This is a genomic window from Tepidibacillus infernus, assembly GCF_048898065.1.
GTDB classification, from domain to species: Bacteria; Bacillota; Bacilli; order Tepidibacillales; family Tepidibacillaceae; genus Tepidibacillus_B; species Tepidibacillus_B infernus.
Map to the genome: position 1 here is coordinate 97,453 of NZ_JBLWFI010000002.1, position 57,671 is coordinate 155,123.

Below are 57,671 nucleotides of genomic sequence, written 5' to 3' on the forward strand. Positions count from 1 at the left end.
TCTTACTCAATGCAGCATAACCGAAATTTTTTCGATTCGTTGAACCGATCGGGATATGCTCGTCCCGTTGGATAGTGAAAGAAATGGAAGAACGTTCAGAAGCGTATTGTTCGTTCATCTGTTTAATCTTTTCGTTAAAAAAAGCAATCGGATCATCCCCGGAAACATCAATGAAATCAATGCTTTCGGGTTAATAGTTGTTTAAATGTGTTGCAAAATTAGGGAGTTTAAATCCGGTGTTGAGATTGATCTTAATATTAAGATGTAAAATACATTATGGCCACCGGTTAAGGAATAATAACCCTACTGGCTGCTTATTTTTATACAAATATTTATACAAATGTATAGACAAATATAAAATACAGAGATATACTAATTTTAACGAGGTGGATAAAAATGGATATAAAAATTGATGCCTTAATTCCATTTGATACATTACAGACTGATTTGGAGAACGTATTCTCAGTTGTTGAAAAAAATGGGAAGGTAGTTCTGCTTAAGGATAATAAACCTGTTTATATAATTTTGAAATACGATGCCTCCCAGCCTACCGTTACAGATACAATCCCAACTGAAACTGCCAGCTATACACTCCAGGAAGCCATGAAGATTGTTTTGTCAGAGGCTGAAAATTTCACTATGCATGCATCTAAACTTGCGGATGAGATATTTGAACGTAGGTTGTATTTACAGAAAAACGGGAAGAAAGCACAGTATACTCAGATTAGGGCGAGATGTGGGCATTATCCGGATATGTTTGAAGCATTACCAGGTAATTTTATTAAACTGAAAAGATGATCTTTAAATATAAATAATAGAATTATATATATCAGCCTAATAACAAGTTATATATTAAAGTTGGATATCCTGTGACTTTGTTTTAGATATTTATGGGGATGAGTGTAGATGGTAAAACCTGATTGCATTAATAAGGTGCTTGAAAACCTGAATAATGGAATGAAAAATTACAAAGCAGAATTTTTAATAGGGCTCATCGATGTAAATGAAGATTCATACTATGAGTTACTTAATTTTACTGGAGCTTTAATCAAAAAAGAAACATATGTTTTAAGAGATGAAAAATCAGCAATTATTTCTATTTCATTGGTTCTTTTCGCGATTCGAGAATTTCAAAATGGACAGTTTTGGAATGAATTTGCGACAAGGTTAGACTTAGATGAAGCTGAAGCAATGAAAATAGGGAAAAAATCATTCGAAGAGTTTTGTGAAAAGAATGGTTTATATTTTCATGTCGGAAATAAGAACAAAGGCTATGTAACCTCGATTCTTACTCATGCTATTCTCCCCAATGCAAGTATGGCAAAGTTTTTTGAGTTTCTGCATGATTTATACTTTAGAGATTTGGAAGAAGATTATATTGATGCAGAGGTTGAAGAACTCATTCAGTATATGCATCGATTATTTTCAAAATATCTTGAAGATGATGATATAAGCCTGATTGTTCAAGGATCCAAAATGACAATTGCTAATCAACAGTTACCAAAGGCATTTAGAATTGCCTTTGTAAAGGCTGCAAGTGTAGTAGCACCGATTATTGAAAGGCTACTCTATTATATAAACCAATCAAACTATGGTGATTTTATTGAGTACCTAGAGAATGATCGCTTTGACACGTACTTTGAACATTATAGTTACATAGTAAAAGAGAGATTTTGCAAGTCGTCAAATAGAAAACATGGTGCTGAGCGAGTTAAGAAATTCCAAAAAGCTCAATATTACTACGAACAAGGAAAATTGTATTTACAAATACCAAAGCAAATTATTGATTCAGATTATATTGAAAATGACATTTTCTTAGAGGTTCTTAATACTAATTCTGTGATTCACAGAGAAAAGGTGTTACTAACCAAAAGCCGTTTATTCTTTAAGTCAGAGCAAGTAGTGGTTTGCTTACCTGCCTTTTATTCTGAGCTGTCATTCCGTCTAGTTAGCGGGCATGAAGTTATTTATACATCAGGAGATGCGTTATTTAGAGAGTTCATTATCTTTGACCTTGATGGGAATGAAATTCGACCTAAACAATTAACTGATGATACGGTTAAAGTCATTACTTATGCTGAATGCGAAGTGCTGTCGGATGATGCTCAGATTGACGTTTCATATATGGCCAATTATAGGATATCGACCGTATTTCTAAATGAAGAATCCCTATTATTAATCAGCGATAAAGTCCTGTCAACTGATGTCGCAGCAATAAGAAATGAGATTTGTACCAAGAGCAAGTATTACGGTGTGATTATTAAAGATGCTTTTAAAAAATGCTTTGATGTTTATTCAAACATTCCGGAAATACGATTGAGGGTTCCTTATAAAAAAGGGATCAATGATTATATCATTACGATTAACAATAAGAATTTCACTTTAGGTGATATTGCTGAATTTGAAATGAAATTGATTTCTGATGGTAGCGGTGACGAACTGGGAGTTATTAGTTTAGATGAACGAGTAATTATGGAGAACAATCCGGCACAGTTTGTTATACGAGAAAAAGGCAGTAATAGAATTTATATTGAAGAGAACATTTTTATTCTCAAGTCATTGCAGTATGAATTTAAACAAAATTATTATTATAAAGAAAAAGAGGCCGAAATAATTAAATTAGAAGCTGAGGATATTGAGTTTTATGATACTATAATACCTCTTAAAGTGAATCTTAAATTAAATGATTGCTTTAAAATTAAGTTTGAGTTCAATGCTAGTATCTATCAGATGCAAATAGACGTGCCGGTTTTAAGATGGAGATTAGGCAGTTTGTGTTCGGCGTCAGCCAGATGTGATAATATATGGTGGGAAGATGTAGATGAAAAAAAACTGTATATTAAGTATCCTAACCACCTTTCATCACAGCTCTATATCATTACCGGAACATCATGTGAGAAAATTCAAGGAAAAAAAATTGGGGATGAATATAGATACTCAATCGAGCATCTTTTCCAAATTAGAAATCAGGAGCCTATAACGCTGGGTGTTTTGATAAATGGGGAAGAAGAACGAATAACGGAAATTCACTTTAAGCCGTTAATAAAAGATTTTTCTGCATCCTACTATGACAGAAATGACTTGATACAAGGGTTATATGCACAATGGAAATACATCGGGAGAGGGGACCTTCATGTTGATGTCATCTATTCACCAACCAATAAAGTAATAAAGCATTATACAATACATGATAATGAACAGCTTATGGATCGAAATATTGAACTTTACTACAGCGAACATGAAATTGTTATTTATCAATTGGTAGAGGATGATTTCTTTGGAGGGGATACAGAAAAGAACGTATTGGTTCATGAAACCTTCATCGTAGGTGATCCGATTATTGTATATACTAAGAATAAACTGCTCAAAGGGACGTTTTGTATCAGCGATGAAGATAAATATGAGCTGTCCAATTTCTATCTGAAAGACATAAAGTTCTCGAAAAGAAGAGGCTTTTACCAGGCAACTGGAATGTATTTTATTCGGGACAGGTATACGAAAAAAGAAAGGGAATGGTATTTTACAGATTTAAATCCATTTCTTTTTAAACCGATTTATATTGGAATGGACAAGCTGACGTTTGAAATAGTTGACAAAGATGGGGATGGACTGATTTATGATGTTAAAACCAAGTATGTCAATCCTCGAGAAGTAGAGAAAAACGCAGAACGGTATAAATTGATCGATGCAGTAGAATTAGAAATTGTAAAGTGAGGTGGCAAATATGGGCTTAAATCCATTGATTGCATCAGAAAACATCATTGAGAAATACCTTAGGTATATTGAAACAACATTCTATATTGATGACAAAGAATACATGAAGCAATTTAGAAGTTATCTTCAGAAAAAAGATTTTTTTGCCAAAGGTCCCTATTTAGATTTCTCGGATTCCTTTGAATTTGGAAGAAGCGTAAACCAGTTGATTGATGAAGGGGTATTGAGCAGAGAATTTGTCGAGCTCTATCGTGACAAAAGGAATCTGTTGACAAGGTCATTATATAAGCATCAAGAATTGTCCATTCGAAAAATAAAAGAAGGTCGAAATCTTATTGTCACAACAGGTACAGGTTCAGGTAAGACGGAGTCTTTCCTTTTGCCTGTGATAAATTATTTAATGAAACAGAAGGAACGTGGTGTATTAAACGATGGTGTAAGAACATTGATTATTTATCCGATGAATGCCCTTGCTAATGATCAAATGAAAAGAATGAGAGAGGTGCTTGCTAATTATCCAAGCATTACTTTTGGGTCATACACTGGTGAAACAGAGAAAGCAGATAAAGATGCTTTGTCAAAATATATGTCTTTAAATAGCGGGCAAAAACCGCTGACGAATGAAAGAATATCAAGAAATCAAATGAAGGAAAGACCACCTCATATCTTAATTACGAACTATGCTATGTTGGAGTATTTACTGCTCAGACCAGCAGATAATGTTTTTTTTCACGGAGAGAACTCCAATGAGTGGAAATTCATTGTACTAGATGAAGCACATACTTATACCGGAGCAACAGGTATAGAAGTATCAATGTTGCTCAGAAGACTGAAAAATACATTGGCCACTCGAGAAGACATCCAATTTATTCTTACAAGTGCCACACTTGGAGACGAGAAAGACAATAAAGAAATATGTGATTTTGCCTCAAGACTCTGCACTGGCGTAGCTTTTGATGAGAAGAGCATTGTAAGGGCTTTTAGATTTTCGGACTTCAATTCAAATGATGCAAAAGAATATCCGAGTGACATTTATTACAAGATTAATCAACTAATTGATAAAAGCGTGTCCATAAATGAAATAAGGACACTGATCCATTCCTATGATAGTACTTTTACCAGTGTGGCAGATAACGTTCAAGAGTTGTTATATGACTTCTTGGTTCAGGATCGCTTTTATTACAGAATGAGAGAAATTCTGAAGAATGAACCGGTCACTATAAAGAAAATATCTGAAGAGATGAAAGTCAACGAAATGGACGTGGTGGCTTTTGTTTCTATTGCTAGAAAAGCTGAAAAGAAAAATATCATGCTTCTTGATGCCAGATACCATATGTTTATACGGGCACTTGAAGGGGCTTATGTTGTTTTAGGTGCAAATAAGGAATTATCAATCACACCGAGAGATAAAGCGTACATAGGGGGAAAAGAATTTAAGAGTTATAAAATATCAGTGTGCCAGTATTGTGGGCATATTTATCTGGAAGCTAAAATTGAGGATTCGTATTTGGTTCAGAAAAAGGAATACGAGAATAAAGGCATCAATGATTTCTATATGCTTGTTAATAATGAAAATGATGAATTGTTCATTGATGAAGATACCATCGAAGATGAAGAGGAAAAAAACGTATTCAACCTTTGTGGCAAATGCGGGAAGATTGTAAAATCAAATATTGTTAATGGATGCATATGCGATTGCGGTAAAGAGCATATGGTGAAAGTAATCGAACTGGTACCTAAAAACAAAGTGTTAAATAAATGTGCAGCATGTGGACTGATAAATACACAAGGAACAGTTCTAAGAGGTTTTTATTTAGGCCAGGAAGCTGCAGCAAGCGTTATCGGATCTAGTCTATATGAAGAAATTCCTGCACAGGCTGTAGAGGTGCTAGAAACAGTTCATGAGATTGATAGTGATTTCTTTGGTGAAAGTGGTAGTTTGTCTGTTAAGGATATACTTACTAAAAGGGTTGAAAAGCAACTACTTGTTTTCTCTGATAGCAGGCAAGAAGCAGCCTATTTTGCTAGTTATTTTGATTTCACATATAACAACATTCTTAGAAGGAGATTGTTCATTGAAGCATTAAAAGAAATCCGAGAATACTCATCGACAGATGGAATAGAGATTAATGCAGCTGCTAAGAAATTAGCGGGTCTTCTAGAGCAGCATCAAATTGTTGAACCTGACTCATCACTTAAGGAGGCGTGGAAGACAATTTTATATGAAATCTCGAGCAATGATAGAAACAGCTTAGAGAACATTGGATTGATCCTGTTTGATTATCAGGCTGCAGCGCTACCGCAAATTGGAGCATTTAAAGGAAATGATGCTACTACGCTGCAAAAGGTATTGGCAAACAGCTTCAAGAGGGATTGCATGTTTGATTTTCCGTATACTAAGGACATGCTTAAAGCGGATAAAGAGTATTACATTTACAAAGGCATTGAATCAACAATGTCAAAGTTTTTGAGCAAAGATGATAACAAGAAAAGCTATAGGAAATCATGGATTTCATCAAACAATGCTAATGTCAGGTTTGATTATATTAAAAAAACATTGAAAACAGACGACAAAGAAGAGATAAATAAATACCTTGAAAAGATATGGGATGGCGTATTTATCTCAAGAGGTGGATTAATAGCAAAAGCGCCTGATCAATATGTTATGGACATATCTAGATTTAAAATTAGAACTTCATATTCACATGAGATTAAGTGGTATATTTGCAACAAGTGTGGAAAATTAACTGCCAACAATATTGGGAATGTATGTCCTGCAAATCGCTGTGATGGGAAACTAAAAGAATGCGATTTCGAAGTGGATTTTGCTAACAATCATTACAGAAAACAGTATTTAGAACTTGATATTTTCCCGATGAAAGTAAAAGAACATACTGCTCAATTAAGTCCGGATACTGCTAAAAAATATCAAGAAATGTTTGTTAAAAAAGATATCAACGTATTGAGCTGTTCCACGACATTTGAAATGGGGGTTGATGTTGGAGAATTGGAAACAGTGTTCATGAAAAACATGCCACCTACACCTGCCAACTATGCTCAGAGAGCAGGACGTGCAGGACGAAGAAAAGATTCTGTTGCATATTCTCTTACATTTTGCAGATTGTCTTCTCATGATCTGACTTATTTCAATGCGCCTGTGAAAATGATTAAGGGGAAAATATATCCGCCTAAGTTTAAAATAGAAAACGAAAAGATCGTAAAACGTCATATGAATGCTGCAATTATTGCCGCATATTGGAGGGCTTATTCAGGGGCATATAAAGATGTGGGCACATTCTTTAATGCCGGAAATTACGAAGCCTTACTAAGTTACATCAAGGAACTGCCTGGAAAGGTTCGAGATTATATATATGAATTTGTGCCAGTCGAGCTTAGATGCAAGATAACAAACTGGTTAAAAGAACTGATCTCAGAAGATGGAATCTTAGAAAAAGTTCATAGTCAATATATAACTGAATTGAAAGAACTTGCTGAACTCCGAAAAGAAGCGCTTGAAAAAGCTGTTCAAGGTGGTTCAGTTGGAGATTATATTAAGAAAATTGATGATTATACTGAAAAAATAAAAAGTGAGGATATACTTGCGTTTTTATCTAAGAAAAATATCATACCCAAGTATGGGTTCCCGGTTGATACTGTTGAATTAGTTACGTCATTTGATAAAAATGCACTAAGCAATAGTTTTGGGAAGTCATCAAAACTGAGGTTGCAGAGAGATTTAATGATTGCTATATCCGAGTATGCACCGGGATCAGAGGTTATTGCTGACGGAGATATCTATAAAAGTCAATTTATTAAGCGACCAACAGGGCATAACAAGATATGGGATTTGTTTGATTTTGGCGTTTGCTCAAACAAGCAGTGTGGGCACTTGAATATTAAGCGGCATATTTCTGAAGATGAAAATAAGTTTATAGGTAAATGTGAAATATGCGGTGAAGTAGTCTACAAGGATAATACCTTCATTATTCCTGAGTATGGCTTTATTATCAGCCCACAGATTAATAAATCTACAACGAAGAAACCTGAACGCACTTACAGAGGGGAAATATACTATATTGGGGATAAAAAGGAAACTGTTGAAAATGAAAACAAGGAATTAAGGATCAACAACCATATAATAAAGATTAAATCGACATCAAATGACGAATTGGTTGTGATCAACACATCAAATTTCTTTGTATGTGATTCTTGCGGGTATGCCAAAGTTGATGAAAAGCATAAAGAAGAAAGCTTTATCATTGATAAAGATTATCATAACAACCCATACGGCAGGGCATGCATAAATAAGAAACTCTATAGAAGAACATTAGGGCACAAATTTAAAACTGACGTAGCTTATATATCGTTGAGTTGTTATTTGGAAAAAGAGAAGGCATTGTCAGTTGTATATGCATTACTTGAAGGTGTTAGCCAATACCTTGGTATAGAGCGCAATGATATTTCAGGTACGCTTCATTACAATAGACTAGAAAGTGGAGTTTGGGAAACCAATTTTATACTGTTTGATACAGTACCCGGAGGAGCTGGGCATGTCAGAAGAATTGGTGAAGCTGATGAAGCCCAACTTAAGAACATGTTAATGAAATCGCTTGAAATTGTAAAACAATGTCATTGTGGTGAAGACAGTAATGGTGACTCAGCGTGCTATAGTTGCTTGTGTAATTATTATAATCAGAAGCATCATGACATAATCAAAAGACGATATGCAGTAGAGTTTTTTGAAAATATTCTTTATAAATAAGAACTATATATGTATTAAGTGTCGAGAGGAAGTCGAGCTATTATTGATATTGATATGTTCCCTTATACCTCGGTTTTTTTAATTGATATGTTCCCACGAACCTAAGGTTCAAAAAATGTCCCCAGACATCTATACTATGCACTCAAGGCATACAGAATGTTGCGTAAAAATTGAACGGGTGAAAGGCTGATGAATGGAGGGTTTGGTGGACTTTAATATTTTGCTATTCTTGGTTAACCCTTGAGTACATAAAAAAATATATCGTCAAGGTAATAGGGCTGCATTTAATATTGTGATAAATTTGATGTAGTATTTTACGAATAAAATGTATATAATAATAGCAAAGAAGGAGGCGGTTATAAATGCCAAACATTAAACCCATATCAGATTTAAGAAATTACAACGAAATCCTGCGGGACATTGCCATAGGTGAGCCAGTGTTTTTAACAAAAAATGGCAGAGGAAAATTTGCTATTATTGATATTACTGAATATGAGAAATTAAAGGCTTCACTAAAGCTGATGTCACAGCTTGCCCAAGGAGAACTGGCCGGGAAAGAGAAAGGATGGATGACAATAGAGGAAGTGGAAGCAGAACTGGGGATTGAGGATGTATAAGTTGAAAATTTCACCTGAAGCTAAAGATGATTTAGCACAAATTAAAGACTATATTTCTAAAGAACTTGGCAATCCACAGGCAGCTATAAATCTTGTTTCTAAAATCACCAAAAAGATACGTGGGTTGACAGAGTATTCTGGAATAGGTGCGCCACTATCTTCCGTCCTAGATATACAAATAGATTACCGTTTCCTTGTTTGTGACAATTACTTGATATTTTACAGGTACGAAGATGGAATTGTTTTCGTGTCAAGAATCTTATACGGTAGACGGAATTATACGCGTATCCTATTCGGTGATTTGCATGAGGATGAAGAAATATAGAATATAAAATTTTATTTGATCAACTATTATATCGACTTAGATCCGGCAGAAAGCCTTGAGGATGTTTGCATGAGAATAAAAATAGTTGATATTCTTTCTAAAAAGGAATCAGAAAGAAATACAATAGAAGCGGCGACATTATTTTTGTACACTCAAAGCATTCAGAGACGGTTTGTCTGCTTGAAAGGCCATAAAGTCTTGCAAATAAAGGGTTAGGACAGTATCTTATAAGGAATAAGACTCAGAAATTTCAATGCTTTATGATGAATTATCGAGGGTTAATTGAAGAGTTAATAAAACCGTGGCTGCTTGTCACGGTTTTATTATTTGTAAGGGTTTATTTGTGAGGTTTAGTTTTCATATTGCAGATAGAACGTGTGTTTGGTATGATATATTTATGGCGCACATCAGGATATTGCTTTCGAATTTGCATCATGGATTTCGTGTCCCCTGGTCCTTGAACAGTGGAATAGCTGAGTTTGTGTAAAAATAGGTTTGGTGGTGTTATTTTGTCAAATCAGACTACTCATAACAATCATTATATACCACAATTTTATCTTAAAACTGGAGCAAAGACGGTAATAGTATCTTTGTTTACAGTTTACTTGTACCTGATTCCAGAATCCCTTATTAGAATCATAGAAAAATCTATTAAAAGGTCATAGCTTGGATGAAGCTGAATCAAAAAAGCTCGCCCGCTTTATTGGCGCTCAATATATGAGGACACCTCAAAGTAACGGTTGTTAAAGATATGAACAAGGTGAACGTTGATTCGTTAATAGGTAAAGGAATGTATCTATTTGCATTAAAGCATCTACTTACGAAAACGGTAAATGTTCTGGAAAAACATAAATGGTACTAAGACAAGTTGGAACAAATGTTGTTTTTAAAAGATTAAGAAAGTATAACTTTCTTCCATTGGTCATTTAAGGGTTTGTATATTCCATAAGCTGCGACATAGCGTGACTAGCAGCTTTAGCTGTGTAGCACGACTTGTACATTTTGTGTGCCTTCAGAAGTGCCCTTCTCTCCGTAATCTTTCTTCATAGAAGGGCACGGATGACGGAGCGCGATGGAATATACAAACCTTTTTTAACCAATCGTCGGCCAACGGATTTTCTATATAAAAATATAGCATGTTTAATAGCTTGGCCGATTACGGCAGCTGCAGATAGTTTTCGATATCAAAAGCCACATATTTTCCATTTCAGCAGCACGGTGAAGATGGATTGAAATATTCTGACGCAGGAGTCTCAAATATCCTGGGAGACTTTTTAAAACTTTATTGGTATGAGGCAGATGAAAATAATACGCAAACAATACCCTGCCGCCAAGGCCCCATCAGGCTCAGATATACAGATAACAAAAATCATTCCATAGTATAAACAGCAGATGCATCATACAATAATTTGTTATTGCATGATAGTAGAATATTGCGAACTTATTAACTATTTTTAAGCAAGGAGTGCAGTTAAATAAAATTGTACTCCTTTTTGTTAAAAGTGTTTGACTTGGAGTTAACTCCAAGTATTAAACTAATACTACAAAAATATTAAGGAGGTTTAGCGTGAAAAATAAGCTTAAATTTGGTAAAAAAGGGCGCAGCAAACTAAGGTCTTTAAAGACCTAAAAAAAATCAAGCTTTGGTTTTAAGCTACAGAAATGTCAGAAGCCTTTATTATACCTTGGGCAATTAGGAGTTTTATTGCCTGATTAATAGCTTTCTCTTTCTGCTTGTCCTGCATTTCTTGTGGCATATCAATTTTATACAAGTCGCTTGGATTCCACACTTCGCCAGTAACAAACATATTGTATATGGCGGTGAGTATCATCCTTGCAATAGCGATTATGGCTCTTTTTTTGCCTCTCCTTTTAGAAATGCGTTCGTACTTGATTTTGTAGTAAGGAGACTTATCCGATTTCACGGCTGCATGGGCAACTTGTACCAATGCAGGTTTGAGGTATACACCGGCACGTGTAATACGGACAGATTTCTTCTTACCAGCAGATTCATTATTGCCAGGTGTTAGTCCCGCCCAGCAGCACAAACGCTTGGAGTTGGCAAATTGAGACATATCTGTACCAATCTCGGAGATAATGGTGATTGCAGATGCTCTATTAACTCCGGGAATGGTACATAAAAGGTTAATGGCACTTTCATAAGGTTCGACCAACTTATCCAGTTTTTCGTCCAGTTCAGCAATCGAATTGGTTACGAAGTCGAGGTGAGAACGAACCATGATCATACGTTCTTTTTGTTCCTGAGTCATTTGGTATCCTTCAATAGATTCAACCACGTTATCTGCTTTTTTTTTCAAAGATTTATGAAGAAGAGAAGTACAGTATTCCGGGTCAAAGGTATCAGAGGAAATCAGATAGTCCGTGATGGAAGTGGCAGATTTGCCAAACATGTCGGAAACGACAGCATCAAGGGCTACATTACAGACTGTGAAAGCGTTTTGAAAACGGTTCTTTTCACTGCTTCTACAAGAAACAAGTTTAGAACGGTAGCGAGTGTATTCACGAAGAATACGGACTGGTTTATTAGGGATATAGCTTCCTGGTACTAAACCAAGGCGGAAAAGGTCAGCAATCCACTTAGAATCTTTTTTATCATCCTTATTTCCTTTTACAGCCTTCACCCATTTGGGGTTAGCAACAGTCATACGGATGGTATCTTCCAAAAGATTGTAGACAGGAACCCAATATTTCCCGGTCGATTCCATGCACATATCATAGCAGTTGTTATCAATCAGCCACTGCTTGAATTGAAGAATGGAATTGTTAAAAGTAGAAAATCTCTTTTTTGAATAATGAGGGGTAATCCCCTGTGAAGTAATAATTGTGGCGACGAGAAAAGTCTTATGCACATCGACACCGCAACAGATAGGATAAACAACTTTCATGGCACAGCCTCCTTTCATAATTGGAGGAAGAAGACATTGACTGAACCATCACACATTTAACAAAGAGCTAAAACAATGATTAGCGTGCGGTCTTATAGAACCACTTATTTGTGCTTGAAAGATGATTCTTACACTGGTTATTATACTGTTTTGAACTGAGAAGTAATCTACGACTCACCTCGCCGTGCTTTGTAGTATATCTTCTCCTTAAGTTAATCATAGCAAAGTGGTGAAAGCCGCACACCATTTTTCATTACTATTTGTGCCGCCAGCGCTAGCGGCGGAATGGAGGTTATTATGCTAAATTTTGATTTTTACAATCCAACACATATTATTTTTGGTAAAAGTAGATTAGAGGAACTAAACAATCATATTCCAGCCGATGCTACTGTTTTAATAACCTATGGAGGTGGAAGTGCTAAAAAGAGTGGCCTTATCGACAAGGTTAAAACTGTACTTGGAAACAGGAAAGTTTATGAATTCGGCGGTATTGAGCCGAATCCTCGTTACGAAACATTAGTAAGGGCCGTAGAAATTGTGCGGGATAAAAATATTGATTTTCTGCTTGCAGTTGGCGGAGGGTCTGTTATTGACGGAACTAAATTCATAGCACTTGCTTCTTCTTACAAAGGAGATTCTCGTGATCTGCTGAAGTACGGCTTTACTCCTGTTACTTCTGAGATAGTAGGTGAAGTAGTTCCAATTGGAACAGTTCTTACATTACCTGCTACTGGTTCTGAAGCAAACAGCGGAGCTGTTATAAGCTATGAACATGGAAAATTTCCAGTTATGAGCCCACTAGTTTTTCCTAAGTTTTCAATATTAGATCCGACCATTACTTTTACGCTTCCAAGGATTCAGGTTGCAAATGGAGTGATTGACGCGTTTGTGCATGTAACTGAGCAATATATTACATATCCTGTTGATGCCAAGGTGCAGGATAGAATAGCTGAGGGAATATTACAAACATTGATTGAAATAGGTGAAACTACAGTTAATGAATCGGAAAATTATGATGCGCGTGCAAACCATATGTGGTGTGCTACACTTGCATTGCAAGGTCTAGTCGGTGTCGGTGTTCCACAGGATTGGTCGGTTCATATGATCGGACATGAACTTACCGCGTTATTTGGTATAGATCATGGACAGACTTTAGCCATTGTATTGCCAGCACTACTGAAGATAAGACGGGATAAAAAACGGGCTAAACTTCTGCAATACGCAGAACGTGTATGGCATATAGAGAGTGGCAGCGAAGAGGAAAAGATAGACTTGGCAATCCAGAAAAGCAGAGAATTCTTTGAAAGCTTGGGTGTGAAGACTCGTCTGTCCCAATATGGCGTTGGAGCAGATCAAATACCGGTTATTGTTGAAAATCTAAAGGCTCATGGAATGACAGCGCTTTCTGAAACTCAGGATCTTACATTGGATATAAGCCAAAAGATTCTTGAGAGAGCACTGTAGTTTTATGTCATAATTTGGCATGGTGCTACGCCAGATAGTTGGTTTGTGCATGTCGGAATAAACACTAATCCTCAAAAAGGGGATGCTGAATGTCTGGAACCCGTAACGGATGAAGAGTATTTTAAACAAAAAGCTGGATGATTCGCAAGGTGATTTGTCATTCAGCTTTTCTTATAGGTCAATGAAGTTAAACTGGAAAGTGAGTAAGATCTTCTTTTTTTCAAAGGACTTGACTTGGAGTTAACTCCAAGTGTTATGATATCGGATATCAGGAGATGAAACCATATGACTATTACAGAAGTGAGTGAAAAATTTAATGTTTCACAGGATACACTCCGCTATTATGAACGCATCGGACTGATTCCTCGTGTGAACCGTAATAAAAGCGGAATCAGGGATTATACTGAAGAAGACTGTAAGTGGGTCGAGTTTATCATATGTATGCGGAATGCAGGTCTTCCGATTGAAGTATTGATTGATTATGTTGAGCTGTTTCAACAGGGTGATGCGACCATTGAGGCCAGAAAAGAACTTTTGACCGAGCAGCGTAAGCAGTTAATTGCAAGAATGGAAGATATGCAGAAAACACTGGAACGCCTGAATTATAAAATTGCAGTATATGAACAGATAGTAGTTGAAAAAGAAAAAGAACTAAAGAGATCGGAGAATTAATTATATGGGCACCAAAATGTATTGGCACGCAAAATCAAAGGAGGATTTAGCGTGAAAAATAAGCTTAAATTTGGTAAAAAAGGGCGCAGCAAACTAAGGTCTTTAAAGACCTAAAAAAAATCAAGCTTTGGTTTTAAGCTACAGAAATGTCAGAAGCCTTTATTATACCTTGGGCAATTAGGAGTTTTATTGCCTGATTAATAGCTTTCTCTTTCTGCTTGTCCTGCATTTCTTGTGGCATATCAATTTTATACAAGTCGCTTGGATTCCACACTTCGCCAGTAACAAACATATTGTATATGGCGGTGAGTATCATCCTTGCAATAGCGATTATGGCTCTTTTTTTGCCTCTCCTTTTAGAAATGCGTTCGTACTTGATTTTGTAGTAAGGAGACTTATCCGATTTCACGGCTGCATGGGCAACTTGTACCAATGCAGGTTTGAGGTATACACCGGCACGTGTAATACGGACAGATTTCTTCTTACCAGCAGATTCATTATTGCCAGGTGTTAGTCCCGCCCAGCAGCACAAACGCTTGGAGTTGGCAAATTGAGACATATCTGTACCAATCTCGGAGATAATGGTGATTGCAGATGCTCTATTAACTCCGGGAATGGTACATAAAAGGTTAATGGCACTTTCATAAGGTTCGACCAACTTATCCAGTTTTTCGTCCAGTTCAGCAATCGAATTGGTTACGAAGTCGAGGTGAGAACGAACCATGATCATACGTTCTTTTTGTTCCTGAGTCATTTGGTATCCTTCAATAGATTCAACCACGTTATCTGCTTTTTTTTTCAAAGATTTATGAAGAAGAGAAGTACAGTATTCCGGGTCAAAGGTATCAGAGGAAATCAGATAGTCCGTGATGGAAGTGGCAGATTTGCCAAACATGTCGGAAACGACAGCATCAAGGGCTACATTACAGACTGTGAAAGCGTTTTGAAAACGGTTCTTTTCACTGCTTCTACAAGAAACAAGTTTAGAACGGTAGCGAGTGTATTCACGAAGAATACGGACTGGTTTATTAGGGATATAGCTTCCTGGTACTAAACCAAGGCGGAAAAGGTCAGCAATCCACTTAGAATCTTTTTTATCATCCTTATTTCCTTTTACAGCCTTCACCCATTTGGGGTTAGCAACAGTCATACGGATGGTATCTTCCAAAAGATTGTAGACAGGAACCCAATATTTCCCGGTCGATTCCATGCACATATCATAGCAGTTGTTATCAATCAGCCACTGCTTGAATTGAAGAATGGAATTGTTAAAAGTAGAAAATCTCTTTTTTGAATAATGAGGGGTAATCCCCTGTGAAGTAATAATTGTGGCGACGAGAAAAGTCTTATGCACATCGACACCGCAACAGATAGGATAAACAACTTTCATGGCACAGCCTCCTTTCATAATTGGAGGAAGAAGACATTGACTGAACCATCACACATTTAACAAAGAGCTAAAACAATGATTAGCGTGCGGTCTTATAGAACCACTTATTTGTGCTTGAAAGATGATTCTTACACTGGTTATTATACTGTTTTGAACTGAGAAGTAATCTACGACTCACCTCGCCGTGCTTTGTAGTATATCTTCTCCTTAAGTTAATCATAGCAAAGTGGTGAAAGCCGCACACCATTTTTCATTACTATTTGTGCCGCCAGCGCTAGCGGCGGAATGGAGGTTATTATGTAAAATGTAATTTTGAACAATGGTGTCGTGATGCCTATTTTGGGCTTTGGAGTTTATCAGATTACTGATGAGAAGGAATGCGAGCAGTGTGTTTTATGACGCGCTTATAACAAATGAAGAGCAGGTGCAACAATGCACAATAGGTACGTTTCGTTCTACGGTAAAGAACCAGGGGATCCAGCAAAACTTGCTAAGGAACGGATTAATAAAAATCTTAAATCTATAGGAAAGTGAGGACTATTCAAGTGGAATATACGAAACTTGGTAATACGGGATTAGATGTATCTAGACTTTGCATTGGGTGTATGGGTTTTGGAGTAGCGGAACGTTGGATTCATCCATGGGTAATTGATGAGGAGAGCAGTCGTCCTGTTATTAAAAAAGCTCTTGAATTAGGTATCAATTTTTTTGATACTGCGAATGTGTATTCCGACGGGACAAGCGAGGAAATAGTTGGACGAGCTTTAAAGGATTTTGCTAATCGGGATGAAATTGTCATTGCGACCAAGGTTTATTTTCCAATGCATGAAGGTCCAAACGGTAAAGGTCTTTCTCGAAAGCATATCATGAGCGAAATTGATAAGAGTCTTAAACGTCTCGGAACAGATTATGTGGATCTGTATCAGATTCATCGCTGGGATTATAATACTCCGATTGAAGAAACAATGGAAGCACTCCATGATGTAGTAAAGGCTGGCAAGGCAAGATACATCGGTGCTTCTGCGATGTATGCATGGCAGTTTTTGAAGGCGTTGCATGTGGCTGAGAAAAATGGCTGGACTCGGTTTGTATCGATGCAAAATCATCTTAACCTCATTTACCGTGAAGAGGAACGAGAGATGCTACCACTATGTAAGGAAGAAAAAATTGGTGTGATTCCATATAGCCCGCTTGCATCTGGAAAATTGACCCGTGATTGGTCGGAAACCACCCTCCGTTCTGAAACGGATCAAGTTCAAAAATCTAAATACGGTGCCACTGAAAATACCGACCGTATTGTTGTAGAACGGGTTGCGGAAATCGCCAAAAAACATGGTGTACCAAGAGCCCAAATCGCACTCGCCTGGTTGCTACAGAAAGAACCAGTAACAGCTCCTATTATTGGTGCTACGAAAATTTCCCATCTTGAAGATGCGGTTGCTGCTCTTTCAGTGAAGTTAACAACTGAAGAAATTGCCTATTTGGAAGAACCTTATGTTCCGCATCCTGTAGTTGGTCCTATAAATTTTTAAGTAGTAGTGTTTCAATAATATCTTTTTGAAAGCAAAACCCTGATTTCCTTATACGGGAAGTCGGGGTTTTTATGTTTGAAGCATGCGAATGGAATAAATAAAATCGATATTCCAAAAATGTAAACTGTGTCAATATTAGCTTTCCGATGATGTCTGTTGGAAGTATGGTATGCCCCCTGCGGGAAACGCCAACTATGCCTGGATACAGCATATTATTTCCAAGCTCTTGCCAAACGGGGTAGCGGCCAATGTAACCATTCCCGCCTGCCTGTGGTTCTTAACAAAGAATAAAAAATACGCAGGCCGGGATCGCAGCAATGAAATCCGCTTTATTGATGCCCGCAAGATGGGTACGATGGTTGACCGCAAGCACAGGGAACTTGATTATGAGACAGAGATAAAATATATCACCGATATATACCACAAATGGAAAAAGGGAGAAGGTTACAAGGATATCAAAGGATTCTGCAAATCTGCCACTTTGGATGAAGTGCGCTCCCATGAATATATTCTCACCCCCGGCAGGTACGTGGGCATTGAAGAACGGGTCGATGACGGGGAGCCTTTTGATGAAAAGATGACAAGGCTTATCGGTGAGCTTGCCGCGATGTTTGCAAAGCGCAAGTCTCTGGAGGAGGAAATCCGTAAAAGACTGGGGGCGATTGGGTATGAGTTTTGATAATAACTCTGAAATCTTATTCTATCAAACAGAAGATGGCCAAACCAAAATCGATGTTGTTTCAGACCAGCAAACAGAATGTTAGTCTGCATATCAATAATGTTTTCAAGGAAGGCGAACTCAATGAGCTTTCAGTTGTCAAGGAATACTTGACAACTGCTGCCGACGGTAAGAAATATAAGACGAAATTTTATAACTTGGATGTCATAATTTCTGTTGGCTACCGGGTTAAGTCCCACGAGGCACTCAGTTCAGGATCTGGGCAACCCAAAGACTTAAGGAATATATCATCAAAGGCTTTACTATGAATGATGACTTGCTGAAAAAAGCGGGCGGCGGCAATTACTTTGAGGAATTATTGGAGCGTATCCGGGATATCCGCTCCTCAGAAAAGGTATTTTACCGGAAGGTTTTAGATATCTATGCAACCAGTATTGACTATTCTCCTGACGCTGTCATTTCGCAGCAGTTTTTTCAGACTGTCCAGAACAAAATGCACTGGGCGGCCCATGGGCATACTGCTTCAGGCAATCCGCAGAAAACCCATGTACATGGCCGACTGGGTAAGTAAATTAGACGAGTTCCTTAAGATGAGCGACAGTGAGATTCTTACGCACGTAGGCAAAATCAGCCACCAACAGGCTACTCAAAAGGCAATAGAAGAGTATGAGAAGTATACGGAACGGACCAAAAATGAGCTTTCAGAGGTTGAAAAGCACTTTTTAGAGAGCATAGATAAGACTGCAAAGAAGCTTAAAGGGAAAAAAGGGAAGTGTTGGAGGTAATGGGGTGTGAGTTTTAGTAAGTGGAGAGAGGTTAAACTTGGTGATGTATGCGAAAGTGTGTCAAATACACATTCTTTTGAATAGTCAGAGTTGATATTTCTAAATACATCTGATGTTTATGACGGCTCAATTTTGCTTAATAAATATTCGCCTGTTGCGGATATGCCTGGCCAAGCCAAGAAAAAATCGATAATAAATTCCTTTATTTGTATCTAACGTCAAATGAGGTGCTAGACACTTTACAACAAGTCGCAGAAGCACGCTTTGGAACGTTTCCACAAATTACTTTTAGTCAAGTAGCAGAGTTGAACGTAAATCTTCCTCCACTTCCTGAGCAAAAGGCAATCGCCGCCACACTATCGGCTATTGACGACATGAAGCTCAACAACCAAATCAACAAGACCCTTGAAGAAATGGCGCAGGCAATTTTTAAGTCCTGGTTTGTGGACTTTGAGGAAAGCGAACTGGGGCTGATACCTAAGGGATGGAAAGTTGGGAGTTTTGGAGATATCGCCTATATTAGTACTAAAGCAGTAAATCCTCAAAAATATCCTGAAACTGTTTTTGAACACTTTAGCATCCCGCTTTATGACGAAGGTAAATTTTCTGCGTTTGAAAAAGGTGAATTGATAAAGAGCAATAAATATGTAATAGACGGTTATAGCAACAGTAATATAAAAACACAATCCGTTTTATCGGACACCTCTAGTGATATTATGGTATCATTGGAGGTGTAATTATTTGGAATAATGTTGCAATTATAGGGGTGCACTTATGGCAAAAAGCTCTAACCAGAAGTTGAAAATTCTATACTTAATGAAAATGCTTCTTGAAAAAACTGATGAGAAAAATACAATGACAATAAATGACATGATAGCAGAACTTGGACGCTATGGCATTACTGCTGAGCGAAAATCAATTTACGACGATATAGAGGTCTTACGTCATTACGGAATAGATATTGCTACTCGGAAAACAAAAACTACGGATTATTTTGTGGCAAACCGTCCTTTTGAATTACCGGAATTGAAACTATTGGTTGATGCTGTTCAATGTTCGAAATTTATTACATATAAAAAGAGTAATGACCTTATAAAAAAGATCGAGAGCCTGGCAAGCTCAAATCAAGCTGCATTACTTCATCGCCAAGTTTATGTGGCAAACAGAGTTAAGGCTATAAATGAAAACATTTATTATAATGTGGACAGGCTTCACATGGCAATAGCAGAAAATAAGCAGGTATCTTTCAAGTATTTTGACTACGATATCAAAAAAGAAAAGAAATATCGAAAGAATGGAGAACTTTATTTTGTAAGTCCTTACGCTTTATCCTGGGATGATGAAAATTATTATCTTATTACCTTCTCAGAAAAATATAATGATTTCACCCATTATCGAGTTGACAGAATGTCAAATATCGAAATTGTAGATCAGCCAAGAGCGGTGCTACCGGACAATGAGCAATTTAACATTGCTGACTATTCAAAAAAAGTATTTAATATGTTCGGTGGAGAAGAAGAGACGGTAAAATTAAAATTTGATAATTCACTTGTTAATGCTGTTATAGACCGTTTTGGAAAGGATGTTACGTTAGACAAAGTTGATGAAAATAGTTTTTCAGTGAGGATAAATATTGCACTTAGTTCAACCTTTTTTGCTTGGTTAGCACAGTTTGGAAATAAAGTGAAGATATTATCACCGGAGAGTGTTATTGAAAAATATAAGCACATTATTCAGGAGATTTTAGAGCAATATAAATAGTTAAAACACTGTCCGTTTTATTGTACATATTGTTTGATACAATTTAATTTATTATAGGGAGGTGTAGTATCATTATGAAAAAATTATCAAATGCGACTGACACTAAAGAAGTTTCAGTGACTGTTTATAATGGCGGATTCGGTGCTGTAAAAGAAATACGTAGGGTAAATCTATCGGGAAGCGAAACAGAAGTGATTTTTGCCGATGTTGCACAGCAGATTGAAACGGATTCTCTCCTGGTGGAAGGTCTGAATATATTGGAGTTCAATTATGATTATGACTTGGTTGATAGGGATAAGCTCCTTAAAAAGTATATTGATAAGGAAGTATATTTAAAGGACCGGAAGACCGGTGAAAAGAAAAGCTGCCGTCTTTTATCGGTTGAAGGCGCTGGAAGGTGTGTATTAGAAGATAATGATACAAAGGAAATATATATTGATGCTCAGGCGGAGATTGTTCTTCCGTCCCTACCATCAGGACTTATAGTAAAGCCTGCTCTTGTATGGAAGATTGGGAAGTCGACATCTGAAGATGTGAAGGTTTCCTATCTTAGTAAGGGCTTCAATTGGAATGCAAACTATGTCATAGAGATTTTAGAAAAAACTTTAAACATTGCTGGATGGGCAGAAATTGAAAATCAAAGTGGTACAACATTTGAAAACGCAAAAATAAAACTTATTGCCGGAGATGTCAATAGAATTCAAGATGATGATAGCTATGATATGGAAGATCGAATGTATATTTTTGAGTCCTCTATAGCACCTCAGGCGGAGGAAAAAGCTTTCTTTGATTATCACATGTATACATTACTAAACCCCACAACACTGAAAGATAATCAGACCAAGCAAATCAATATTTTAAATGGTCTAAATATACCATATAAAAAGTACTACAAGCTCAATATGAATGAAGAAAAGGCAAATGTAATTATTGAGTTTACAAATAAGAAAGAGTGTGGCTTGGGTTACGCCATGCCAAAGGGGGAAATTAAGCTGTATAAAGCTGATGAAGCCGACAATTCCCTTGAATTTATTGGTGAGGACAGTATAGGGCACACCCCTAAGGATGAAGATATTAAGCTCACTATTGGGAATGCATTTGATATTACCTTTGATTTTACAGAAGTTGATAGGAAGAAAATAAATGGATTTGAGCACTACAAATATGAGTGCATTATTAAGAACCATAAGGAAGAAGTTGCAGAAGTACATTTTGAACATTATGTCTGGGGTATATGGGAAATAGTTTCTTCAACACATGAGTATTCAAAGAAAACATCAGGGCTTATTGAATTCTCTGTTAATGTACCGGCTAACGGCGAGATAAAGGTAGAATTTGAATATAAAATCGACCGGCGGACAGAGGTTATTGTTAAAAAGTAAAATAGGATCATTTGGTAATGGGAGAAGAAAAATGTCAGAAGAAGTTGGATCGGATTGGCAAGGAGCTTACAATACAAACGGCTGCCAGTATGGAAATTTGACCTACACCCAAGAGAATGCTGAACAACCAGCGAATGATCTGGAGACAAATAAAAATTGGAATTGGAACTTTAATTGGTATGAACATTTTTGGACACTCTACCGAAAGTGCATCCTCTGCTAATTTAGCGAGAACAGAAGTACGCTGGGGTGACTTAGATATGGAGTGGGCTGCTTTATTTACCTGTTCCTTCTTGAGACATGATTCTGATCAGGAGTGGATTGATGAGATAGGGTCGATGCAAAATGGCGTTCACTTAATACAAGGTTTTGCAACTACCATGTACATTGCTGATGGCCAGGGGCAAACTTACTATGACCACTTTACCGGCTCCGGTGTGTTCACATGTGGAGTCGGATGTATTGCTTAAAAGCAAGACTTTATTTTAAATTAATAAAGGCTTGTTTTTTTTTCATGGGGAGAAATAGAAAAAACATTAAGAAAAATAACAAAAAACATTTAGAAATAAATAGGGTTTTATCATTCTTTATAGAATTTAAACTACAAGGTATTAGAAGTACCAATAAGTAATAGCTTGAAACCTATTATAGGTATAAATGAGTCAGGAAAAACCTCAATTCTTAAGGCTATCTTGGTAAAGGTAGAACAAGTCTAGCAGATGATGAAGGTGAACTAGAGTTACTTTTGAACTTTACAGAAGATGAGGAGTACTTCAACTTCGAGTTTAATATTGTGGAAAAATCAGCAACTGGTATTGACAATCTTAAATCTGCAATTATTTTTCTGTATTTTATTGAAAATGAAACAATAAACAACACAAGAACTTCAGCTAACACTATGTTCACGCATCGGGGCATACGCCCCTTGGTCGCCGGAAGCGGAAGGGGGAGAAGAAATTATAATGACAACAATAGGTATTGATTTGGGAACAACAAACAGCCTTGTATCTTATTGGAGTGACAATGGCCCAGTCATTATACCAAATGTACTTGGTTCTAATCTCACACCATCAGTAGTCAGCATTGATGAAAATAATGAAATACTTATAGGGGAAATTGCCAAAGAACGTCTAATTACTCATCCACATTTAACGGTTTCTAATTTTAAAAGATATATGGGAACCGAAAAACGATTTAATTTAGGCAATTATACTTTTTCACCAGAAGAACTATCCTCATTTATACTAAAATCTCTAAAAGCAGATGCTGAAGCTTTTTTGGGACATGAAGTACAGGAAGCGGTTATTAGTGTTCCCGCATATTTTAATGATGCACAAAGAAAAGCAACAAAAAGATCGGCAGAGCTTGCTGGATTAAAGGTGGAGCGTTTGATTAGTGAGCCTACTGCAGCAGCTATATCTTATGGACTTCACCAAGAAGAATCAGAAACCAAATTTATTGTCTTTGATTTAGGTGGTGGAACCTTTGATGTTTCTATTTTAGAAATGTTTGAAGGGGTAATGGAGGTAAAATCAATATCCGGGGATAATTTTCTTGGCGGAGAAGATTTTACCAATCTTCTTGTCTCTTATTTTATAGATAGTGAGAAAATTGATGTTCAGTTCCTAAATGAAAAGGCACGGTCAGCTCTTTATAAACAGGCGGAACTTTGCAAACGTGATCTTAGTAAGGATAACGTTGGAAAAATGAGTCTAACTCTGGAAGAAAAAACTTATGAAAAAACGATAAGTCGAGCTGATTTTGAAAAACTAGCAAGCCAACTTTTATTAAGAATACGTCATCCTATTGAGCGTGCATTAAGAGATGCCTCACTTACACCGAAGGAACTAGACGCAGTAATCCTTATTGGTGGAGCAACCCGAATGTCGGTAATTAAGTTAGCAGTGAGCAGAATGTTTGGGAAGCTACCCTATTCTAATATCAATCCAGATGAAGCAGTTGCTTTGGGAGCTGCGATTCAAGCTGCCTTAAAAGAGAGAAATGAAGCATTAAATGAGATTATATTAACTGATGTTTGCCCATATACACTTGGAGTAGAGATTGTAAAAGAAATAGAAAGAGATAAGTTCGAGCCTGGATATTTTTTACCGATTATAGAGCGTAACACACCGATTCCTGTAAGCCGGGTAGAACGTCTTTTCACAATAAAAGATAATCAGACATCAATACGTGTTGAAATCTATCAAGGAGAAAGTCGTCGTGTAGAAGGCAATATTAAATTAGGAGAATTAGATATTAAAGTTCCGCCTGCTGAGGCAGGAAAAGAAATGATTGATGTTCGTTACACCTATGATATAAATGGAATATTAGAAGTTGAGGTAACTGTTATCAGTAATGGAATGAAGAATCGGGTTGTAATTGAAAAAAGTCCAGGAAGTATGTCGAAGGAAGAAATAGAAGAGAGATTAAACCTTTTGAAAGATATTAAAATCCATCCTAGGGACAAAATGGAAAACAGGCTACTTCTTGCTAAAGGGGAACGCCTATATGAAGAATCCTTGGGTGAAAAACGTGAGTATATAGGTGAATTACTGCAAAAGTTTGAAAATGTTCTTTCTCGTCAAAATGAGAGAGAAATTAAGAAAATGGCTAAAGAGATTAAAGATAAGTTTGAACAAATGGATGGGTGGCTTGATTATTAATGAATTTTTGGGGTATTTTAGAAATTAATCCTACTGATGAAATTTCTGTAATAAAAAAAGCATATGCAAAAAAATTAAAAATATATCATCCTGAGGATAATCCACAAGGGTTTCAAAAGTTGAGAGAAGCTTATGATCGTGCTTTACAGTATGCAGAGAATTTTAAACTTCATAAAACAATAGATACCGAAAATACCGGTTTGATAACAGAAAAAAATATCCCAGAAAATATTTTTAGTAATCCTATTACTGTTGATCTTTTTGATGATTTTATTGATGAAAACCCTAAGCATGAACAGGCTGTTCATGCTTTTATGCAAAAAGTAGAAGCTTTATATCATGATTTCTTCTCTCGCATTCAGGAAGAGAATTGGAAAGAACTTCTGAATGATGAGGGAATGTGGGATCTTAACCATAGACAATTTTTAAACAGGGAAATGTTAGTGTTTTTAATGGATCACCACCATTTCCCCAAAAATATATGGCAACTTTTCAATAGAAATTTTAATTGGATCGAGCTGGAAAATGATCTCTATGATGGATATCCGGAAACATTTATTGACTATCTTTTTAAACAGATAAGTCAAGATAGAGGGCTCCGCTATTCCTATTTTAAAGAGAATCAGCAAATTGATTATGAAGAATATTTAAATTATAGAGAAAATGCATTCATGGCACTCCTTGAAAAAAATTATAAAAGTGCTGAGCACTACATATCACTTGCCTATGAAATCTTTCCTAAGGATCCTGAATTACTTTGTATGAAGGGAGAATATTATTTAGGTATAAAAAAGAAGAGAAAGGCAGCTGCAGTATTTCGAGATGCAATTCGGATCAATCCCGATGATATGGAAGTGTATTTCTATCAAGCAGAAATACTGTATAACTATAATAAAACCTTTCAAGCTATTAAGCTATGTAAGTATATTCTATCTCGTAGATCTAACGATTTAGAAGTAAGTATGCTTCTAGCTAAATTATATTTTAAACTCAGATGGTGGCATAAGGCTAAAAAACTGTTCTTAAGTAATTTGAAAATAAATTCTTCTAATATGGAAGCCAAAAACTATCTTAGACATATCGCTGATAAATTTGAATTAAAATTAAAAATTCAACCTTTAAATTTAAAGTTAAGATCCGAGCTAAAGAAAATATATGTAGAACTAGGGGAAACAGAGAAGATAAACAATTTGAAAATAACACCAATGGGCGTATTAAAAAGGTTATATCATCTATTTAAAATAATTATGTATACGTTTATAATTTTAATTGGTATATATATTGCTTTTAAATCCTTTTTTATTCTAGCTTATTTGATCATACGGTTAATTGGCGAACTATATAAACAGTTAAGAAAGTAGTGGAGAATGATTTTGCAGAGGATAATTATTTAAAGCTTCATGTAAAAAAAGTTTTTAAGACCAGATATGATTTTGAACTATTTTCAGAAACGATTGTCGATATTAACGAATATGAAAAATTAAAGGCTTCGCTGAAGCTGATGTCACAGCTTGTCCAGGGAGAGTTGGCTGGAAAAGAAAAAGGATGGATGACTATCGAGGAAGTGGAAGCAGAATTGGGTATCTGAGCATCCTGGCATACCCCAAAGTATAGTTGCTGTACATATCTTATTTTACTATTGTAGATCCCTTTTGGAAATTAATCTCTTCTCTTTATCTGATAGTGAACTGTTTAGCTAGAATAGTCTATAACCTAGAAAACCCCGTCTGAGTTCACTAAAATTGCATCTACTGCTGATTTAGATAAATATCTGGATAGCTTCCGTATTCTTTTTGCGTATCATTCTGGGAAAATAGAGAATGACGAAGATAAGCGGATATATTATGAGTGCCTGCAAAAATATGATGAAACTAAGGATCTAAACCCTTTGTATGAGTTTTTCAAGTATGAAACGGAAAAAACATGGGAAAAGGCGTTGGAACTTGCCAATGGCATAAATCAGGAGCGCAAAGGCTTGTCAGAATTAGAGGATAAACTTTTTTAGGGGTGAAGCGTGTTGGAGAAGAAAATAAAGGAACTTACCCTTTTGCTTATGTATCTTACTTCATGGAACGAAGATATAGGACTCGGTGAAGTTACAAGCACATGGAAAGATATCCCTTTGATACAATTAACGAATTAACAGATGAAGGCTTGATTTATGGAAGTCATCGTTCAAAGTCAGTGTCTTTTACTGATGAAGGAATCAAGGCAGCAGAAGAATTAGTAAGGAAATATTTGAAATAATCTATTTACCCAATTAAAATGTAATTGATATAATAAAGTAAAATGGGGAAAATTTATGAAAGCGTTGACACTGTCTAAAAGTGAAGGTATACTCTCATCTTTGACAGTTAAAAACTATAAAAAGCTTGAAACCCCTGTATTTGCAATGGGTTCAAGCTTTTTTTGTATTCTAAAAAAGTGAGTAATTTTTTTATTTTTTAGTCGTGCTCAAAATTTTTTTCATCTGTGTCTTTTTGATAATCTCGTAATCTGTTCGAAAGCCAAAAGTCTCATGCAGCGTATCTGTAAAATCAGTTCTTGTGTAGGTTGGTATATATCCCTCGCCCTTGATCTCATAGAAATTCATGTCTCTCAATCCGTTGACGATTTCACTGCATGTAAATTTATCTCCTAGTTTCTTTTCCAATAATCGATAAATGATGAGTGACATAAAACAGGTTGTAAAATGTGCTTTAATTCTATCCTCGCGACTTAAGTACACAGGTCGGGCTTTAAACTCGCTTTTCATGATCCGGAAACATTCTTCAATCTCCCAGCGTCGCTGGTTAATCCGTATGATTTCCTGAGCACTACCTTCGAGGTTCGTACAAACGGCATAAAATCCGTCATAGGCTTCTTCGGCAACGATGGTTTCGTTATTTAATTCATAGAGTTCATTGTCCGCTATTTCGCCATCAGAAGTACAGCTGGTTTTCTTAATAAAACGTTTATAGTCGTTCTGATTGCTTTTGGAAATTTTAGTTGGGTTCGAATCGAGTAATTTCTGAGCACGTTCGATTTGTGAATTACGAATTTGTCGTTGATAGTTTTTGTACTTAATGGAATAAGTGACAATCAGTTTTTGTTCTAGGCCGTTTTCTTTAATCCAGCGTTCTTTAAAGAAGTATTTGTCTTTATAAATTTCCTCGTCAAGCTGGGTGATATCATAAGTTTTATCATGATCTACAAGGCGCCAGCCTTTTGAATCAAGAGCCCATTCTTTTAGATGCTTTTTTAGCTTTTTAATCGATTGGGTTGTGATAAATGCGCGTTCGCCTTCGTTGTTGAACCTTCTGTTCTTTTCAGAAGCCAGACCGGCATCTGTACAGACAACAAATTTGGAAAGTTTGAAATCAGAAAGTATTTTTTTCTCTAAGGGTTTAAGCGTAATCTGTTCATTTGTGTTGCCGTTATTGAGACTAAAAGCAAGAGGAATGCCATCTCCGTCCATGAACAGCTCCATTTGGATGATCGGGTTCGGTCGATGTTCTTTTGAAGCGCCATACTGTTTAAGGCCATCTTCTTGTTCAATTTCAAAGAAATAATTGGTACAGTCATAATAGAGAATACCCGTGTTTCTCTTTGAAATTTTGAGACTGTTTCTATAAAGAGAAGACTGAATGAAGTCCATTTCTTTGGAAATGACTTCAAGCGCTCTGTACACATGCTGCAATTCAAAGTCAGTTTGTTCAATGAACTTTGAGGAATGCTTATAGGTAGCGAGTTTGGAAGAAGGAAAAAGGATCCGTCCGTAAAGGAGCCGTGAGAAGATAGCATTCAGGTCAAAAGAGAACTTATATTTTTTTGATATCTCAGCGGAACCCTTGTGAAGATTAAGTTCGTGATAGATTTGCTGGAAAAAAAGATAACCGCCATTGAAGAAGTGTTGTTGATCTTTGGAAATCACTTTGGATGGCGAGTATTTAACGATGACTTCTCGCGATTGCTCTTTCTCTTTTTTGTTAAGCTCTTCTATGTATGATTTAGCCCATTCAATAGGGTCGCGCCCATTTAGTTTTTGCTGTAATTCAGCAAGCGTTCCTAACTTTTCAACAACTTTTGTGGAACGCTTACCGTTTTCGTAAACAGATTGTATAACATAAAGTGAAGTAGCATTTTTAGATTTGGATATACTAAGTCGCATAACCACAACCCCTTCCAATCCCTTATATTATAACACATTACCCAAAATTACGCACTAGAAATTGAAAAAAATTTGACATTTTTTCAATAAAAAAACCCTGTTTTCAAGGCTTGCAGAGATTTTTATATAAAAGCAAGTGTCAAAGACCCGTGTCTAAAAGTGAAGGTATACTGAAATCAAATTAATAAATATTATTTAGGGTTGTTACTGGTACGCAGGCAAAACCTAAGTCACTAAATTTTTTAAGATCAAAACTGATCTTATTTATTTTGTTATGACTTAGGTTATTTTTATTCAAAAAGATTTTTTTCATAAATTTATTTAATCGTTTGCAATCAGTAAAGAGAGGAGGGAAATCCTATGAAAATAGCAAAAGTTATTAACAATAATGTTGTAAGCGTTATTCAAAATGGCGAAGAATTAGTTATTATGGGAAGAGGAATTGCTTTTCAGAAAAAACCTGGTGAAGAAGTGGAAAAAGAGAAGATTCAAAAAATCTTTGCTTTAAAGAATAAACAAACATCGGATAACTTTAAAATGCTGATTCGTGAAGTACCTATTGAGCTAATGGTTGTAGTCGAAGAAATTATTCAATATGCCAAAAACATATTAGAAAAAAATTTAAACGAGAACATTTATGTTTCTTTAACTGACCATATTAATTTCGCAATGGAACGGCATCAAAAAGGAGCACAGATAAAAAATTCATTATTATGGGAAATTAAGCATCTCTATAAAGAAGAATTTTTAATAGGATTAAAAGCATTAGAACAAATAAATGAAAAGTTTAATATTTCTTTACCTGAAGATGAAGCAGGTTTCATCGCTATTCATATCATTACTGCAGAAATGAATGAAGATGTTACAAATACGATGAATATTACTAAATTCATTCAACAAATCATTAATATCGTCAAGTATCATTTTAAAGTGGAATTCGATGAAGATTCTTTAAACTATTATCGATTTATTACCCATTTAAAGTTTTTCGCCCAAAGGGTTTTTAAAGGAACCCATTATGAAAACGATGATGATTATTTATATATTATGATTAAACAAAAGCACAAAGAAGCAGCAAGATGTACTGAAAAGATTAAGGATTATATTAAAAAAGAATATAACCATGATCTAACGAATGAAGAAATGTTATATTTAACGATTCATATTGAACGGGTAGTCAATAGAAATTAATCTTTCGAATGAAAGCGTTGACATAATCATTTATGCATGATAATATCAGAATATAAATTGAATACCCTAATTTTTTAGGATTGTTACTGGTCAAGCAGGCAAAACCTAAATTGTGATCCTCAATAGAGGTGTGCAATTTAGGTTTTTTTATTTAACATTTCTTCTAGAGGCCTTCTGATCCGGACGGCAAGGCTTATAGAGTAACAACTTGAAAGGTGTAGTCATTTTTTAAAACTTAATAAATGAAATTCAGGGTTGTTACTGGTCAAGCAGGCAAAACCTGAGAAGGATAATAAGGCTTTTTGTGCCTACATCTTTTTCAGGTTATTTTTTAAGCATACTAAAAGGAGGTCACTTTAAAATGGACTATAAAAAAACAGCCAAAGAAATTCTTGAGTTAGTTGGAGGAGAGTCAAACGTTCAGAACGTGATTCATTGCATAACAAGATTACGTTTTAACTTAAAAAATAATAGTTTAGTTGACAGGGAAAATCTTGAAAAAATTCCGGGGGTAATGGGAATAAATGTGAGCGGGGATCAATTCCAGGTTATTATCGGAAATGATGTTCCAAAAGTTTATCATGCACTTTTAGAAAACAGCTCGCTCAAAATAGAGAGTGGCCAGAAATCAAGAAAAAGCAAAAATGCTCTTAGCGCTATTTTTGATGTCATTTCTGGTACGTTTACACCGATCCTTCCGGCAATCGCTGGAGCAGGTATGATTAAAGGGTTGCTGGCTATCGCAATCTCAATTGGGTGGCTATCGGATAAGAGCCAGGTTTATACGATCTTAAATGCGATTGGAGACGGAGCCTTTTACTTCCTGCCTATTTTACTTGCAGTAAGCGCAGCAAGAAAATTTGGAAGTAACGTGTACGTTGCGGCAACAATCGGTGCTGCACTCTTACATCCATCGTTGACCGCATTGCTAGGTTCTGGTGAAAAGATAGAATTTTTAGGTCTTCCTGTAATCGCTGTTACCTACTCATCGACGGTCATTCCGATTCTTTTGGCGGTTTGGGTTTCGTCTTATGTTGAGAAGTGGATTGATCGAATCATACCGAGCATGTTCAAGTTGATTCTTGTTCCGACGTTTACATTGCTCATCGTTGTACCAGCAACATTGATTGCAATTGGACCACTTGGTTCAATTATTGGTAATTGGTTATCCTTAGGTGTAGGTGGACTTTTTGATTATGCAGGTATTGTAGCAGGATTGATTTTGGGGGGGACATGGTCACTTATCATTATAACAGGGATGCATTACGCGTTTTTGCCCATTGTAATGAACAATTTAACAACAAAAGGGTACGACGTGATTCTTCCATCCATGTTTTCAGCGAATATGGGTCAAGCGGGAGCCGCCTTTGCTGTTGCCCTCCGTTCAAAAAACAAATCGTTTAAATCTCTTGCTATGACAACAAGTTTAACAGCACTTATGGGGATTACGGAACCTGCGATGTATGGTGTAAATATGCGTTTGAAAAAGCCATTTATCGGTGCGCTGATTGGTGGTGCCGTAGGTGGAGCATATTATAGTGCAGTAGGAGTGAAATATTTTATCCTTGGTGGTAACGTGGGATTACCTGGTATAGCATCTTTCATCGGTGATACATTTCTATTGGCTTTATTGGGTCTACCGATTGCTTTTGTCGCAGCTGCATTGGCAACCTTCTTAATGGGATTCGAGGATATTAAAAGTGAAAATGAAAGCTATGACAATACGAACTTTACAACTGTAGCATCTACGAGCAAACCATTAGTTGTTGCAGCAGAACAAATATATAGTCCTTTAAAAGGAGAGGTTAAAGCCTTAAGTGAAGTAAAGGATAAGACTTTCTCCAGTGAAATCATAGGAAAAGGAATTGCCATTCAGCCTTCTGAAGGTATCGTCGTCTCACCTGTAACGGGTAGAGTCACAACTGTCTTTACTACCAAACATGCAATCGGTATTACAAGTGAAAACGGGGCCGAAGTACTCATTCATGTGGGACTGGATACAGTAAAACTGGATGGAAGACATTTTATCGCGTATGTAAAAGATGGTGATTTTGTAAATGTTGGGGATACCCTTGTCACTTTTGACATGGAAGCGATCAAAGCAGAAGGCTATGATTTAATCACCCCTGTCATTATTACGAATCCAGGAAATTACAAGGAAATCAAACTTATTAAAGAAGGAAGAGTAAACAGTGGGGAAATTGTTTTAGCACTACAATAACATCAATGGGAGGACTTTCCTCTCATAAATTATATTTTGTTTGAGGTGAAAAGATATGACGATGAATCAAAAAAGGTTCCCTGAAGGATTTCTATGGGGTGGAGCGACAGCCGCCAACCAGATTGAAGGCGCCTTTCAAGAAGAGAGTAAAGGCTTGAGTATTGCGGATGTCCTTCCAGGAGGAAAAGTAAGGCTTAACGTTCTTTCAGAGCCAGGTTTTAACTTTGAAATTGATCCTGATAAAGTTTATCCAAACCATGAAGGGATCGATTTCTACCATCGATACAAAGAAGATATTGCATTGTTTGCAGAAATGGGATTCAAAGCATTCAGAATGTCCATTGCATGGACAAGGATCTTCCCAAAAGGAGATGAACTTGAGCCAAACGATGAAGGTCTTGCATTTTATGACCGTGTATTTGATGAGCTTCACAAGTATGGGATTGAGCCAGTTGTAACGATTTCACATTATGAAATGCCTGTCCATTTGGTTAAAGAATATGGCGGTTGGCGAAACCGTAAAGTCGTCACTTTCTTTGAAAGGTATGTATATGCCATTTTCAAGCGTTATAAAGATAAAGTGAAATATTGGATGACATTTAATGAAATCAACAGCGGATTAATTATGCCGATTATGGGCTTAGGCTTCTCAATCCAAACCGAAGAGGATCGTTACAAGCCGACGTTTCAAGCTTTCCACCACCAATTTATAGCTAGTGCGATTGCAGTAAAAGCGTGTCATGAAATCATTCCCGATTCAAAAATTGGAAACATGATCCTTTTCGCACCCGTTTATTCTTACGATTCAAATCCTGAAAATGTTCTGTTTGCCCTCCACGAAGAACAACTTTTTAACTACTATTGTGCAGATGTACAGGTAAAAGGAGAATATCCGGCGTTTGTAAAAAACTATTTTAAAAGGCATGGAATTGAACTGGAAATTGAAGAGGGAGATCTCGAATTACTTAAAGTAGGAACCGTAGATTATATTGGTTTTAGCTATTATATGTCCCGCACAGAGAAGAAAGAAAAGACAGCTGAAGAAAAGGCCCAGGGGAACATTATGTCAGGTGTCAGAAATCCATTTTTAAAAGCCAGTGATTGGGGATGGGAAATTGACCCGATTGGCCTCCGCATTTCATTAAACAAACTTTATGACCGTTACGAGGTACCTCTATTTGTTGTTGAAAATGGTCTTGGCGCATATGATAGGGTTGAAGAAGATGGAAGTATTAAAGATGATTACCGTATCGATTACCTTCGTGAGCATATTAAAGCCATTCGTGAGGCAATTCATGAAGATGGTATTGACGTAATGGGATACACAAGTTGGGGCTGCATCGACCTAGTGAGTGCATCAACGGGAGAAATGTCAAAACGTTATGGTTACATCTATGTTGATAAGCATGATGATGGAAGTGGTACACTCGAACGTAAGAAAAAAGAATCTTTCTTCTGGTATAAAAACGTGATTGAAACGAATGGTGAAAGTCTTTAATAATAACCTCCATTCCGCCGCTAGCGCTGGCGGCACAAATAGTAATGAAAAATGGTGTGCGGCTTTCACCACTTTGCTATGATTAACTTAAGGAGAAGATATACTACAAAGCACGGCGAGGTGAGTCGTAGATTACTTCTCAGTTCAAAACAGTATAATAACCAGTGTAAGAATCATCTTTCAAGCACAAATAAGTGGTTCTATAAGACCGCACGCTAATCATTGTTTTAGCTCTTTGTTAAATGTGTGATGGTTCAGTCAATGTCTTCTTCCTCCAATTATGAAAGGAGGCTGTGCCATGAAAGTTGTTTATCCTATCTGTTGCGGTGTCGATGTGCATAAGACTTTTCTCGTCGCCACAATTATTACTTCACAGGGGATTACCCCTCATTATTCAAAAAAGAGATTTTCTACTTTTAACAATTCCATTCTTCAATTCAAGCAGTGGCTGATTGATAACAACTGCTATGATATGTGCATGGAATCGACCGGGAAATATTGGGTTCCTGTCTACAATCTTTTGGAAGATACCATCCGTATGACTGTTGCTAACCCCAAATGGGTGAAGGCTGTAAAAGGAAATAAGGATGATAAAAAAGATTCTAAGTGGATTGCTGACCTTTTCCGCCTTGGTTTAGTACCAGGAAGCTATATCCCTAATAAACCAGTCCGTATTCTTCGTGAATACACTCGCTACCGTTCTAAACTTGTTTCTTGTAGAAGCAGTGAAAAGAACCGTTTTCAAAACGCTTTCACAGTCTGTAATGTAGCCCTTGATGCTGTCGTTTCCGACATGTTTGGCAAATCTGCCACTTCCATCACGGACTATCTGATTTCCTCTGATACCTTTGACCCGGAATACTGTACTTCTCTTCTTCATAAATCTTTGAAAAAAAAAGCAGATAACGTGGTTGAATCTATTGAAGGATACCAAATGACTCAGGAACAAAAAGAACGTATGATCATGGTTCGTTCTCACCTCGACTTCGTAACCAATTCGATTGCTGAACTGGACGAAAAACTGGATAAGTTGGTCGAACCTTATGAAAGTGCCATTAACCTTTTATGTACCATTCCCGGAGTTAATAGAGCATCTGCAATCACCATTATCTCCGAGATTGGTACAGATATGTCTCAATTTGCCAACTCCAAGCGTTTGTGCTGCTGGGCGGGACTAACACCTGGCAATAATGAATCTGCTGGTAAGAAGAAATCTGTCCGTATTACACGTGCCGGTGTATACCTCAAACCTGCATTGGTACAAGTTGCCCATGCAGCCGTGAAATCGGATAAGTCTCCTTACTACAAAATCAAGTACGAACGCATTTCTAAAAGGAGAGGCAAAAAAAGAGCCATAATCGCTATTGCAAGGATGATACTCACCGCCATATACAATATGTTTGTTACTGGCGAAGTGTGGAATCCAAGCGACTTGTATAAAATTGATATGCCACAAGAAATGCAGGACAAGCAGAAAGAGAAAGCTATTAATCAGGCAATAAAACTCCTAATTGCCCAAGGTATAATAAAGGCTTCTGACATTTCTGTAGCTTAAAACCAAAGCTTGATTTTTTTTAGGTCTTTAAAGACCTTAGTTTGCTGCGCCCTTTTTTACCAAATTTAAGCTTATTTTTCACGCTAACTGACCTACCTAAATTCAGGTAGGTCAGTTATAATAATCAAGGCAGTGCCATACACATCTCGTCTGATGGCCGTTTTATTTATGCTGGTAATTGAGGACATAATAGCATTGCAGTATTTAGCATTGATCAAGAATCAAGTAATCTTGTTTTATTCCAAAGAAATGTCGAAACTGGGAAGCTAAGCTTATTGCAGTCGGATATCACAGTTCCACAACCTGTTTGTGTGAAATTCATGATATCCAATTAACTATTCATTATAATAAAAAGGAGAGCTTTACATAAAATGAAAACTGAAAAAGAAAAAATGTTAAATGGTGAACTTTACAATCCAGCTGACCCAGAATTACTAAAAGAAAGATTAAACGCTCGAAGATTAACAAGATTATTCAATCAAACACTAGAAACGGAGGGTGACAAGAGAACTGAACTTTTAAAAGAACTGTTTGGTTCAACTGGGAAAAGTTTATTCATAGAACCAACGTTTCGATGTGATTATGGCTACAACATACATGTTGGTGAGAATTTCTTTGCTAACTTTGATTGTGTTTTTTTGGATGTTTGTGAAATTCGAATAGGCGATAACTGTTTTATTGCACCAGGAGTACATATATACACAGCGACTCATCCATTAAATGCGAATGAAAGAATTTCGGGTGTAGAATACGGAAAACCGGTAAATATCGGCCATAATGTCTGGATTGGAGGGAAAGCTATTATAAACCCTGGGGTTAATATAGGTAATAATGTCGTTATCGCTTCAGGTGCGGTCGTAACAAAAGATGTACCAGATAATGTTGTAGTAGGTGGAAACCCAGCGAAAATAATTAAACAAATTAACTCATAAGAAGAATATCAAAAAAATGATTAAATGGAGTGAAGGAATTGGCTACCTTTACCGTGTGGTGGATGCTCATTACAGCATTTGGCGTATAAAGGTCAATTAGAGGCAAAACGGGAATTGGTTAAGGAAGTAATTGAAAAATATACGAATCTTCAAGATGTAGAGATTCGGTTGACGATTGGAAAAGCGGAAGAATTATTACCAAAGTGGGTGAAAAATGGATTTCAAATTGAGTTATTAATTGTTGACCCACCAAGAACAGGTTTAGATCCAAAATTGCTTAAGACGATTATTCAAGTAAAACCTAAACGTTTTATCTATGTTTCTTATAATCCTTCTACCTTAGGAAAAGATTTATCTATTCTGTTAAAGGAAGGGTATAAAGTGAAATATATTCAACCAGTCGACATGTTCCCGCAGACGGCTCATGTGGATAATTCGCAAAGAAAACAGCTTAAAAACCACTATATATAGCAGTTACGCTTGATATAAAACGCAATATATACGATTTTGAAACTGAAAAAACAGAGCTGTTTTTTACCCTAAAATGATGATAAACCACTAATAAAAAACTAAGATTTTTTTAAAAAATGCTCAGCTAAAGTTGATGTTTTATAATATTGTTAGTGAGCATTCGTTTGAGTATGCGAATTAAAATTGAGGTGGTTAAGTGAAAACATATATAGAGGTAAGTGCAGAATGAAACGCTGGGAAAAAGTTTTAGCAATTTGCTTATTAATAATTGCCTTGTTTATAATTTTTGGATATGTAGCAATCTATTCTATTTTTAATTCTTATTCATCGCCATTTGATAGGTTAAGTCAGAGGGATTTCCAAAACTTTGCTAATATAGGGGAGCAACTGTTTCTTCTTTATGATGAGGGTTACATAACTGTCGGCGAAATAATAGATTGTTACGATTACGAAGAAAGACCGGAGGTGAAAGAGGCACTATCAAAATATAAGAGTAAAATAGTGACTGTATATTTTGTTGATAAATGAGAACACAGGATTTGACAAAGGAACCTTGCAATATACTAAATTAATTCCAAATGTTTATCACTTTGATGCAGGATTATAGTGGATAAAATAAGCATAATTTTTAGATAACGTAGGTCGCATTATTTATAAACAGCGAATAACGAATAAGGAATTCCTTATTACAAATTAGCGGCAGCATTTTAGAAATAAGATGCCGCTGCTTTTTTTATGTGCGCCCGCCATGGGCGAACATAAAATACGGGAAATCTATTTACTAGATTTCCCGTAGAGGTAGAGCATAATCATTTGAATTATTCAGATATCACAATCATTTGACTTTCCGCTTTCCAATCAACCTTGGCACCAAATGCTTCACTTACGAAGCGTAGTGGAAGAACTGTTCGACCATTTACAATCTTGGCAGGAACATCAATCGTAATTTCCTGTCCGTTGACAATGGCCACGTTGCTATCAATAGTCAATAAGACCGTTTCATTCCCACGTTCAATAGATACCTGTCTTTTTACCCCATCCCAACCTACATTCGCTTCAAGAGATTCTGTGATAGCACGGATAGGAACCAGGGTTCTCCCGTTCTCAATAAACGGCTTTACATCAAATACAGGAGTAACACCATCAACAAATGTTTTAATGCCAGGAGTTTTGGCCTCTGCAAAAACTTGATTTAACTTATTAAATACATTTTCATCCCTTGGGTTTAATGCAGCTACAATGGTAAGGTGGCCGATGGCTTCATTGTAATTCCCTGAAGCGGCCAATTCTTCACCAAGTTTTGTCCGTGTATAAACACTGTTCGGGTTATTTTCTAACGCCTGTTTTAGATTAGCAACAGCTTCATCTGATTTACCTTGTTGCTCAGCAATTTCTGCCCGAAGGAGGAAAGTAAGATAACTTTCTGGTGCTTTGTTAGCCAGTTCGGTCATAACCTGAACAGCATTTTCTTGATCACCATCTGCCAAGTATATTAAGGCTAATTCAACATATAAACTTTCATTTTCCGGATTGGCCTGCAGTGATTTCTGGACTTTGGCAATTTGAGACTTGTGGTTTTCACTTTGTCCTATGTTAAACAGGTCACTTTCACGTTGTTGATCTTGCAGAAAGGTTTTTATATCAATCTTAGAAAGAAAGTCCGTCTTCACGGATTGAGAAAGGTTGGTGACTTCGTCCAGATCTGAATCAAAGGAGAAACTGCTGAAATTGGAAGTATACTCTCCCATACCATCACCAAAGCGAGTCTCAGACGAACCGGTACCTGTGTCGGTGCCCGTTTCTGAGGTGTTACTGATCCCGGTGCCGGTACCTGATTCTGTAACAGGCGAACCGGTCTCGGTGCCCGTACCTGATTCCGTAACAGACGAACCGGTACCTGTGTCGGTGCCCGTACCTGTCTCAGCAAACGCAGAAGTAAACGGGGTGAGCGCTAATACCGATACAAGAGATAAAGCGACAATTTTTTCTTTCATGAATAAAACCTCCATTTTTTATTGTTTTGATTGAAGTTTAGAACAAACTTAACTATTTTACTTTTCAAACCATTGCCATTCTAGTGCTTTACACACCTCCCTTTTTCCCACAAGCCAAGGTTATGTATAAAAGGGGCAGGGATTGCACTCCAGTTATCTCATAGACCTTCGGCAACGGTAACCACCATCGTTCTATTGAACATTAGGTTTTCCGTTTTACCTATCCCGTGTTTCACGGATTTCGTGGTTTATTTTCCAAGTTTTTATGTTTCTACTTCCATATACGTTGAACATCCACAAGAACTGGGGGTAGATTCGTCATTTGTTGACAATTTTTTACCACCCTCCCGCCCCACTGCTAGACCCATTCCAATCAGAATTTGGTTCGGTTGTCTGGCTGTTATTGGTTGTTGACTCAGAGGTCGGGCTTGATTGTGTCGTCGTTGTTTCTTCATTTTGTGTGGATGTTGAATTAGTCGGATCCTGAGAACTCTGTTTCATTGGCTCACTCCAGGAACTTTCTTCCGATGATTCAGGTGATCCAGAAGTTGTTTCGCTAGTTGTTCCACTTGGATTACTTGGGTAAGTATCCTCATTCGATTTGTCAGTTGGCAGCTGATTATTATATTTGGACTGAAATCCGTCATTTTCTGTCTCTTTTTTTTGGTCGGACGGGGGTGTTTCATCCGTAACTTTTCCTTCTTGTTTTGACCTTTGATAATAGTCTGTTTCTCCGTTCGATTGTTCCGGTCGAATCTGTTTGCTTTGTGATTCTGTTTGGGGCAAAGGTAAAGCAGGTTGTGGTGGTATGATTCCAATGGGACTAAAAAACTTCTCAACACTTGTTCCGGCTTTATCAAGAATGCTTTCTACCGAATGAGACTCAAATTTCTCAAAAGATAGACGGTATCCTTTCTTTTTTGCTTCATGAATGAGTAGCCATTTGTTTAGGGAAAGCCCCTCTTGCTTGGATTCTTTGTATTCCGATTCGTTGGTTACGTCCACCTTCAGATACCCGTTGATACTTTTCGATTGAAAGGTTTTTGCGATTAAAGACTCTACGGAACGCGGGCTGATTTCAGACGCTTTATCCTGTACCTTTATGATGGAGACCATTATCAGATTTTTTTTCTCTTTCGAGATATAGCCCAAGTCAATCGATTTTTTAATTAATTGAGGAATGGCCTCGTTTAATGTCAGTTTTTTCAGTTGAAGATCATGGAGTAAATGCACTGCGTCTTGGTTTAAAGGTTCTGTACGAATAATTTGTGCTGCGGAGTCCAAATACAATTCAAAGCTGGGATTAATATCAATCGCCACCACGTAGTAGGTTTTGGCTTGAAGATGATTCCATAGGATTGAACCTAACAAAAAAATAAAAAACGCAGCAGCCACTGATACCCAAAAGGAAATTCTTTTTTTTCTTTGAAGCGGAACAACAACATATTCACCAACCCCGGGAATCTCCTTTGGCAATGGAAGGTTACGAAATTTCCCATCGTCACACATGACGACCATATGTTGGTCGGTCACCCTCATCACTATTCCTTTCGTTTCAATCATTTCCTTCCCCCCTTTTGTAAATTTGGGAATGCAATCGAAGATTTAAGATGAGGAAGGTCTTCTGACAGGAGTATCAGAATGAGGGCAATGAGATATTTTCTTCCCCGCTCCAAAGTTTTTCGACTAACCCCCGAGAAATCAAGCATCTGCTTAAGTGGAAGTTGCTTCGTTTTTTGGAGATATTCTACCAGATGAGGATAATTGACAAAATCATATGCTATTTGCACAAGATTCGCTCTTGCGTCCGCACGGTTTGGAGAAACGTAGTCCAGTTCATCTAGGTCAATCCCATATTCCTCCAATCGAGAAGTATAAATCTGGATTTCTTCCCATCGTTCTTTGACCAGCTGCTGTTGATTATAGTTCTCCCAAGCCATCTGAATTTCAATAGGATTAACGTCATAATCTTCTCCATTTGTATGTTTGGGGACAACGTCGTCTAAACTAGCTGCCACTTGTTGCCGGCTTTCTTTTCGAAAGTGGTCGATAAGCCGAGATTTAATAAGGACTTGGGCATAGGCGTAAAAGTTATCATTTTGTGATTTTTGATATCTGTTAATAGCTTCATTAAATGCTATAAGACTCACACTCATTTCATCATCATTCCATGTAACTCTCTGTTTACAAATTTTCGAGGTTACCATTTCAATATAGTTTTTACTTTTTTCAATTAAAATTTGTCTACTGTGGTCGTCCCCTTGCTGGGCTTGTTTGACCAATTGACTGAGAAATGGATCCTTTAGCATTTTATGACATCCTTTCTCTATTTACTTATTTCATACGAATAAATATCGTGATAACTGTCCGTCTTGAATTATACATTATGAGAGAGAAAACGAATTACATAAATCTTCCATGGGTATTTACAAAACCAATTTTTGATTATCAAATTTTAATACCTTTTGTTTGTCATCAGGGCAAATCTATTCAAAATGATTAAAATGTCCTGACTACTTATATATCGGAAAATCAGCTACCTTAATTAAGAACACCTATTCAGATCTCCTGTGGACAGAGGAAGATCATAAAGCCGATTTGTTTGATAAAAGTGCAGACTTCGGCCACTTGCCAGGCATGCACCTAGAGTTTTCAAAAAATGAGATAGGTAGATTTTGTTAGAACTTTTTTAGGAAGGATTAAAGGGATTACCCTACATTGGAAAAAGAAAAGGGGTGATTTAAAACTTAAATTCAAATTAAAGGAAAATCAAAAGTTTATGCGCATCGACGCGTTGGTCTAGCGCAACGAAAAGAAATTTAAAAAAACATTGTTTAATCAGGAAATTGATGGGTTTGAAAGAGCTCCTCCGAGCAATCATGGACGACACTCGAATAGATGCGAGATGGGAAGAATATACAAATACGATCGTTCATGAACCGGGGCATTAGGTGATTATTATGCGTATTCTATATGGTGTCAGAAATTATCAGACCATTTTATAAAAAATTTCACTAGCGTTGCATTAATTATATCTGATGATTCAAAATAATAACGTATATTAAAAATTGTTAGTCTGCTGGATAGAATGAAAGGGATTAAATTCATTTTGATATATGTACATTAATCACATATTGAAAATTTAATTTTCTTTCATTAATAATAATATAGAAAATATGTTCGCTTTCTAGTTTCTATGGTATAATATGGTTGCAATAGAATCGGCTATCAAGGGCGGTTGGCTCATCTCCAGAGAGGAGGTGATGCTATGGAAGTAAAGGACGCTTTAATTCTGATGTTCATGTTCGGCATGTTCATCTTGGCCTTACTTTCCTACTTGAAAAACAAGTAGACCTCCCTTGAGCTCGGAAAGCTTGGAGGTCTACCATCCACTTTCTATAGGTCGATCGCCTTTGAGGCAATCTATTGTAAGACCGTAGATCCTGCAACATCTGCGGTCTTTATAAGTTTATGTCAAAAAACTGATATATAAACTATCTCTAGAATCATTTTATCATAAAAAAATTTAATTGGAAATGATTGAATTTACATTAGAAAATGTATTTTTGATCTGTATTAAGATATAATATCAGTATATAGAAAATTAGATATCGGAAATGAAAAGAGGGATCAAAAATAGTTACTTTTAATAAAATTGAAGAACTGTTTCACCAGTTAAATTCATATAGACCTCTAAACGAGGGTGAGTTATTGAGATTAAGAGAAGAATTTTTAATAAACTTCACTTATAACTCCAATGCCATTGAAGGTAATTCTCTTACACTACAGGAAACAGCCCTAATAATAAAAGAGGGTATTACAATCGATAAAAAGCCTTTGAAAGATCATTTGGAGGCAGTGGGTCATAAAGAGGCTTATTTATATGTTGAGGAATTAGTACAGAAAAAAGTTCCAATATCCGAGAAGGTAATTAAGGAAATTCACAGCCTTGTTTTGATGGATAGACGGGAGGATAGAGGAATATACAGGCGTATACCAGTAACCATTATGGGGGCTATTCATACACCTCCTGAGCCATATCTTGTGCCGGTACAAATGGAACAGCTTATAATGCATTATGAGCAATTGTCATCTCTCCACGTTGTTGAACGGACGGCAATATTTCATTTGGAATTTGAAACCATTCATCCATTTATTGATGGTAATGGTAGGACTGGACGTTTGCTTTTAAATCTTGAGCTAATGAAAGAGGGTTATCCTCCCATCAATATTAAATATGGCGACCGTAAACGTTATTATAATTGTTTTACAAGCTATCACACGAACGGAAAGGACCCTTCAGAGATGGTTTCCCTTATTAGCCAATACCTTGAGGAGGAACTTTCAAGATATGTTGAGATTGCAAGAACCGCCAATGAAATTCGTTAAAACCGGTAGTATTTACTATCGGTTTTGTTGTTATTTTTCTCAAATAGTATGCAATGCCAATTATAAGACCAAGCTCCGATTTGAGAAATAATTACAATGAAATTTCGCAAACGTGTCCCATTTTTCCAACCTTTCGAGAGTTTCCAAAAGAGACAAAATTCTATAATTTTCATTTCGTCTACGTGGATTTTAGGTTCTATTTTCTAATTATAAATCTTTTTTATCCATTCAACCTTTAATAAGTATGGTATTACAGGCGGTATACTTAGAAGTGCGTAGTTATAAAGCGCTATTATCCGGCTTAAAAAAATTCCAAAAAAAGATTGTAAACGCTTAATTTATATCTTATAATTAGTTAAAGAAATCGATTTCTCCAGAAAGGGGAGACAAAATGACAACGATTTCTGATGTAGCCAAAATTGCAGGCGTATCAAGAGCAAGTGTATCTAGAGTTATTAACAATAATTCAAGCGTTAATGAAGAGATTCGACAAAAGGTTCTTAAGGCGATGGATGAATTAGGTTTTACACCCAATGTTTCTGCACGAAATTTGAGAATAAAACAAACAAAAACCCTTGCCGTTATTGTTCCACTTATTTCGAATCCTTTTTTTAGTAGATTAGTTCAAACGATGGGAATAGAAGCTGAAAAATTAGGATATAAACTATTAATCTGTCAATCTCGTCATGATTTAAAAGATGAAAAGAATTTTTTGGATCTTTTAAAGACACGTCAAGTAGATGGAATTGTTATGGCATCAGTTCGTAATTCTTGGGAATTTATTAAAGGATACTTACAATATGGTCCAATAATATTATGTAATGAGTATTTTACAGATTCGGACGCCGCAATCCCTATTGTAAAAGTAGATCAAAAGCAAGGTGGCTATTTATCAGCAAAACATTTGCTTAAATTAGGGCATAAACGTATTGCATTTTGTATTAGTGATAATGAAAGTCGTTCAGGTCTTGAAAGGAAAGAAGGATTTTTACAGGCCTTAAAAGAGTTTAACCTTACTTTTAATGATTCTTTGATAATGAATAATGCTTTTGATATTACAAGTGGAAGAGAGATTTTTTATCGGTTAAGGTCTCTTCCGGAACCGGTTACAGCCGTATTTACTGGAAGTGATGAAGTAGCAGTAGGTATTATTTCAGAAGCAAAGAAAAACGGAGTACGTATTCCAGAGGATTTAGCTGTTGTTGGGTTTGATGATTTGCCTATTGCGAAAATTATCGAGCCTAATTTAACAACCATACACCAACCAATTGATAAAATAGCCACAACTTCAATTGAAACGATCATTAAACTGGTTGAAAATGAAATTGATTCTAGCGAAATACGACCTATAGAATTTCCTCTAGAGTTGATCATTCGTGAATCGACAGTAGGTGTGTGATAATTTTTTTTTGAACATTCAAGAAATCGATTTCTTAAAAGGTAGTAATTCTTATATGATATGAAAAAAACAATTGTGTCTAAAAATTCTAAACGACTACGGATATTAATAAAAGAGGTTAATTTACTAATTGAAAGTGAGGTAATGATATGGATGTGGTAGGTAAGGCAAATCCGGCAATCGATTCACCTATTCAAGGTAAAAAAACATATAAACTGAAAAAGGTTTTAAACAATTATCAGCTCTACTTATTTATTTTACCTGCGTTAATTTATTTTATTGGATTCCATTATATGCCAATGTATGGAGTATTAATTGGATTTAAAGATTTTGTAGCAACGAAAGGAATTGTGGGAAGCCCATGGGTTGGATTTAAGCACTTTGAGCGTTTTTTCGATTCCTATCAATTTTGGAGCCTTATTAAAAATACACTTGGCCTTAGTGTCACTCAGTTAATCGTTGGATTTCCACTCCCTATTTTTCTTGCGCTTATGTTAAACCAAATAAGAAGTGAGAAATACAAACGTTTTGTTCAAACCGTAGTGTATGCCCCGCATTTTATATCAGTGGTTGTATTAGCCGGAATGATTTATGTATTCTTTTCAAGCAATGGATTGATTAATAATATCGTCATTATGTTTGGTGGAGATCCAATTTCATTTATGGCAAAACCAGAATGGTTTAAACCACTATATATTGCTTCAGGTGTGTGGCAGGAAACGGGATGGGCTGCGATTATTTATCTAGCAGCGCTTGCAGGTGTTAGTCCAGAGTTACATGAAGCAGCAGTGATGGATGGAGCGAATAAGTGGCAGCGGATTTTACATGTGGATATTCCAGCAATTATGCCGACGGCTGTTATTCTATTAATTCTATCAGTTGGCAACATTATGAACATTGGTTTTGAAAAGGCTTACCTATTACAAACGCCAATGAACCAGCCAGCTGCAGAGATTATCCCAACCTATGTTTATAAAATGGGTTTGCAGCAGGCACAATATAGCTTCGCTGCAGCAGTAGGATTGTTTAATGCAGTGATTAACTTAATTTTATTAGTTGCAGTAAATAAATTCGCGAAGAAATTATCTGGCCAAGGATTATGGTAACAGGGAGGTACAATAAAAAATGAGTTTACTAGCCTTGAAGAAAAGCAAGATTATAAGACGATCAAAGGAAGATAAGGTTTTCGATATAATTAATATTATTCTAGTTGCGATTATTCTAATATTGGTAATTTATCCTTTGTACTTTATCGTAATTGCCTCTATCAGTGATCCCAATATGATATACGACGGGAAGGTATGGTTATTACCTAAAGAAATTACCTTTGAAGGGTATGAACGAATTTTTAGAGATAGCAAGATTTGGTTGGGCTATATGAATTCAATCATCTATACGGTTGTGGGAACAATTATAAATGTATCTTTTACATTAATGGCTGCTTATGCATTATCAAGGAAAGATTTGTATGGAAGAAACGTGATTATGTTTTTATTTCTCATGACGATGTTTTTCTCAGGTGGATTAATTCCAACCTATTTAGTTGTAAAGAATTTAGGCTTACTTAATACAATGTGGGCATTAATCTTACCAAAGGCTGTAGCCGTATGGAATGTTATTGTTGCTAAAACATTTTTTGAGACTTCCATTCCTAACGAATTATTAGAAGCTGCAAAAATGGATGGATGTTCGGATGTCAAATTCTTTTGGAAGATCGTCCTCCCATTATCAAAACCGATTGTCGCTGTAATGGTTTTATTTTATGCTGTAGGACATTGGAATTCATACTTTGATGCATTAATTTATTTAAACAATGAAAACTTATATCCACTTCAATTAATTTTACGAAATATCTTGGTTCAAAATCAGGCATCCACAATGATGATTAGTGATCTGGACTCATTAGCTGCGAAACAAAAAATTTCAGAGTTAATTAAATACGGTGTGATCATTGTAGCTTCCATCCCGCTTTTAATCGTATATCCATTTGTACAAAAGTATTTTGTAAAAGGGGTTATGATCGGCAGTATTAAAGGCTAATAGAAAAGATCAACGATAAGGGGGTGATGGGAAGCGTAAATGTTAGTTTGCCATCCAATTTCTATCAAAAGAGGAGGAAAATAAATGATTAGACGAATTAAAAAAAGTATGCAGAGAAACAAGAAGAAGATAATGACAATAACATTGATTTTAGGATTAAGTGTTTCACTAGCTTTAACAGGATGTGCAAGCAAGGATTCAAAGACCTCAGAGAAAAAAGAAGAGGTTGCCTTTAATAAAACAGGTTTACCGATTGTCGACAAAGAAATCACGTTAAACTTTGTTTCACCAAAGGCAGCTCTTGCACCTGACTATTCGGAAATGGTCATTTTTGACCGTCTTGAAAAAGCAACGAACGTTCACATTAAATGGAATAATATCCCTGGCGATGGATATCAAGAAAAGAAAAATTTAATGCTGGCAAGTGGCGACCTGCCAGATGCGTTCTATGCGTCAGGCTTTTCAGATCATGACCTTGTGCAATATGGTCAGAACGGTACCATTATACCATTAGAGGATTTAATCGACAAATATGCACCTAATTTAAAGAAGGTATTTGAGCAAAGACCAGAGTTGAAAAAAGTTGTAACAGCACCAGATGGACATATTTACTCACTACCGCGCGCGGAAGAAATGGATCTTATTGGAATGCCAAATATTATGTTCATTAATAAAACATGGTTAGATAATCTTGGTTTGCAGATGCCGACTACATTAGAAGAATACCATGATGTGTTAAAAGCATTTAAAGAAAAGGATCCGAATGGAAACGGAAAACAAGACGAAATTGGTTTGACTTTCTGGTATAACGGTTGGACCGGTAATGAAGGAGATTTAATTGGATTATTTGGGCTGCCGGATTCTCCTAACGATGCTGATCACCGTATTGTGAGAGATGGAAAAGTCCTCTATGCGGCTGTACAACCAGAGTTTAAAGAAGCGATCCAATATTTTAATGGCTGGGTGAAAGAAGGATTAATTGATCCAGAGGTTGTAACACAAAAGGTCGAGCAACTGTTTGCAAAAGGTAAAACACAAGATCCAACATTAGGTTCTTTCATATGGTGGGAGAATACAGAAGTGGTTGGACCTGATCGAGTTAAAGATTACGTAGTTTTACCCCCATTAAAAGGGAAAGATGGTAAGATTGTAATTGGGCGTTCGAATTATTCTGAATATGGAAGAGATGCCTTCGTCATTACATCAGCGAACAAATACCCTGAAATTACCATGCGTTGGGTCGACCAATTGTATGAACCAAAAATGTCAGCTCAAATTAACTGGGGTCCAATTGGTGAAATATACAAGGAAGATGCAAATGGGATGTTAGTGAATAAAGAGCTTCCTCCAGGTGTGGCAATGGGTGAATTACGACAAAAGGTGGCTCCGGGAGGACCGTTTGTGGTATTAAAAGAGTATTTTGGAAAATTTGTAGACATGGAGCCAAGAGCGAAGGAAAGATTACAAATTCTTGATGAATACTACAGACCATATATGGTAAAAGAAAATTACCCATTTATCTTCTTTAGTCCTGAAGAGCTGGAAATTATCAATACGATTGAACCGGAAATTAAAGCATTTGTGAAGCAAAAAGAAGCTCATTGGTTGATTGAAGGCGGAATTGAGAAAGAATGGGATGACTATGTTAAACAATTAGATGCCATGGGGCTTAATAAATTAATGGAAGTGTACCAAAAAGGATTAGACCGTTTCAACAAACAATAATTCAATAAAGAAAACTTGGCTTGTGACAAGCTTTTGGCGTAGGCAGAAGCCTTAGTTGCACTTATACTTTCTTAAAGTGATATAAAGCCAGACAAAATTATCGTCTGGCTTTTCTCTTCAAAAAAGATAATTTAATAACGGGAAATAGGATGATGTATATGTATGATGTAACTGCTTTAGGAGAATTATTAATCGATTTTACACCTTCGGGTCACTCAGAAAAGGGAAATATATTGTTTGAAACGAACCCTGGGGGTGCTCCTGCAAATGTACTTGTAGCACTTTCTAGATTAAATAAGAAAACAGCGTTTATTGGTAAAGTTGGTAATGATCAATTTGGTCATATGTTAAAGGGTGTATTACAGCATCAAAATATCGATACAGGCAATCTTTTATTCTCGGAAAAAGTAAATACAACACTGGCTTTTGTTCACTTAGATGAAAACGGTGAACGTTCCTTTAGTTTTTATCGAGATCCAGGTGCTGATATTATGCTAGAGAAGGATGAAATTAATGAAGAGATTATAAAACAATCACGTATCTTTCATTTCGGTTCATTATCTCTAACAAATGAGCCAGTAACCACAGCAACTTTTACGGCTTTACAATATGCAAAGAAACATAACATATTAATCTCATATGATCCGAATTTACGTATTCCTTTATGGAGATCCCTTGATGATGCAAAAAGACAGATATTAAAGGGGTTTGAATATGCAGATATTGTGAAACTGTCTGAGATAGAACTAGAATTTTTAACTGGTTATCGTGATGTGTTAAAAGGAACAGAACTTTTACAGGAACAGTATGGTACATCCGTTATCTTTGTAACGTTAGGATCAGAAGGCTGCTTTTATCGATCCAAAAAGGTATATGGAGGAAAAGAAGGATTCCAAGTCAACGTTGTAGATACAACAGGAGCTGGAGATGCCTTCGTTGGTGGTGTATTATATAAAATTCTTGAAATGAATAAACCTTTAGATTTGTTAAATCTATTTGAATTTGAAGAAATCGTCACTTTCGCTAATGCAGTAGGAGCACTAACTACAGAAGGAAAAGGTGGAATTCCCAGTATACCAACATTGGAGCAAGTGAAAGTGTTTTTGAATAGAGAATAACAACTTATTCTCTAAAGAAATCAATTTCTTATTATAGAGGAAAGGAACAAAGAAATGAATAACATCCAAGAAAAACAACAGTATTATACAGAAAAATATCGTCCTCAGTTTCACTTTTCACCTGAGAATCAATGGATGAATGATCCGAATGGTATGGTATTTTATAATGGGGAATATCATCTTTTTTATCAATATCATCCCAATGGAACAACGTGGGGACCAATGCATTGGGGGCATGCTGTAAGTAAAGATCTTGTTTGTTGGGAACACCTTCCGATTGCGTTGGCACCTGACGAGCATGGGATGATCTTTTCAGGAAGTGCCGTGGTAGATTGGAATGATACGAGTGGTTTCTTTGAAGGAAATCCGGGATTAGTAGCAATATTCACTCATGCGGATACCTACCCTGATTCTGAACGTCCGAGACAAAGGCAAAGTCTTGCCTATAGCAAGGACAATGGACGTACTTGGGTAAAATATGAAGGGAACCCTGTTATTACAGAGGGAAATATCACAGACTTCAGAGACCCAAAAGTGTTCTGGCATGGTGAAACAAACAAATGGGTCATGATTTTAGCTGCGGGTCAAACTGTTAGAATTTATACTTCACCGAATTTAAAGACATGGGAGTTTGCGAGTGAATTTGGAGAAGGGCATGGATCCCATCAAGGAGTTTGGGAGTGTCCTGATCTCTTTGAATTACCTATTGATGGAAATCTTGATCAAAAAAAGTGGGTTTTATTTGTCAGTATCGGTGATGATCCAAATTACGAAGAAGGTTCAAGAACTCAATATTTTATTGGGGATTTTGATGGAAAGACATTTATAAATAATCATTTGCCGGAAACGACTCTTTGGATTGACCATGGACGTGATAATTATGCGGGTGTAAGCTGGTCTGATATTCCAACTGAAGACGGTAGAAGAATATATATAGGGTGGATGAGTAATTGGCGCTATGCCAATGTAACCCCTACAAAAGAATGGCGAAGTGCGATGACGATTCCAAGAGTACTTGGACTAAAGTCTACAAAAGAAGGTGTTCGTCTCGTCCAAACCCCGATTCATGAATTGCAGTCTCTTCGAGAAGAAAAGATATCAATACAAAACGAAGAAATTGTACCTGGAGAAAATCTTTTGGCAAATGTGAATAGCAACACATTTGAAATTATTGCAGAATTTGAAATAGGAACCGCAACAGAATTTGGATTTAAAGTTTGTAAATCAGATGGTGAAGAAACGATTATCGGATATAACAAAGAAAATAAAAAAATGTTTGTAGATAGAACAAATTCGGGAGAAGCTAATTTCCATGAAGCTTTTGTAGGCAAACATGAGAGCAATTTAGGTCCACAGAATAATAAGATAACACTTCATGTCTTTGTTGATCGGTCATCAGTAGAAGTTTTTGGGAATGACGGGGATTTGGTCATAACGGACCTAATCTTTCCAAATGAAGAGAGTAAACAAATGGAACTTTATGCGAAAGATGGAAATGTTAAGCTGAATTCTTTAGAGCTTTATATATTAAAATCAACTTGGCGTTAATAAGGATAAAAAGGTGATAGGGGGATTTTTTGAATGAATGCTTTAAACAACAGGCTGTTTCACACATTGAATACAATAGTAGACTTATTTCTTCTTAATTTACTATGGGTCTTTGCTTCAATTCCTTTAATCACCTTTTTTCCAGCCACAGCAGCAATGTTTGGTGTTGTCCGTAGACGAATATTACAAAAGGAAACAGAAGGTATATTTAAAAGTTTTTTTAAAATGCTTAAGGAAAATTTCAAACAGAGCTTTGTTTTATCGATTTTTTGGAGTGTACTAGCAATTTTCTTATATTTTGATTATAGGCATATTAACCCAGCCAGTTCTGTTGTTCAACTCATTCTTTATATCATCTTAATTATTGGAATTTTGTTGTTTAGCTCCATATCCATTTATCTTTTTCCGATAATGGTCCATTTTGAACTAAGTTGGAAGCTGGTTATTCGAAACGCCTTTTTCTTCTCTCTAATGAACCCGGTTCTTACTGTGCTTTTATTAATTATTGTCGGGGCGGGTGTTACTTTATTATACATTTATCCTGTTTCCATCTTAATCATCGGCAGTCTAGTAGCAAGTACAGTTTATTATTTATGTCAAATATGGTTCAATCAACTACTAAATATGAAGGAAATGAACTGAGTGTTTAATCAAATTTAAGTAATAGACAATATGATCCCGTGTAGTAGAAAATAAAGAAACGAGCCCAATTACGTGTCACAATCTATAAATAGATCAAGGCATATACTCCTACAGGTGAGGGGGAAGAAGCACAATCCCTAAAGAAATTGCGGATATCCAAAAGGAAAACCTACGGTTAAAACAGGAGATTGAAATCTTAAAAAAGACAATGACCATATTCGCAAAGGATGGATATAATTCTTTTTCTTTTTGAGTGAAGGCTACACAAAATGTTTCATCAGTAACTCCAAAGGATAATAAAGCTAACCATTTTGGTGTAGAAGAATATATCATTGTTTCTCAAATAAGTAAGAAGCAACTTCCTATTTTGCCTTTTCACCGAACACTTTCTACAAGTTGTTTATCTAACCGCAACGGTTCTAAACCTCTGTTAGTAGTAATAATTTGCCAACGGTTACCTCCTATTCTTGTGTGGTACCGTTGGTATTTTTTATATCTTCAATGTCTGTCTTTATGATTTTTTCTTGTAACATTTATTAATATTATTAAAAAATATTTTCAAAATTTAGCAAAAGTAAGGTAATATTCCTTCAGTATAATTGGCTTCGAAAGGAGGGAAGGTTTAAAATCTTCGGGAGAGGTGATAGCAGTGTAGCAAACCAAAAAGGGATTTAACGTGAAAATTTCAGACGAAGGGAAAAACAGATTTGAGGCCCTGAAGGGCAAGAGTGTTTCCTAAATAAAAGTTAAGGAGGATAAATTTATGTTTGTGTTAAAAAATGAATTAGTAAAGATTACCATGGGTTTTATGGTTGCATCTATTCCGACCTTCATGACCATCATGCCTGTCAGCGCTGCAGATTTTCACCCCAATTCTGACCTAAAGGAGCATGCTGCAGCACAGATCACTGTCATGGAGGATGGGAAAACAAGACAAATATTAGTTGAACCAAGATCCACCGCACCAATAGATGAAGGACAAGCGGTAGATGAAGAAAGCACCGCACCAATAGATGAAGGGCAAGTGGTAGATGAAGAAAGCACCGCACCAATAGATGAAGGACAAGCGGTAGATGAAGAAAGCACCGCACCAATAGATGAAGGACAAGCGGTAGATGAAGAAAGCACCGCACCAATAGATGAAGGACAAGCGGTAGATGAAGAAAGCACCGCACCAATAGATGAAGGGCAAGTGGTAGATGAAGAAAGCACCGCACCAATAGATGAAGGACAAGCGGTAGATGAAGAAAGCACCGCACCAATAGATGAAGGACAAGCGGTAGATGAAGAAAGCACCGCACCAGTAGATGAAGGGCAAGTGGTAGATGAAGAAAGCACCGCACCAGTAGATGAAGGGCAAGTGGTAGATGAAGAAAGCACCGCACCAGTAGATGAAGGGCAAGTGGTAGATGAAGAAAGCACCGCACCAGTAGATGAAGGGCAAGTAGTAGATGAAGAAAGCACCGCTCCCGCCGGCCAAGAGAGTGTGCAAAATAGATTCTACAGCGGGCTTCTTAACTCATACGACAGATTACTGAGCATTTACGAACGGTTATTAGATTTTTTTGGAATGACCGCCACTAACTAATTTACTTTAATAACACAATATACCCGTTCATGACGTCCGGCACAGGGAGTAGATTCCCGTCGCCGGGCGTTTAATGCTTCACCTTAATACGACATTAGCCATTCAGCAGATGCAACTAAAATTTCCCAGTCGTTGACAAAAAAACAATATAAGAGATATTATGGAATTTATAAAGGAAACGATGACAAGCTATTCTTTACTAAAAAAAGGAATGAGAAATTTATTTGCAGGTTAAATAATCTTGAAATCATAGAATTCTTTCTTTGTTTTGGCACACGGTTTTCCCTAGGTAAGCTTCATCTGGAAATATCAGGCAATTAAGAGGCGTCGGATGTGATTGGGAATACTTTAGATTCCAGAAGCCTTCCAGATGAAAAAAAGATGGCCGAGGAGGGGAAAATAATGTCTTATTTGGGTAAGGTTTTGGTAGTTGATGACGATCAAAACGTAATGGAATTGGTTAAGTTGTATGGAGAGAGGGAAGGTTTTGAAGTTATTGGGGTAAACGATGGTGACCTGGTACTGGCCACATTTGACAGAGAGAACCCTGATGTGGTAATACTGGACATCATGCTTCCGGGTATGGACGGGCTTACTCTTTGTCGCAATTTAAGGTTGTTACGCATGATTCCCATCATTATGCTTACAGCTAAGGGAGAAGAAGCAGACCGGGTTCTAGGACTGGAAATGGGAGCCGATGACTACGTCTCCAAACCTTTCAGCCCTAGGGAACTAGTCGCCAGAATCAAAGCGGTACTGCGCCGTACCCAACAGGTTGACGTTACAACGAACTGGAAATTGAAATATCCGGAGCTGGAAATCCAGGCCGATATCAGAAGAGTTAAAGTTAATAATATTGAAATAGAAGTTACTCCCAGAGAATTCGATTTACTCTATCACCTGGCCCTGAATCCTCGAAGGGTTTTCACCAGAGAGGAGCTGTTGACAGCTGTATGGGGATATGACTACTTTGGTGATCAGCGTACAGTAGATGTCCACATTCGCAGGTTAAGGACAAAGCTAGAGCCCTTGCCCCATGAATATTTGACAACTGTTTGGGGTGTAGGATACCAGTTTACACCTCCTGTCAAAGGGAGGAGTGACTAAATCGTGAAAACTTACCTACAGCTAGGCAGGAAAAGACTTCAATTGGTAATCCATGCTCGAGCTGTGCGCAGATTCTTGCTTATTATTAAACGCATACTGCTAGAACAATTCAACAAAAATCTTTATACAAGAATATTATTTACTAATGTTACAGTGTTTATCTTTGCTTTGATTGCCGTGACGATGTTTTCTGTCTTTGTGGTTAAACAGGTAACCTATGATCAAATACAACAGGAATTGTTACGCAAAGCCAAAAGGGTAAATTTTGCCTTGCTCCAGCAAAAGGAACAGGCATGGGAAACTCCAGCAAGCAAACAAACAAGTGGTCAGTCTGATGCTCAACAGGACTTGTTAAAATTTCTGGCCGATAGCTTTGATGCTAGGATTACGGTCTTTGACAAGCAAGGAAAAATTTTGGGTACTTCAGCGGAGCAGGAAGTGGTACCTGGGAGTAAAGTAAATGCAAAATTCATCGAAATACTTACCAGAGGTGAAACTGAGGTTACCAGGACAATGGATAAGGAGACAGGGGAACTCACCTTTGTTGCCGTTGTCCCCATGGGAAACAATGAGGATGCCATTGAAAACGGCATCCTGCTGGAAACGAAGCCGACTAATCTCGACCTTGCTTTAAACAAAATGCGTTTTTACCTAGTTATCGGAGCGATAGTCATACTGGTAATTATTATTATCGTTTCCGTTTATCTCGCTATGTATATTTCCAGACCGATCTCTCGATTGGCTACCACCGTTGCAGAGATTAGCAGGGGGAGTTACGTTTTTAACGCTGATGACCAGCCTCTGGATGAAATCAATGTCCTTGCTAACCAGCTCAATAAACTGACGGTAAGACTACAGAAGATACAAGGCGAAAGCTACAGAATGGAAGAAGAAAGAGCCCGGCTGTTTGCGGAAATATCGCATGAGTTGCGTACCCCTCTTACTTCTGTTCAGGGCTTTGTTGAGGCTATCCGCGATGGTATGGTGCAAGACGAAGCGCTACAGGAGAAGTATTTGAACACGATTTATACTCAAACGGTGCATATTACCAGGTTGGTAGATGATATATTGTCATTAAGCCGCCTGGAAAGCGGGAATATAACCGTAGAAAAACTGCCGGTGGACTTGATCGCTCTCGCTCAAGGGGTGGTCATGTCCATGGAGGGTTTGGCCAATAGCAAAAATATCTCGATGGTGTTAGAGAAAAAAACAGAGAATGCTATCATGGTAGGGGACGTTGACCGGATGGAACAGATTATTAGGAATCTGCTGAAGAATGCTGTCAGAGCCACGGAGAATGGTACCATCAGGGTTAGCGTGGAATCCCGGCAAGATGAAGTGATACTAACCATTGAGGATAATGGTATTGGCATACCGCCTGATGACCTGCCGCACATTTGGGACAGGTTTTATCGAGTAAAAAACCAGCGCAATAGTAACATGCAGGAAAAAGGGACTGGTCTGGGACTGGTGATTGTGAAAAAGCTAGTTCAATTACAAGGCGGGAAGATAGATGTTGCAAGCCAATTAGGAAAGGGAACGACTTTTATCATCAGTTTTCCTTCTTTTACATCGAAATAGGTAATTTCCCTTATTAATAAAAGAAATACCAACGGTTACCTGCTATTGCTGTACGGAAAACCGTTGGTATTTCTTTTATTTGTAACAATTATTAACATTATCGCAAAGTATTTTCAATGTTTGGTAAAATCCAGTCAATATTTCTCCGGTATAATTGCCTGTGAAAAAGGGAAGGAATCTCCAAGGAGGTTTATACCTTTGTAGTAGGGTTGAGGGTAACAAAGGATACATAGTTAGGGAAAAGGCTTATGAAAGGAGAAATAATATGGTTTTAAACAAGGGATTTATGGTCATAATGGCAATTTTTGTATTAGGAGTTGTTTTATTGACTGGCTGTGTAGATAGCACCGGGGGAGAAACTGAGCTAGAGAGGGAAGCCGGGGTAACCGATTTCAGCGCTAGCGCCAACGAAGAGAAAGCAGTGGCTGGAGAAGAAGATGCTCCCGTTGACGAAGAGGAAGTGGGTGAGTCCCAGGCTATTGCTACTACCAGTGGTACGTTAAAGGCGATCAATGCTGTTGACGGTACAGTTACGATAGCTACCGAAAGTGATAATGAACTGGTACTTAAGATTACTAGCGGGAGCAAGATTTTTGTAAGCGAATCTCTTCCGCCTCTTACTCAATTAGATACTGTAATTGGTTCCAAAGTTAGCGCGGAGTACCATGCTGAGACAAAAACCGTGATGGTTATATATATCCAGGACTAGAGCAACATATCTCTTAAAAAAATTAAGAATAACACAAAAAGTACGCAGCATTAGCAAAGTGAAGGATACGTTTCCAACTCTAATTTTTTTAAGGATTCCCTTTTATTCTTTTCCCCTGTTGGAGTACCACCTGGAATACTGGAAAAACTTTCAACTTCTTTAAGCTTTACTCCTACATATTTGTTATGCTGGATGGGAATATTAAGCAGTACCCATAATTATTAAGGGCAAACATATTGGTACTATTATGTTGTACAAAAAAGATAGGAGTGAGGTATATTGTCTACAAAAATTATAATTAGTCCAGGAAAATATATTCAAGGAAATGGAGAATTAGCCCATATTGAGAACTACACAAAAAATTATGGCAGAAAACCTTTTATCATTGCCGATGAATTTGTTACAGGTTTAACAAAAGACATTGTAGATAAAAGTTATAAAGCAAACAATGCAGAGTATGTGATGGAATTATTTAAGGGTGAATGTTCAAAAGTAGAAATTAATCGTTTAAAAGCCCTAGCAGAAGAAAAGGGTTGTGATATGGTTGTTGGTATTGGTGGGGGGAAAACTCTTGATACAGCTAAAGCCATTGCGTTTTATATTGGTTGTCCGGTGATAGTTGTTCCTACAATTGCATCTACGGATGCACCATGTAGCGCCCTTGCAGTGCTTTATACAGAAGAAGGAACTTTTGATGAATATTTATTACTACCTACTAATCCGTCTGTAGTACTTATTGATACTCAAATCATTGCGGCAGCACCAGTGCGTTTATTGGTTGCAGGTATGGGAGACGCATTGGCAACCTATTTTGAAGCTAGAGCTTGTAAGCGTTCTAACGCAGTAACTATGGCAGGTGGTAATGTGACAGAAGGTGCCTTCGCTTTAGCAGAGTTATGTTACAAAACTTTAATTTCTGACGGCTTAAAAGCAAAATTAGTAGCGGAAAGTAAAATATCCAATAGTTCAGTTGAAAAAATTATTGAAGCGAATATATATTTGAGTGGTATCGGTTTTGAAAGTGGTGGTCTAGCAGCTGCACATGCTATTCATAACGGTTTAACTGTTCTTGAAGAGTGTCATCATTTATATCACGGTGAAAAAGTAGCTTTTGGTACATTAACACAATTAGTATTAGAAAATGCACCAATGGAAGAAATC

Annotated in this window: 45 protein-coding genes and 3 pseudogenes (1 of these 48 running past the window's edge); 42 read left to right on the forward strand and 6 right to left on the reverse strand. The window is 36.8% G+C overall.

What is annotated here, in order from left to right; all coding sequences use genetic code 11:
• Nucleotides 1–396: 396 nt before the first annotated feature.
• The 5 genes from TEPIDINF_RS12900 (at nt 397) to TEPIDINF_RS12920 (ending at nt 9,418) form a co-directional block, all read left to right on the forward strand.
• Entirely contained in the window at nt 397–798 is a 402-nt protein-coding gene (locus tag TEPIDINF_RS12900; RefSeq protein ID WP_421692244.1) for a hypothetical protein, read from the forward strand.
• Nucleotides 799–906: 108 nt separating this feature from the next.
• A complete protein-coding gene (locus tag TEPIDINF_RS12905; RefSeq protein WP_421692245.1) occupies nt 907–3,714 on the forward strand; it encodes a hypothetical protein in 2,808 nt (935 codons plus the stop codon).
• A 10-nt stretch (nt 3,715–3,724) separates the two neighbouring features.
• Nucleotides 3,725–8,476, forward strand: a complete 4,752-nt coding sequence (locus TEPIDINF_RS12910) for a DEAD/DEAH box helicase (RefSeq protein ID WP_421692246.1) — start codon at nt 3,725–3,727, stop codon at nt 8,474–8,476.
• Nucleotides 8,477–8,838: 362 nt separating this feature from the next.
• Nucleotides 8,839–9,093 (forward strand): type II toxin-antitoxin system prevent-host-death family antitoxin, encoded by a 255-nt coding sequence (locus TEPIDINF_RS12915; protein WP_069798966.1) that lies wholly within the window; start codon nt 8,839–8,841, stop codon nt 9,091–9,093.
• The gene (locus tag TEPIDINF_RS12920; RefSeq protein ID WP_069798968.1) at nt 9,086–9,418 is read left to right on the forward strand and encodes a type II toxin-antitoxin system RelE/ParE family toxin; all 333 of its coding nucleotides are present in this window, start codon (nt 9,086–9,088) and stop codon (nt 9,416–9,418) included. Before TEPIDINF_RS12915 ends, TEPIDINF_RS12920 begins: the two co-directional genes overlap by 8 nt.
• A gap of 1,649 nt (nt 9,419–11,067) precedes the next feature.
• On the opposite strand, the gene TEPIDINF_RS12925 is transcribed toward TEPIDINF_RS12920, so the two are convergent.
• Nucleotides 11,068–12,324 carry an IS110 family RNA-guided transposase gene (locus tag TEPIDINF_RS12925; RefSeq protein WP_415802040.1) on the reverse strand — a complete coding sequence of 419 codons (1,257 nt, stop codon included), beginning with the start codon at nt 12,322–12,324 and terminating at the stop codon, nt 11,068–11,070.
• 285 nt (nt 12,325–12,609) lie between these two features.
• On the opposite strand from TEPIDINF_RS12925, the gene TEPIDINF_RS12930 reads away from it, so the two are divergent.
• From TEPIDINF_RS12930 to TEPIDINF_RS12940, 3 genes and pseudogenes are all read left to right on the forward strand, one after another.
• A complete protein-coding gene (locus TEPIDINF_RS12930; RefSeq protein WP_421692247.1) occupies nt 12,610–13,788 on the forward strand; it encodes an iron-containing alcohol dehydrogenase in 1,179 nt (392 codons plus the stop codon).
• Nucleotides 13,789–13,803: 15 nt separating this feature from the next.
• Nucleotides 13,804–13,929: pseudogene (locus TEPIDINF_RS12935) on the forward strand (cupin domain-containing protein); the annotation flags it as partial.
• A gap of 144 nt (nt 13,930–14,073) precedes the next feature.
• Nucleotides 14,074–14,460, forward strand: coding sequence for a MerR family transcriptional regulator (locus tag TEPIDINF_RS12940; protein ID WP_421692248.1), 387 nt, complete (start codon nt 14,074–14,076; stop codon nt 14,458–14,460).
• 133 nt (nt 14,461–14,593) lie between these two features.
• Here the strand turns inward: TEPIDINF_RS12940 and TEPIDINF_RS12945 are convergent, their stop codons facing one another.
• Nucleotides 14,594–15,850 carry an IS110 family RNA-guided transposase gene (locus TEPIDINF_RS12945; RefSeq protein ID WP_415802040.1) on the reverse strand — a complete coding sequence of 419 codons (1,257 nt, stop codon included), beginning with the start codon at nt 15,848–15,850 and terminating at the stop codon, nt 14,594–14,596.
• 545 nt (nt 15,851–16,395) lie between these two features.
• Here TEPIDINF_RS12945 and TEPIDINF_RS12950 point away from each other — a divergent pair.
• From TEPIDINF_RS12950 to TEPIDINF_RS13005, 12 genes and pseudogenes are all read left to right on the forward strand, one after another.
• Nucleotides 16,396–17,382, forward strand: coding sequence for an aldo/keto reductase (locus tag TEPIDINF_RS12950; RefSeq protein ID WP_421692323.1), 987 nt, complete (start codon nt 16,396–16,398; stop codon nt 17,380–17,382).
• 169 nt (nt 17,383–17,551) lie between these two features.
• Nucleotides 17,552–18,061, forward strand: coding sequence for an N-6 DNA methylase (locus TEPIDINF_RS12955; RefSeq protein WP_421692249.1), 510 nt, complete (start codon nt 17,552–17,554; stop codon nt 18,059–18,061).
• 53 nt (nt 18,062–18,114) lie between these two features.
• Nucleotides 18,115–18,632: pseudogene (gene rhuM, locus TEPIDINF_RS12960) on the forward strand (RhuM family protein).
• On the forward strand, nt 18,613–18,846 hold the full coding sequence (gene rhuM, locus TEPIDINF_RS12965) for a RhuM family protein (RefSeq protein ID WP_421692250.1): 234 nt from the start codon (nt 18,613–18,615) through the stop codon (nt 18,844–18,846). The pseudogene rhuM (TEPIDINF_RS12960) and the gene rhuM (TEPIDINF_RS12965) overlap by 20 nt, the downstream one beginning before the upstream one ends.
• Before the next feature lie 185 nt (nt 18,847–19,031).
• Nucleotides 19,032–19,583, forward strand: coding sequence for a restriction endonuclease subunit S (locus tag TEPIDINF_RS12970; protein WP_421692324.1), 552 nt, complete (start codon nt 19,032–19,034; stop codon nt 19,581–19,583).
• Nucleotides 19,584–19,620: 37 nt separating this feature from the next.
• Nucleotides 19,621–20,607 (forward strand): helix-turn-helix transcriptional regulator, encoded by a 987-nt coding sequence (locus TEPIDINF_RS12975; protein WP_421692251.1) that lies wholly within the window; start codon nt 19,621–19,623, stop codon nt 20,605–20,607.
• A gap of 74 nt (nt 20,608–20,681) precedes the next feature.
• The gene (locus TEPIDINF_RS12980; RefSeq protein ID WP_421692252.1) at nt 20,682–21,989 is read left to right on the forward strand and encodes a DUF4139 domain-containing protein; all 1,308 of its coding nucleotides are present in this window, start codon (nt 20,682–20,684) and stop codon (nt 21,987–21,989) included.
• A 116-nt stretch (nt 21,990–22,105) separates the two neighbouring features.
• The gene (locus TEPIDINF_RS12985; protein ID WP_421692253.1) at nt 22,106–22,459 is read left to right on the forward strand and encodes a DUF6345 domain-containing protein; all 354 of its coding nucleotides are present in this window, start codon (nt 22,106–22,108) and stop codon (nt 22,457–22,459) included.
• Nucleotides 22,460–22,951: 492 nt separating this feature from the next.
• A complete protein-coding gene (locus TEPIDINF_RS12990) occupies nt 22,952–24,652 on the forward strand; it encodes a molecular chaperone HscC (protein ID WP_421692254.1) in 1,701 nt (566 codons plus the stop codon).
• Nucleotides 24,652–26,013 (forward strand): hypothetical protein, encoded by a 1,362-nt coding sequence (locus TEPIDINF_RS12995; protein WP_421692255.1) that lies wholly within the window; start codon nt 24,652–24,654, stop codon nt 26,011–26,013. The genes TEPIDINF_RS12990 and TEPIDINF_RS12995 overlap by 1 nt, the downstream gene beginning before the upstream one ends.
• Nucleotides 26,013–26,240: a hypothetical protein gene (locus TEPIDINF_RS13000; protein ID WP_421692256.1), complete on the forward strand. Its 228-nt coding sequence runs from the start codon at nt 26,013–26,015 to the stop codon at nt 26,238–26,240. The genes TEPIDINF_RS12995 and TEPIDINF_RS13000 overlap by 1 nt, the downstream gene beginning before the upstream one ends.
• A 518-nt stretch (nt 26,241–26,758) precedes the next feature.
• Entirely contained in the window at nt 26,759–26,899 is a 141-nt protein-coding gene (locus tag TEPIDINF_RS13005; protein WP_421692257.1) for a DUF6429 family protein, read from the forward strand.
• Between the two features lie 190 nt (nt 26,900–27,089).
• Here the strand turns inward: TEPIDINF_RS13005 and TEPIDINF_RS13010 are convergent, their stop codons facing one another.
• Entirely contained in the window at nt 27,090–28,802 is a 1,713-nt protein-coding gene (locus tag TEPIDINF_RS13010; protein WP_421692258.1) for an IS1634 family transposase, read from the reverse strand.
• A gap of 360 nt (nt 28,803–29,162) precedes the next feature.
• On the opposite strand from TEPIDINF_RS13010, the gene licT reads away from it, so the two are divergent.
• The 8 genes and pseudogenes from licT to TEPIDINF_RS13050 all read left to right on the forward strand — a co-directional run bounded on the left by licT (nt 29,163) and on the right by TEPIDINF_RS13050 (nt 37,198).
• Nucleotides 29,163–29,993: a BglG family transcription antiterminator LicT gene (gene licT / locus TEPIDINF_RS13015; protein ID WP_421692259.1), complete on the forward strand. Its 831-nt coding sequence runs from the start codon at nt 29,163–29,165 to the stop codon at nt 29,991–29,993.
• Between the two features lie 361 nt (nt 29,994–30,354).
• The gene (locus TEPIDINF_RS13020) at nt 30,355–32,214 is read left to right on the forward strand and encodes a beta-glucoside-specific PTS transporter subunit IIABC (protein ID WP_421692260.1); all 1,860 of its coding nucleotides are present in this window, start codon (nt 30,355–30,357) and stop codon (nt 32,212–32,214) included.
• 61 nt (nt 32,215–32,275) lie between these two features.
• Nucleotides 32,276–33,712, forward strand: a complete 1,437-nt coding sequence (locus tag TEPIDINF_RS13025; protein ID WP_421692325.1) for a glycoside hydrolase family 1 protein — start codon at nt 32,276–32,278, stop codon at nt 33,710–33,712.
• Between the two features lie 298 nt (nt 33,713–34,010).
• Nucleotides 34,011–35,267 carry an IS110 family RNA-guided transposase gene (locus TEPIDINF_RS13030; protein ID WP_415802040.1) on the forward strand — a complete coding sequence of 419 codons (1,257 nt, stop codon included), beginning with the start codon at nt 34,011–34,013 and terminating at the stop codon, nt 35,265–35,267.
• Between the two features lie 194 nt (nt 35,268–35,461).
• Nucleotides 35,462–35,602, forward strand: a complete 141-nt coding sequence (locus TEPIDINF_RS13035) for a beta-propeller fold lactonase family protein (protein WP_421692326.1) — start codon at nt 35,462–35,464, stop codon at nt 35,600–35,602.
• 36 nt (nt 35,603–35,638) lie between these two features.
• On the forward strand, nt 35,639–36,199 hold the full coding sequence (locus TEPIDINF_RS13040) for a maltose acetyltransferase domain-containing protein (protein WP_421692261.1): 561 nt from the start codon (nt 35,639–35,641) through the stop codon (nt 36,197–36,199).
• Between the two features lie 177 nt (nt 36,200–36,376).
• Nucleotides 36,377–36,670 (forward strand): annotated as a pseudogene (locus TEPIDINF_RS13045) (23S rRNA (uracil(1939)-C(5))-methyltransferase RlmD); the annotation flags it as partial.
• Between the two features lie 225 nt (nt 36,671–36,895).
• Nucleotides 36,896–37,198 (forward strand): hypothetical protein, encoded by a 303-nt coding sequence (locus TEPIDINF_RS13050; protein WP_421692262.1) that lies wholly within the window; start codon nt 36,896–36,898, stop codon nt 37,196–37,198.
• 290 nt (nt 37,199–37,488) lie between these two features.
• Here the strand turns inward: TEPIDINF_RS13050 and TEPIDINF_RS13055 are convergent, their stop codons facing one another.
• The 3 genes from TEPIDINF_RS13055 to sigI form a co-directional block, all read right to left on the reverse strand.
• Nucleotides 37,489–38,664: a stalk domain-containing protein gene (locus tag TEPIDINF_RS13055; RefSeq protein ID WP_421692263.1), complete on the reverse strand. Its 1,176-nt coding sequence runs from the start codon at nt 38,662–38,664 to the stop codon at nt 37,489–37,491.
• A gap of 336 nt (nt 38,665–39,000) precedes the next feature.
• Nucleotides 39,001–40,227 (reverse strand): anti-sigma factor domain-containing protein, encoded by a 1,227-nt coding sequence (locus tag TEPIDINF_RS13060; protein WP_421692264.1) that lies wholly within the window; start codon nt 40,225–40,227, stop codon nt 39,001–39,003.
• The gene (gene sigI / locus TEPIDINF_RS13065) at nt 40,224–40,973 is read right to left on the reverse strand and encodes an RNA polymerase sigma factor SigI (protein WP_421692265.1); all 750 of its coding nucleotides are present in this window, start codon (nt 40,971–40,973) and stop codon (nt 40,224–40,226) included. The genes TEPIDINF_RS13060 and sigI overlap by 4 nt, the downstream gene beginning before the upstream one ends.
• Nucleotides 40,974–41,932: 959 nt before the next feature.
• On the opposite strand from sigI, the gene TEPIDINF_RS13070 reads away from it, so the two are divergent.
• The 14 genes from TEPIDINF_RS13070 to TEPIDINF_RS13135 all read left to right on the forward strand — a co-directional run.
• The gene (locus TEPIDINF_RS13070; protein WP_220126405.1) at nt 41,933–42,016 is read left to right on the forward strand and encodes a putative holin-like toxin; all 84 of its coding nucleotides are present in this window, start codon (nt 41,933–41,935) and stop codon (nt 42,014–42,016) included.
• A gap of 359 nt (nt 42,017–42,375) precedes the next feature.
• Nucleotides 42,376–43,053, forward strand: a complete 678-nt coding sequence (locus tag TEPIDINF_RS13075) for a Fic family protein (protein WP_421692266.1) — start codon at nt 42,376–42,378, stop codon at nt 43,051–43,053.
• 391 nt (nt 43,054–43,444) lie between these two features.
• Nucleotides 43,445–44,452, forward strand: a complete 1,008-nt coding sequence (locus TEPIDINF_RS13080) for a LacI family DNA-binding transcriptional regulator (RefSeq protein WP_069799022.1) — start codon at nt 43,445–43,447, stop codon at nt 44,450–44,452.
• Between the two features lie 149 nt (nt 44,453–44,601).
• Nucleotides 44,602–45,558 (forward strand): ABC transporter permease, encoded by a 957-nt coding sequence (locus TEPIDINF_RS13085; protein WP_421692267.1) that lies wholly within the window; start codon nt 44,602–44,604, stop codon nt 45,556–45,558.
• Nucleotides 45,559–45,577: 19 nt separating this feature from the next.
• Nucleotides 45,578–46,492: a carbohydrate ABC transporter permease gene (locus TEPIDINF_RS13090; RefSeq protein WP_069799025.1), complete on the forward strand. Its 915-nt coding sequence runs from the start codon at nt 45,578–45,580 to the stop codon at nt 46,490–46,492.
• A 132-nt stretch (nt 46,493–46,624) separates the two neighbouring features.
• Nucleotides 46,625–48,217, forward strand: coding sequence for an ABC transporter substrate-binding protein (locus TEPIDINF_RS13095; protein ID WP_421692327.1), 1,593 nt, complete (start codon nt 46,625–46,627; stop codon nt 48,215–48,217).
• A 149-nt stretch (nt 48,218–48,366) separates the two neighbouring features.
• On the forward strand, nt 48,367–49,335 hold the full coding sequence (locus TEPIDINF_RS13100) for a PfkB family carbohydrate kinase (RefSeq protein WP_421692268.1): 969 nt from the start codon (nt 48,367–48,369) through the stop codon (nt 49,333–49,335).
• A 54-nt stretch (nt 49,336–49,389) separates the two neighbouring features.
• The gene (locus tag TEPIDINF_RS13105) at nt 49,390–50,883 is read left to right on the forward strand and encodes a glycoside hydrolase family 32 protein (RefSeq protein ID WP_421692269.1); all 1,494 of its coding nucleotides are present in this window, start codon (nt 49,390–49,392) and stop codon (nt 50,881–50,883) included.
• A 33-nt stretch (nt 50,884–50,916) separates the two neighbouring features.
• Nucleotides 50,917–51,525 (forward strand): YesL family protein, encoded by a 609-nt coding sequence (locus tag TEPIDINF_RS13110; RefSeq protein ID WP_421692270.1) that lies wholly within the window; start codon nt 50,917–50,919, stop codon nt 51,523–51,525.
• 763 nt (nt 51,526–52,288) lie between these two features.
• On the forward strand, nt 52,289–53,113 hold the full coding sequence (locus tag TEPIDINF_RS13115; protein ID WP_421692271.1) for a hypothetical protein: 825 nt from the start codon (nt 52,289–52,291) through the stop codon (nt 53,111–53,113).
• A 402-nt stretch (nt 53,114–53,515) separates the two neighbouring features.
• Entirely contained in the window at nt 53,516–54,220 is a 705-nt protein-coding gene (locus tag TEPIDINF_RS13120) for a response regulator (protein WP_069801147.1), read from the forward strand.
• Nucleotides 54,221–54,223: 3 nt separating this feature from the next.
• Nucleotides 54,224–55,801 carry a sensor histidine kinase gene (locus TEPIDINF_RS13125; protein WP_421692272.1) on the forward strand — a complete coding sequence of 526 codons (1,578 nt, stop codon included), beginning with the start codon at nt 54,224–54,226 and terminating at the stop codon, nt 55,799–55,801.
• A 265-nt stretch (nt 55,802–56,066) separates the two neighbouring features.
• Nucleotides 56,067–56,510 (forward strand): hypothetical protein, encoded by a 444-nt coding sequence (locus tag TEPIDINF_RS13130; RefSeq protein ID WP_069801142.1) that lies wholly within the window; start codon nt 56,067–56,069, stop codon nt 56,508–56,510.
• 279 nt (nt 56,511–56,789) lie between these two features.
• Nucleotides 56,790–57,671, forward strand: partial view of a glycerol dehydrogenase gene (locus TEPIDINF_RS13135; protein ID WP_069801141.1) — the 5' portion only. The gene runs 213 nt beyond the window's last position; 882 of the gene's 1,095 nt are visible here — the first part of the coding sequence; its start codon is at nt 56,790–56,792; the stop codon falls past the right edge of the window.

Coding starts and splice junctions, on each gene's coding strand:
- TEPIDINF_RS12920 (WP_069798968.1), top strand. CDS start 9,086: ATGTATAAGTTGAAAATTTCACCTGAAGCTAAAGATGATTTAGCACAA.
- licT (WP_421692259.1), top strand. CDS start 29,163: ATGAAAATAGCAAAAGTTATTAACAATAATGTTGTAAGCGTTATTCAA.
- TEPIDINF_RS12900 (WP_421692244.1), top strand. CDS start 397: ATGGATATAAAAATTGATGCCTTAATTCCATTTGATACATTACAGACT.
- TEPIDINF_RS12910 (WP_421692246.1), top strand. CDS start 3,725: ATGGGCTTAAATCCATTGATTGCATCAGAAAACATCATTGAGAAATAC.
- TEPIDINF_RS12990 (WP_421692254.1), top strand. CDS start 22,952: ATGACAACAATAGGTATTGATTTGGGAACAACAAACAGCCTTGTATCT.
- TEPIDINF_RS12995 (WP_421692255.1), top strand. CDS start 24,652: ATGAATTTTTGGGGTATTTTAGAAATTAATCCTACTGATGAAATTTCT.
- TEPIDINF_RS13030 (WP_415802040.1), top strand. CDS start 34,011: ATGAAAGTTGTTTATCCTATCTGTTGCGGTGTCGATGTGCATAAGACT.
- TEPIDINF_RS13010 (WP_421692258.1), bottom strand. CDS start 28,802: ATGCGACTTAGTATATCCAAATCTAAAAATGCTACTTCACTTTATGTT.
- TEPIDINF_RS13090 (WP_069799025.1), top strand. CDS start 45,578: ATGAGTTTACTAGCCTTGAAGAAAAGCAAGATTATAAGACGATCAAAG.
- TEPIDINF_RS13095 (WP_421692327.1), top strand. CDS start 46,625: ATGACAATAACATTGATTTTAGGATTAAGTGTTTCACTAGCTTTAACA.
- TEPIDINF_RS12985 (WP_421692253.1), top strand. CDS start 22,106: ATGCTGAACAACCAGCGAATGATCTGGAGACAAATAAAAATTGGAATT.
- TEPIDINF_RS13115 (WP_421692271.1), top strand. CDS start 52,289: ATGTTTGTGTTAAAAAATGAATTAGTAAAGATTACCATGGGTTTTATG.
- TEPIDINF_RS12945 (WP_415802040.1), bottom strand. CDS start 15,850: ATGAAAGTTGTTTATCCTATCTGTTGCGGTGTCGATGTGCATAAGACT.
- TEPIDINF_RS12930 (WP_421692247.1), top strand. CDS start 12,610: ATGGAGGTTATTATGCTAAATTTTGATTTTTACAATCCAACACATATT.
- TEPIDINF_RS13005 (WP_421692257.1), top strand. CDS start 26,759: ATGGAAAGATATCCCTTTGATACAATTAACGAATTAACAGATGAAGGC.
- TEPIDINF_RS12955 (WP_421692249.1), top strand. CDS start 17,552: ATGCCCCCTGCGGGAAACGCCAACTATGCCTGGATACAGCATATTATT.
- TEPIDINF_RS13020 (WP_421692260.1), top strand. CDS start 30,355: ATGGACTATAAAAAAACAGCCAAAGAAATTCTTGAGTTAGTTGGAGGA.
- TEPIDINF_RS12905 (WP_421692245.1), top strand. CDS start 907: ATGGTAAAACCTGATTGCATTAATAAGGTGCTTGAAAACCTGAATAAT.
- TEPIDINF_RS12975 (WP_421692251.1), top strand. CDS start 19,621: ATGGCAAAAAGCTCTAACCAGAAGTTGAAAATTCTATACTTAATGAAA.
- TEPIDINF_RS12980 (WP_421692252.1), top strand. CDS start 20,682: ATGAAAAAATTATCAAATGCGACTGACACTAAAGAAGTTTCAGTGACT.
- TEPIDINF_RS13050 (WP_421692262.1), top strand. CDS start 36,896: ATGAAACGCTGGGAAAAAGTTTTAGCAATTTGCTTATTAATAATTGCC.
- TEPIDINF_RS13060 (WP_421692264.1), bottom strand. CDS start 40,227: ATGATTGAAACGAAAGGAATAGTGATGAGGGTGACCGACCAACATATG.
- TEPIDINF_RS13070 (WP_220126405.1), top strand. CDS start 41,933: ATGGAAGTAAAGGACGCTTTAATTCTGATGTTCATGTTCGGCATGTTC.
- TEPIDINF_RS13080 (WP_069799022.1), top strand. CDS start 43,445: ATGACAACGATTTCTGATGTAGCCAAAATTGCAGGCGTATCAAGAGCA.
- TEPIDINF_RS13055 (WP_421692263.1), bottom strand. CDS start 38,664: ATGAAAGAAAAAATTGTCGCTTTATCTCTTGTATCGGTATTAGCGCTC.
- TEPIDINF_RS13110 (WP_421692270.1), top strand. CDS start 50,917: ATGAATGCTTTAAACAACAGGCTGTTTCACACATTGAATACAATAGTA.
- TEPIDINF_RS13025 (WP_421692325.1), top strand. CDS start 32,276: ATGAATCAAAAAAGGTTCCCTGAAGGATTTCTATGGGGTGGAGCGACA.
- TEPIDINF_RS13120 (WP_069801147.1), top strand. CDS start 53,516: ATGTCTTATTTGGGTAAGGTTTTGGTAGTTGATGACGATCAAAACGTA.
- sigI (WP_421692265.1), bottom strand. CDS start 40,973: ATGCTAAAGGATCCATTTCTCAGTCAATTGGTCAAACAAGCCCAGCAA.
- TEPIDINF_RS13085 (WP_421692267.1), top strand. CDS start 44,602: ATGGATGTGGTAGGTAAGGCAAATCCGGCAATCGATTCACCTATTCAA.
- TEPIDINF_RS12940 (WP_421692248.1), top strand. CDS start 14,074: ATGACTATTACAGAAGTGAGTGAAAAATTTAATGTTTCACAGGATACA.
- TEPIDINF_RS13130 (WP_069801142.1), top strand. CDS start 56,067: ATGGTTTTAAACAAGGGATTTATGGTCATAATGGCAATTTTTGTATTA.
- TEPIDINF_RS13105 (WP_421692269.1), top strand. CDS start 49,390: ATGAATAACATCCAAGAAAAACAACAGTATTATACAGAAAAATATCGT.
- rhuM (WP_421692250.1), top strand. CDS start 18,613: ATGGCCGACTGGGTAAGTAAATTAGACGAGTTCCTTAAGATGAGCGAC.
- TEPIDINF_RS13040 (WP_421692261.1), top strand. CDS start 35,639: ATGAAAACTGAAAAAGAAAAAATGTTAAATGGTGAACTTTACAATCCA.
- TEPIDINF_RS12915 (WP_069798966.1), top strand. CDS start 8,839: ATGCCAAACATTAAACCCATATCAGATTTAAGAAATTACAACGAAATC.
- TEPIDINF_RS12925 (WP_415802040.1), bottom strand. CDS start 12,324: ATGAAAGTTGTTTATCCTATCTGTTGCGGTGTCGATGTGCATAAGACT.
- TEPIDINF_RS13100 (WP_421692268.1), top strand. CDS start 48,367: ATGATGTATATGTATGATGTAACTGCTTTAGGAGAATTATTAATCGAT.